Source organism: Micromonospora sp. NPDC003197 (genome assembly GCF_053590565.1).
Genome location: NZ_JBSFTE010000007.1, coordinates 170938 through 226233, shown reverse-complemented (window position 1 = coordinate 226233; position 55296 = coordinate 170938). Strand labels below are relative to the sequence as shown.

Here is a 55296-nt window from a genome sequence, read left to right as displayed (position 1 = left end):
CGGCCAGGCAGCCCAGCCAGGTGGCCCGCAATCCGTCCACGTCCCGCAGGATGAGCTTCTGTAGCAGCACCGAGGCGGCGTAGAGCACCGCCGCGAGCAGCGCCATGGTCAGGCCCCAGGCGTCGCCACCGGTGGCACCCATGCCGATGGACATCAGCACCACGCCTCCGAAGGCGACCACACAGCCGACGATGACCGGAGCGGGAAAGCCCTCCTTCAGGAAGACGCCGGCGCCGAGTGCGATGAGGACCGGAGCGACGTTGACGAGCATCGCGGCGGTTCCCGCGTCGATGCTTCGCTCCGCCGAGTTGAGTGCCACGTTGTAGGCGGCGAACCACATGACCCCGTAGGCGGCGACGAGGGGCAGCACCCGTCGGGGCAGACGCCGAAGGCCACCAGCACGCAGGGCCAGTGGCGTGAGCACGAGTGCGGCCACGGCGATCCGTGCCAGTGCCATCGGGCCGGGGGAGAGGTCCGTGCCGGCGGCGCGGATGACGACGAACGCCGAGCCCCACAGCAGGGCTGTGACGCCGGCCGCAATCAGTGCCAGTCGTGGTATCGCCGGAGCCGGCGAGGGGGTGAGTGGGGCGGTGGAGGTCGAGCTGAATGTCACGACAGTCATCGTGGCGAGCTGCGCCAGTAAGGACAAGTGATGATTTATGTATAACTGTTAAGTCGCACTGTATTGTCATCGTCATGGTCGACCTCCACCGCCTTCGCGTCCTGCGTTCGGTTGTCGCTACCGAATCGGTCAACCGTGCCGCGGCGACCCTGGGATACAGCCCTTCCGCGATCAGCCAGCACCTGACTGCGCTGCAACGCGAGACGGGGTTGCGCCTGGTGGAGCGGCAGGGGCGGGGCATTACGATCACCGCGGCAGGCCGGGCGCTGGCGGCCGAGGCCGAACGGGTGCTGGACTTTGTGGGCGGCATCGATTCACTCGTCGCGGACCTGCGCTCCGGGCGGGTGGGCAGCCTCTCCATCGGCTACTTCGCCAGCGCGGGTACGACCTGGCTCCCCGCAGTTGTCGGCGCGCTGGTCAAGGAGTATCCCGATCTCCGGTTGGATCTGCGGCTCAACGACATCGGCGGGAGCGGCACCGCGACAGCGGACGTCGAGGTCGTCGTCGGCGGAAGGCCCGACCGGGCATTCGAGGGTTACCGGCTCCGGCATCTGCTCGACGACCCGTACGTCGCGGTGCTTCCCGCGAGCCACGAAGCGGCCGGCGCGGCAACGCTTTCCCTGGGCCGCCTCGCCACAGAGCGGTGGGTCGACAGCGATCCGCATGCGGGGTACTGCCGCCAGGCCATGCTCGACGCCTGCGCGGAAGCGGGATTCGTGCCCCAGTTCCGCGTCGAGGCACCTGACTACGCCACCGCGATCACCTTCGTCGCCGCCGGGGTAGGCGTCACCGTCCTTCCCGCGCTGGCCGTGGGGGCGCTACCCGCCGGGGTGGTGACCATTCCGCTCGTCGAGCCGACGCCGGTGCGCCGCATCCTGGTGGGGGTGAGCGCGGCCATGGAGCGACACCCCACCGCGCAGCGCACTGTCGAGCTGCTCCGCGCCCAGGTAAACGGGAAAAGCGCACCGACGTGCGATGACTGATAGGCGGCGGCGATACGGCCGCCGGCCCTGGCACCCATGAGTGCCAGGGCCGGCCGCGTTGCGGGTCTCCGGTTACCTGCCTGCGGGTTTCCGGCTGCCTACCTGCGGGTCAGCGGGGGTAGACCTCGAAATCCCAGAGAGAGAAGCCGTACGAGGTGCCGCGGGTCAGCCCGGTCATCCGGACATAGCGGGCGGTAGTCGGGGTGAAGGAGAGGGTGTCCTTGCCGCCGTCGCCGGTCGTGGTGGACCAGACCGTACGCCAGGTGCTGCCGTCGGTGGAGACTTCGATGCGGTACGACCGACCGTACGCGGCCTCCCAGTTGAGCGTCACCCGCCCCACCTGCTGCGCCGAGCCCAGGTCGACCCGAAGCGACTGGTTGTCCGAAGAGGAGCTGGACCAGCGAGTGCTGGGGTTGCCGTCGACCGCCCGCCCGGCCGGGTACAGCAGTTGGCTGCTGGTCGCGGTCACCGGTCGTCCGGCGGCCAGGTCCGGCGTGCTGCTGCCGCGCCGGGCGGGGAAGGAGACGACCTGCTGGTAGGTCGGCCGGTTCTGCCAGGCGGTCACCGGGTGGGTGATCCCGCCCAGCGGCGACTGGACGATGCCGTCGGCGCACCACTGGTCGCCGGCGGCACAGTAGCTGTCGCCGGGGTAGACGGTGGCGGCTGGCTGGGCGACTGCGGTGGCAAGGGTCTCCAGCAGCATCTGCCGACAGGTACCGAGGGACCCGTTGCCGCAGTAGGTGCGCCCCAGGCCACCAGCGACCGGCTCGCCGAGCACCGCCCGTAGGTCCTTGTGGACGTAGCCCCACCAGCCGTACTGGAAGGAGGAGCCCTTGTGGGTCTGGGTGCCGTTGGCCGAGCCCGGCAGACCGGAGTCGTCGCCGGTCTGATGCCCGGAGGGGGACTCGTTGATCTGGATGGTGTCGACGAGCGCCTGGTAGAGCTCGTCCCCGAGCGCGGCCTTGAACTGGCCCCGGACCAGCAGCGGCCACCAGGCGTCGAAGACGCGGATCGCCTCGGCGTGCCGGTACGCCTTGCTGCCCTTGGCGGTCTCCACCCGCAGTGCGCCGTCGGCACGCCAGGCACGGAGCTTGGTCACCGCGTCGGCGAGCGTCGGGTCGGTGATCGCCTGCTGCTGCACCACACGCAGCAGTACGTCGAGCACCTTGATCCCACGTAGGTCGGTCAGCCCGGCCTGCTCCACCAGACTGGTCAGGCTGGCCCGGTCGAACTTCTGCCCGGCCGCGAGCGCCTCGCGGATCGGTGCGTCGAGCAGGTCGCCCCGGTGCACCGCGCCAAAACTGAAGTTGCCGTCGGCGGCACCGAAGTCCGCGGCCTGCTTGTTGTTCCAGGAGACGTAGTAGTCCTGGTTGACCGAGTAGGGGTGGGCGGCGAGCGGCGCGTACTCCGCTGTGGTGGTCGCCGGGTCGTAGCCCCGCCACTCGTACGCGGGTTCGGCCTTCATCGGCAGGTTTGGATTGGATCCGCTGCCGCGGACGGGGTTGAGGCCGGAGGTGAAGAAGGCCGACTCGTCGGCGTTGACGTAGAACCAGTTGAAGGCGTAACCCACGTTCGCCGCCGAGTTTCGAAAGGCGGCGGCGTCGGCCATCGCGGCGGGGTCGTTGAACATCTGGAAGCCGATCGCCGAGTCGGCCTCGTGCCGGTAGGTGGAGCGCAGCCGGGTAAAGGCGTACGGCTGACCGTCGACTGTGCCACGCCAGGCGACCAGCCCGAGCGCGGTGCGCCAGGCGATCATCTTGTACGACCCGGCCGGTGTGGAGTCGGCGGTGGTGGGCGTCCAACTGTTGGTGTGGGAGAGCTCCTCCATGGCGAGGCACTGGCCTCGGTAGAGGTAGTGGTTGCTGCTCAGGGTCGGGGCGCTGCCGTCAGGGCTGCAGAGGCGCACCGCGTACGTGTCGGTGATGTCGTGGGTGGAGGAGGTGGCGCTCCAGGCGTAGTCCTGGCCTCGGCCGAGTAGCACGTAGAGGTTGACACCGGCGAAGGCGGCACCGCGGGCACTGATGCCGGGGCCCTGTAGTTCCTGCACCATCAGTAGTTGCGGGGCGAAGTAGCCGGTCTGCGGGCCGAAGACCGCCACCGGGTTACCACTGGTGGTGTGCGCGCCGGAGACCACGGCCGCGTTGGACATGCCCCGTGCGGCCGAGCCGATGGTCAGTCCGCTCAGCGCGGCGGCCAGTTCCGACGAACCGGTGGCGGTGCTGTTCTGGGCCGATCCGGTCTGATTGGTCACCACCGGCTCCGCCACGGGGGATCCGGCGTCGGGCAGGACCACGCTCGGTGCGTTCGGGGCGGCGGCACCGTACGGGAAGCTTTGCCCGTCGTGCAGGGTGAGCACGGTCTCGGGGTCGTTCTCGGACCGGAAGGCGGTCCAGATCCGGTCGCCCTCGGTGTTGCCGTACTTGGCCCGCGCGGCGATGCGGACCAGCGCTGATTCCATCTCGTGGCCGCCGCCACCGCCGAAGAGACCACCGACGACTCCGGCGACGGCGATCAGGTCGGTCATGGTGAAGGGTTCCGGCCCGCCGGCGTTGGTGATGGCGTCCAGGTGACCGGTGAGGACGTATTCGCCGGGGCAGTCTCGGTCGGCCATGCACGTGGCGATGTAGGCGTTGATGCCGGCGATGTAGCTCGCCACGTCCTGGTAGAGCTGCTCGCCCCGGCTGCCCTTGCTGCGCATCGCGGTGACCTGCGCCTGCAGGTCGGCCTCAGCGTAGGGGGAGTTGCGCCAGACGCTCTGCTCCAGCGCACGGTTGCCGGGGGCGCCGCCGGCGAAGGGGGTGAGGGTGCCGCGTCCGACGTGCCGGAGCAGGTCCATGGTGAAGAGGCGGTCCTCGGCCCCGGCGTAGCCGGCACCGAACATGGTGCCGGATCGGGTGGTGCCGGTGATGTGCGGGATGCCGGCTGCCTTGTCGCGGACGATCGTCACGTCGGAGCGGGGGGAGTAGCTCCGCTCCACCTGGTTGGCCGGTACGCCGAAGGAGGCGTCGGAGAAGAAGGTGCTGATCTGGTCCTCGCGCAGCCCGGCGTAGCCATAGACGAGGTTGGCGTACTTGTCGAGCTGGTCACGGGAGTGGGCCGGCAGGGTTCCGACCGTCTGGTGCAGCAGGATGCCGGCGAGTGTGGCGTTGCCGTTTTGGCCGGGCGGCAGGATGTCGGCGCATTCACCGAGGCAGTAGTCCTGGGGGGTGAAGGCGGCGGCGGCCGGCTGCGGGGCGGGCAGGACGGCGATCGCCATGGCACCGGTCACTGCTGCTGCGGTGGTGGCGCCGAGCAGGCGGCGGGGTCCTCGGTGACGGGAACCGTGACGGCGTGATCCGGGTGGACCGGATTGGAGCCGGTGCAGGCCGAGCCGGTGCAGGCCGAGGCGGTGCAGGAGCTGATGGCGTCGGGACATGGGGATCCTCACAAGGGCAGTGGGGCCATACCTGAAAAACATTCAGTTCAGGCACGGTAACAAGGTATTCACGCATGTGAAATAGTGTTTGCGTGTACGCAGTCGCGAGGAGAGTCGAGTCGGGTTCGAGGACCCGGACCGCCGGGCTCGGACGCTGGCTGCGCTGATCCACTAGATTTGGGGACATGCCACCCTTTGTGCCCGTTGCGGAGCAGATCGTCGATGCGATCCTGGCCAGTGACCCCGTACTGGCCAGCGAGTCCGGTGACCACCGGTTCGACGACCGGCTACCGGACCTCTCCGCCGACGCGGTCGCCGCCGACACCGCGATGCTGCGGGACGCCGCCAACGCCCTGTCCGAAGTAGACGTGGATGCGCTCGACGTGCCGGAGCAGGTCGACCACGCGGTACTGACCGCACTGGTGGACCGGCACCTCTTCGAGCTGACCGAGGTGCGCGACCACGAGTGGGACCCGCTGCGGCACAACCCGGGAGCGCTGCTGCACGCGCTGCTGGCCCGGCCGTTCGCCCCGGCGGACGTACGCCTGGCGAGCCTGACCGGCCGGCTGGCCGCCGTACCGGATGCGTTGGCGACCGCGCGTGCGACGTTGCGCGACATGCCGCGGATCCATGCCGAGACGGCGGTCGGGCAGTTCGCCGGTACGGCGGGGCTGATCCGCAGCGAGCTGCCCGCCCTGCTGGCCGAGGCGCCCGCACTGCGCGGCGAGGTCGAGCCGGCGGCCCGGGCGGCGGTCGGGGCGCTGGAGGAGTTCACCGAATGGCTGCGCGCCGGTCTGCGTGCCGACGAGGGGCCGGGCCGGGATCCTCGACTGGGCCGGCGGCTCTGGGAGGCCCGGCTCTGGCACACCCTGGACACCGAACTCTCCGCCGCGCAGGTGCTGGACCGGGCCCGGAACGCCCTGGACCGCACCGCCGAGGAACTGCGCGCCTCCGCTGCCGAGCTGGTCGGTGGTCCCGCGACCGACGAGACGGTACGGCAGGCGCTGGACCGGCTGGCCGCCGAGCACCCGACCGACGCGACGATCGTGGCGCTGGCCGAGCGGACCCTCACCGAGGCCACCGACTTCGTCCGGGCCCACGATTTCGTGTCGATCCCGGACGACCCGTGTGTGATCGCCGAGATGCCGGAGTTCGCCCGGGGCGTGGCGGTGGCCTACTGCGACCCGCCCGGGCCGCTGGAGACCGCCTCGGTGCCGACCTTCTACTGCATCGCGCCCACCCCGGCCGACTGGTCGCCCCAGCAGGTGGAGTCGTTCTACCGGGAGTACAACAACCACCTGATCCGCAACCTGACCGTGCACGAAGCGATGCCCGGCCATTTCCTGCAACTGGCCCACTCTCGTCGTTACCGGGGCACCACCCGGGTCCGGTCGCTCGGCTGGTCCGGCCCGTTCGTCGAGGGCTGGGCGGTGTACGCCGAGGAGGCCCTGGCCGAGCTTGGCTTCGGTGGGCTGCCGGTCCGCATCCAGCAGCTGAAGATGCGGCTGCGGATGGGCATCAACGCGGTCCTGGACCAGATGGTGCACTGCGAGGAGCTGCCCGAGGCGGAGGCGATGGCACTGATGACCGGGCGCGGCTTCCAGGAGGAGGGCGAGGCGGCCGGCAAGTGGCGGCGGGCACTGCTCACCTCGACGCAGCTGTCGACGTACTTCGTCGGCTACACCGAGGTCGCCGAGGTCGCGGCGCTACGCCCGGCGGGCACCACCGCCCGGCAGTGGCACGACGCGATGCTCGCCCACGGCTCCCCGCCGCCCCGGCACCTGCGCACCCTGCTCGGGGTGTGAGGTTAGGAAGGGCCCCTTCCAAGGCAAAATCCGATAAGAAGGGGCCCTTCCTAACCTCAGCCCTTCGTGGTGCGCTGGTCGACGACGGCAGCGCCGCTGGGCAGGTCGAAGGCGGTGCCGTCGGCCACCTCGGTCCGGTAGCGGCTCAGTGCCATGTCGACCTGCCGACCGTCCAGGGTTCCGGTGAACCGGCCCAAGGCTCCTTCGGTGGTGACGCAGGCGTCGAAGCTGGGCGCCTCCGGATTGCTGCCGCCGGAGACCTGTACGCAGGTGGCGGGCCGGCCGGCGATGGTGGTGTCGGTCTGTTCGACGACCACGTCCGGGTCGAGCGCGGCGGTGGCGAGCAGGCCGATCACCACTGGTGGCGTGACCAGCCCATGTCGCTTGGCGCTGGCGAAGACGGTGACCGAGGGTTTGTTGAGCTGCGTCGGCGGAGCCAGGAGCACACAGCTCGGCTTTGCGTCACCGATCTCGCATTCGGTGGTCGCCTCGGCGCTGACCGTCAACTTGCCACCCGGGTAGGTGTACGCCGCGCGGGGTGGCTCTTGGGTCTGCACGATCGAGGCGCTCTCACCTCCGGACAGCTGATAGTCCGCCGCGTAGGTCAACTCTCCGGCGTTGTCCAGCCGGGCGGCGAGATCGTTGATCAGGTCGGCGCGGCCGATCACTCGACTGCCGTCCTCGATGGCCTGGCAGCCAGAGAGCAACAGTGCGGCGAGGATCGATCCCGTGAGCAGGCGGAGCGGGGTCGAAGCGGCGGGCATGACCGCTAGCCTTGTCGATCAGCCCGAGTAGGCGCAAACCGGTTGCCGATTGATGCCGGGAGAATCCGGGTATGTCGGGCGATGACCGTTGCGGGCGCGAGGCGTCGACCACAGCGGGCACCAGGCGTCGACCACAGCGGGCACCAGGCGTTGGCGGTTAGGGGCACCACCGGAGGCAACGCCCGTCACACCAGTCCCGCCCGATACGCTGCTTTACGACGTGCCTCAGCCGCATCGTCGCGGCCCGGACCGGACTGGATTGAAACCACTAACGAGGAGCGACACAGTGGCCACCATCGAGGGAATTGTCGCCCGGGAGATTCTCGACTCGCGAGGCAACCCGACCGTCGAGGTCGAGATCGGGCTGGACGACGGCACGATCGCCCGCGCCGCAGTGCCGTCCGGCGCCTCCACCGGCGCCTTCGAGGCAGTCGAGTTGCGCGACGGCGATGCCGACCGCTACCAGGGCAAGGGCGTGGAGAAGGCGGTCGCCAACATCGAGGACCGCATCGTCGACGAGATCATCGGCTACGAGGCCAGCGAGCAGCGGCTGATCGACCAGCGGATGCTGGACATCGACGGCACCGCCGACAAGTCCGGCCTCGGCGCGAACGCCATCCTGGGCGTGTCGCTGGCGGTGGCCAAGGCGGCGGCCAAGAGCGCCGAGCTGAGCCTCTTCCGCTACCTGGGCGGCCCCAACGCGCACCTGCTGCCGGTGCCGATGATGAACATCCTCAACGGTGGGGCGCACGCCGACTCCAACGTCGACATCCAGGAGTTCATGATCGCGCCGATCGGCGCGCCGACGTTCCGTGAGGCGCTGCGCTCGGGCACCGAGGTCTACCACGCACTCAAGTCGGTGCTGAAGAAGAAGGGCCTCGGCACCGGTCTGGGCGACGAGGGCGGCTTCGCCCCCGACCTGCCGACCAACTCCGCCGCGCTGGACCTGATCGCCGAGGCGGTCGAGAAGGCCGGCTACCGGCTCGGCACCGACATCGTCTTCGCGCTCGACGTGGCCGCCACCGAGTTCTTCGAGAACGGCAGCTACACGTTCGAGGGCAGCAGCAAGTCGGCCGACGAGATGACGGCCTACTACCACAAGCTGATCGACGCGTACCCGATCGTCTCGATCGAGGACCCGCTCTCCGAGGACGACTGGAGTGGCTGGGCGACCCTCACCGCGTCCATCGGGGACCGGATCCAGATCGTCGGCGACGACCTGTTCGTCACCAACCCGCAGCGCATCGCCCGGGGCATCGCGGAGAACGCGGCCAACGCCGTACTGGTGAAGGTCAACCAGATCGGTTCGTTGACCGAGACCTTCGACGCGGTCGACCTGGCCCACCGCGCCAACTTCCGGTGCATGATGAGCCACCGCTCCGGCGAGACCGAGGACACCACCATCGCCGACTTGGCGGTGGCGATGGGCTGCGGCCAGATCAAGACCGGTGCCCCGGCCCGGTCCGAGCGGGTCGCCAAGTACAACCAGCTCCTGCGCATCGAGGAAGAGTTGGCCGACGCGGCCCGGTACGCCGGCGCGGGTGCCTTCCCGCGCTACCGTTCCGCCTGACGCCGTCAACCAGCTAGATCCGGACCCGTCGAAAACCACAACGGGTATGGGTGAGTCAGCTAGATCCGGACCCGTCGAAAACCACAACGGGTATGGGTGAGTCAGCTAGATCCGGACCCGTCGAAAACCACAACGGGTCCTTCGGGGGAGGGTGCGCCGACGATGAACCAGCGCCGCACACCGGGCGGTCAGCGACCGGCCCGCCGACCTGGCCAGCCCGGCCGGGGCGGCGGGGCTCGGTCCGTCCGGACGTCCCGGGACACCGGGGTACGCGCCGAGGTGCGCGGCGCTTCGTCCCGCGCTTCCAGCACCGGCCGGGGCGGTGATACGTCCCGGTCGGTCAACCGTCCTGCGGTGGCCCGTCGGGTCACCGCCTCGGGCGGGACGAAGCGGACGTCGGCCCCCTACCCCCGGCGGATCACCGGCCGGATGACCGTGCTGGCGGCCGTACTGATCGCGTTGGCGCTCGCCTACACCTATCCGGTGCGGGTCTACCTCAACCAGGAGGCGGACATCGCCCGGCTGGAGGCGGCGGAGAAGGCGCAGCGCACCCGCATCGACGAGTTGTCGGAGAAGGCTGCCCTGTGGCGCAACGACGACTTCGTCAAGATCCAGGCAAAGTCCCGGTTCTACATGGTCGAGCCGGGGGAGAAGCCGCTCGTGGTGCTCTTCGACCCGGAGGGGGCCGCCCGGGACGCGGGAGTCGACCCGGAGGCGTGGCGTAAACCCGCCCCCGATCCCTGGTACGGCACCCTCTGGTCGAGTATCGAGGCTGCCAACGAAAGGCCAACTCAGTGACTGTCGTACCACCAGACCGGTCGGCGGCGGACCGCGTACCCCCGCCGGTGCGGGAGCCCGCCACGGAGCGTGACCTGGCGGCGGTGGCCGCCCAGCTCGGGCGTCCGCCGCGTGGCACCCAGGCGGTGGCCCACCGGTGCCCGTGCGGGCTGCCCGACGTGGTGGAGACCACCCCTCGGCTGGCGGACGGTACGCCGTTCCCGACCCTGTTCTACCTCACCTGTCCCCGGGCGACTGCCGCGTGCAGTCGGTTGGAGTCGGCGGGGGTGATGAAGGAGATGGCCGAGCGGCTGGCCGCCGATCCGGAGCTGGCCGCCCGTTACCGGGCCGCCCACGAGGACTACCTGACCCGGCGGGCCGCCGTCGGCGCGGTACCGGAGATCGAGGGCATCTCGGCCGGTGGCATGCCCGGCCGGGTGAAGTGCCTGCACGTACACCTCGGGCACGCCTTGGCAGCCGGGCCGGGGGTCAACCCGTTCGGCGACGAGACGCTCGACCTGGTGGAACCGTGGTGGGTCGACGGCCCCTGCGTGGCAGTGCCGGAGCAGCAACCGCCGGCCGGGTCTGGCCAGCCGCCCGCTGATTCCGGTCGGGTCGCTGAATGACCGACGCCGAGATCGTCGTTCGGCGGGCCCGGACCGGTGACGTCCGGGGCATCCGCGAGCTGATCGACATGTACAGCTCGGGACGACGGCTGCTCAGCAAGGCCACAGTCACGCTCTACGAGCACGTGCAGGAGTTCTGGGTGGCGGTCCGGCCCGACGGCATGGTGGTCGGCTGCGGCGCACTGCACATCATGTGGGAGGACCTGGCCGAGATCCGGACCGTCGCGGTGCACCCCGACTGCCGGGGCATGAAGCTCGGCCAGCGGATCGTGTCCGAGTTGCTCACCGTGGCCCGGGAGTTGGGCGTCTCGCGGGTCTTCGTACTCACCTTCGAGACCCGGTTCTTCGGCTCCTTCGGGTTCGTCGAGATCGACGGGGCACCCGTGCCGCAGCCCGTCTACGAGCAGCTGCTGCGCTCGTACGACGAGGGTGTCGCCGAGTTCCTCGGCCTGGAACGGGTCAAGCCCAACACCCTGGGCAACACCCGGATGCTGCTGCGGCTCTGACTGGCTGCTGTCGGCTCTGATTGCCCGCCGCCGCTGGCGGGTGGCTGCCGTACTAGGGTTGCCGCCGTGACGAGGAGAGTAGCGGCGATCGACTGCGGGACCAATTCGATCCGCCTACTGGTGGCCGATTTGCCCGACCTGAGTGCCGACCCGAGCACCCCACTGGTCGACCAGGCTCGTCGGATGGAGATCGTCCGGCTCGGCCAGGGTGTCGACAAGACGGGCCGGCTCGCACCGGAGGCGATCGAACGTACCCGGGTGGCGTTGGCCGACTACGCGGCCGAGATCAAGTCGCTGGGCGCGGATTGGGTACGCATGTGCGCCACCTCCGCCTCCCGGGATGCCGAGAACGCCGACGAGTTCCGGGCGATGGTGCAGGACACCCTCGGCGTCGAGCCCGAGGTGGTCACCGGCGACGAGGAGGCGCGGCTCTCCTTCACCGGCGCGGTACGGGGCCTGCCCACCGACGCCGAGGCACCGTTCCTGGTGGTCGACATCGGCGGTGGGTCCACCGAGTTCGTGGTCGGCTCCGGCGAGGTGGACGCGGCGATATCGGTCGACATCGGCTGCGTCCGGATGACCGAGCGGCACCTGCACGACGATCCGCCGACCGCCGAGCAGATCGCGGCGGCGGAGGCGGACATCACCACCGCCGTAGACCGGGCGTTGGCGGCGGTGCCGGGACGCGAGGCGGCCACCCTGGTCGGGCTGGCCGGGTCGGTCACCACCGTGGTGGCGATCGCTCAGGGGCTCACGTCGTACGACCCGGAGCGGATCCACCATGCCCGCGTCTCGTACGACGAGGTGGCCCGGGTGACCAGCGACCTGCTCGCCATGTCGGCGGCGCAGCGGCTGGAGATCCCGGTGATGCACCCCGGCCGGGCCGATGTGATCGGCGCGGGTGCGTTGGTGCTTCGGGTGATCATGGAACGGGCCGGGATGACCTCGGTGGTGGCCAGCGAACACGACATCCTCGACGGCATCGCCTGGAGCCTCCAGGCCGTTCCAGAGGAGCGCGAAGGGATCGGGCAGTTCTTCGCCCATTTGGGCGACCGGTTCGTTGAGTTGTTCCGCGGACTGCCCGACTGATCTCAGCCGGCAGCCTGGCAAGGGGACCTGGCCGTCCCGTAGACAAGAGAACCCCCGGTCTGTCCCTCAGGGCAGAGCGGGGGTCCGTCGTTTTGTAGGGCGTTTGGCTGCTGGGCTAGTTAGCAGCCTTGGTCCGGTTGACGAATGCACCCCAGGCGGCCGGGGTGAAGGTCAGGGCGCCACCATTACGGTCCTTGGTGTCGCGGACCAGGACGACGCCGGGCAGGTTGTCGGCGACCTCGACACAGTTACCGTCGACACTGCTGCGGCTGCTCTTGCGCCACGCTGCGCCAGTCAAGTTACGCATCAACGCTCTCCTTGATGATCATTGCTATCAGGTCGTCCGACTCATCTGGACTGAGCGTCAGCGTGTCGAGCGTTTGCCACGCTCTATCGTATGCCGCGACCTCGTCCGGACGGTCCAGGTAGAGGCCGCCGGTCAGGCTCTCGCCATAGACCGTTGTCGACTCCTCCCGGCCGTTGGCCGCAGGGAATTCCAGGATGACGAACGCGCCGGCAACCAACGCCCAGTACGGCCCGACGGACAGCGGCAGCACCCGCACGCTGAGCCCCTTGCGGCGGACGTTGACCAAATGTGCTAGCTGAGCCAGCCAGCCGTCGTGATCTTCGATGGGACTGCGGAGGACAGTTTCAGAGACGATGATGTCGAGAATCGGCGCTGCTGGTCGCTTTCGAGTAAGTAGCTTCTGTCGTTCCGTCCGGAGGGCGACCTTCTGCGACACCTCGGCTTCGGTGATGCCGGGCTTGGTGCGGAACAGGGCAGCGGCGTACGCCGGCGTCTGCAACAGCCCAGGGATCAGCGCCGGCTCGTACGAGCGAATCGCCGACGCCGCGGCCTCCAACCCCACGTACAGCTCAAACCATGATGGGATGACGGCTCCGTACGCGTGCCACCAGCCGCGCGCCTTGGACTCTTTGGCCAAGCTGACCAACACATCTCGCAGATCGTCGGTGACTTCGTAGAGGGTGCACATTTGTTTCACGTCCAGGCTTCGGACTGAAACCTGTCCGCCCTCGATCCGGTACATCCGCGCTCTCGACCATTCGAGTTCGCTTGCGGCGGCCTCAATGCTGATCTGTGCTGCTTCTCGGGCCTGCCTGAGGTACCTGCCCAGCTGACGGCGAGGCACTGATGATCCACTATCGGCCATGCGCGCTCCAGTCTCAGATTCACGTTTATGTACGCGCCAATCGATACGTTCCTACCGCTCACCATGGCTCAGTGTCAATTCTTTCCTGCAAATCTCGCTGGTTTCTGTTGCGTCAATAGATACACGCCGGAAAACTCGGACCGGCGGGGCTGCGGATCGGCAAGTCCGCGACGAAGATCGTTTGCTACGGCGGCCACCGGCCATATTTTCAAGATTCACGCAGTGGTCGAGCCCTGCCCGCAGACACCGGAACTGGAGGGACCTATGTACAGCGGAGATTACGAACCCGTACCGGCAACCCGGCCCAAACCGGCTCCAGCCGACGACCCAGCTCCCGAGGCGTCAGCCGACACCGATGCCCTTGGCGAGGAGGAGACCCCCGCGCAGAAGCCGAAACGGCGTACGCCGAATCGAAGGTCGATCTGATGTGGAGATGGTTCCGTTCCTTCCGGCGTCCCCTCACCCGGTCGACCCTCGCCCTGACGCCACCCGCAACAGAACCGATCGTGCTCGGCCACTCCTGGAACGAGCCCACCGTTCCCCTGCGGCGCATCAACCGGCTGCGAGCCCAACGGTGCCGGCGCAGCGGGGGGCAAAGGTGACCGATGACCTCGTTGCCGCCACCGGATTCATCCCGGCGGGAACCCGCCTCTACCTCAGGTCTGAGGACTGGTATCACCCCAACGGAAAAGAGGACACCTACTGTCGTGACGTCGTGGTCTTGGCAGCCCACACCAACACGGCCACAGCCACGGACATTTCGGTTTGGGTTGTTGGACACGAACTGGAGTGCACGCGGGAGGATGTCGACATACACCCTCCGTGCGTCGAGTTGAGGGTGAAGCGGGAGGCGATAGCCCGTGCGATCAATGCGGGCCCTCAGCCGTGATCGACCTGCTTATCTGCTTGTTCCGCGTAGCTCGTCTCGCCATCACCGCGATCATCGGCTGCTTTGGTTGGGTGCCGGAGCGCTGCTGATGGATTTGGCGACAGCATGACCGTTCCCAAGCCGGGCGACGTGCTGCGCATCGCCCGACGGTCAAGCGCGCAGTTCACGGTGCCGTTCCTATTCCGAGTCATCCGAGTGCACGATTGGCCTACCTATCGAGGATGAGGCTGGTGCGACGGATATCAGCTCAACTCGCATGGCGATGCTGTGGAGCGCCGAACGATCTTCGTTCGATTGGCTGGAATAGCTCTTATTTTCCTACAACGGGATGTGAAGGGCGGAGCTTGAGAATTTGCCAGATCGGCGACAGATGCGTTGATTTTGAAACAAGGGAACCCGGGCCCATCAGGGTCCGGGTTCCGCTCCATCCTAGGTTAGCTGAATCGTCTATTTGTTTGTTTGTGGATCGTGCTAACCCCGAAGTTGGTGCGCGGCCTGCCTAATTAGTCTTGATCTAAAAATCGCCATGCAATATGGTCGCTAGCGCTGCCGCCGTGCCCGAACTGTGCCGAGAACCCCAGTCAACGCTCGCCGCATCCGAGCGTTGTGACAGGGGGCACCACCAGATCTGAAGTTACGTTCGCGACTCGCGGATGATCACGTTGTGGCCGCTTCGTGTCCACCCCCACTCCATCAGCGGCATCTCAGCGGCGGCTTCCTGTTCATGTGGATACTTCAATGTCATGATGGTCTGGGTGCGCGCGAGTGGGAGGGATCTTGTCGAGGCCAAAGTCGGACTATGCGACGCTTGTCAGCGTGGTCATAGCGCTCCTCGCGCTCGGGTGGGGGGTCTTCGCCTACTATTTCCCCCGACCTGCGCCAGAACCGGCCCTGCCGATCACCTCAGCCACCACCCCGGCAACGGCGGTGCACAGTCCCTCATCTGAGGCTGAGCCGAGTGGAGACTCCGTGGTGGGAGCGCTCAGGATGCTGCCGTCTTGGTATGAGCGAGTCTCGCAAGCGATCGAGCGCGAGCGGCACGGACAGTCATGGTGGGAGCTTGCCGTAGCATGGCTGCTGCTAATCGGCTTTCTGGTCTGGAGAGCTGTGGAGTACTACGATCGCGTTATCTGGGTGCCTATCTTTGCTGCGGGTTTCATTTACTATTTTTGGCCGTCGCTGAGCTGGTGGGGCATTACGGTGAGCATCCTGGGTGCTCTCATCGCATGGGCGTTCGCCTGGCTTGAGTCTGCTGGAGGCTATGTCTCTCCAGTAACGCGCAGGGCCAGCGACACCAACGACTTGGCATCCACACCAAAAGAACAGTATGACGGCGATGGGTTGCCTGGCCCGTAGTGCCCAGTGGTCCCAGGATCCGGTAAATTCGTCAAGTGATGCCCGAGCGTAGGTTTGCACACTTAGGGGATTTGGTTCTCAATCGACTAGCGGTGGCTAGAAACGCCCGCTCGCGCCCTGCCGCCCAGCGAAAGTCAGGGATGTATAGTCGGCCGGTCGTAGCTCCGAAAGAGAGGCAAGTGTATCTGCTGTTGTGAATCCTCTGTATTGCTTCTGTATGAGCCCCCGTGCTGATCGACGCAAGAAGCGTCAGGCGTGGGCCGAAGCTACACGGCTCTACGTCTGACGCACAGACGGACTGGGGCAGCTGGCGAAGAGCGGGTCGTACCGGGGCGGGTCCGTGCGGTGCACGACCAGGATCAGTTGGCCGCTCTCGTCGTACTCGAAGAAGAGATCGTTGTATTCCGCGCTGGCTTGGCTGCCGAATTCCGGAAAGGACAGTTCGACCCGGCTTTCGTGGCTGCTGAAGTAGTCGTTGCCGGCAATCACCAGCTCCCAACTGCCCGCCGCGGAGTCGGGTAGGACGCCGCCGAACTCGGTACGGAGACGGTAACCCTCGATGTAGTGGTCGTCGTGCAGGATGTCATTTGTGTAGCGCTCGGAGAGCCGGTCGACCATGAACGTGCCGTCCTCGTTGAGGGTCAGGATCTCCCCGTTCGCGCCGCACCAGGTTTTCACCAGATCCACCCGTTCTGGCGCGGCGTCTGCCATGTGACAGGCAGCGGTGAGCAAGAGGGTCCCGAAGAGGATGGCTGTCCGGCGAAATCGCTGGACGGCCCGTGGGCCAGGCACGGTGTTCTCCCGTCTCGATCAGCATCACCGGTAGTCGATGACAGAAGTGGACCTTAACGGGCTTCGACCCGTTCCTTATGGCTGGGTCAGGGCCCCGCGCATCGAGCCGGGTCGCCATAACTGGTTGCGGAGGCGGATACCGTGCCGGCGTGAGTGTTGATCGTGACAAGGTGCTGCGGACCTTCCTCAACAACGGCAGGTTGGTGGCGTTGCCGTCCCGGGCCGCGAAGCGGCGGGTGCTGCTGGAGCACATCGTCACCGCGTTTCAGGTGGGCGTACGGCTGCCCGAGCGTGAGGTGGACGAGACGCTACGCGGCTTCTACGAGCCGGACTACGTCTCGCTGCGCCGCTACCTGATCGAGGCCGGGCTGATGCGTCGGGCGGATGGCTGGTACTGGCGTACGCCCAGCGTGCCGGGCCTGGTGGAGACCGCCTCCCGGCAGGTGCTCGTCTTCGACGCCGACGACACGCTCTGGGAGAACAACATCCTGTTCGAGCGGGTGATCGACGACTTCCTGGACTGGCTGGCGCATCCGACCCTGGACCGGGTCGAGATCCGGGCCATCCTCGACGACATCGAGCGGGCGAACACCGTCGCCCACGGGTACGGCAGTCAGGTCTTCCTGCGCAGTCTGGGTGACTGTCTGAGCCGCCTGCGGGAGCGGCCGGCCACCGTGGCGGAGCAGCGGCAGATCGAGGAGCTGGCGGCGGCGCTCGTCGACCGGCGGGTCGAGTTGATTCCCGGGGTTGCCGACACGTTGACCGAGCTGGGGCGTCGGCACGACCTGTGGCTGCTGACCAAGGGGGCGGTCCAGGAACAGCAGCGCAAGCTGGACGCCTCCGGCCTGGCGGACCACTTTGCCAGCGTGCACATCGTGGCGGAGAAGGACGCGCAGGTCTACCGGCAGCTGGTGGTGGAGCATGAGCTGACGCCCGAGGCGACCTGGATGATCGGGAACTCCCCGAAGTCGGACATCCTGCCAGCTCGGCGGGCGGGCCTGAACGCGGTATTCATCCCGCACCAGCACACCTGGGTGCTGGAACACGAAGAACTCGACCCCTCCGATGAGCGAGTGCTGCGCCTGGCCACCTTCGTCGAGCTGCGCGATCACTTCTGAGCCTGGATCACCGGCCGGGGTACGGCGACGAATCTGACGGCTGTCAGGCCACTGTCACGGGGCGGGAGTGAGGCGTCCCATCACCGTGTAGGCCTGCTCCGAGGTCAAGGGTCCTGCGGGGAGCGGGTGGGCGGCTTGGGCGCGTAGGCCGTCGAGCATGAAGGCGACGGCGCGGCGCCAGGCGTCGGGGGCGATCTGGGCGGCGGCGCGGGCCAGGAGGGCGTTGGTGCCGAAGATGAACAGCAGGTCCTCGCTGGTGTAGTCGGAGCGGAGGGCACCGGATTTCTGGGCCGGCGCGATGAGTTGGGCGGCGGCGGCCTGGATGCGGTTGCAGACGTCCATCAGACGTTCGGCGTCCGGGTACCGGCCGGTGACCACATCGCTGATCGCGGGATCGGTGGCCTGTAGTTCGCACACCTTTTCGACGTAGTGGGCGAATCCGTCCCAGGCGTCCTCGTGGGCCAGTGCCTGTTCGGCTATCTCGTCGAGGCGGTCTACGGCGAGGTCAGCCACCACCGCGTTGATGAGCGCCTCGCGGCTGCCGAACAGGTTGTAGAGGGTGCCGTGGCTCACGCCGGCATGGCGAGCGATCTCCTTCAGCGGGACCTGAAGCCCGCGTTCCCGGAAGAGCTCGGCTGCGGCGGCCCGCAGCTTGTCCGCGTTTCGTTGTGCGTCGGCCCGCATCCGGTGTTCCTCCTGGTCATGAGGGTACGACCCTAGTGTCGCGTCCCTGCCGCCGCTAACTTGACCCTTGGGTCAACTTATTGCTACCTTGGGTTGGCAAGTTGACCACGGGGTCAAGTTTATGTCGTCGCAAGGAGAAGTCCCATGTCAAAAGTGATCGCCGTCTTCGGCGCCGGTACCGGCCTGGGCGTGTCCGTTGCCCGTCGTTTCGGCCGTGAGGGCTTCCGCGTCGCCCTGGTGGCCCGCCGCAAGGATCGCCTGGACGCGCTCGTCGAGCAGTTGGCCGCCGAGGGCATCGAAGCCGCCGCCTTCCCCGCCGACCTCGCCGACTCCACCCAGGTCCCCGTACTCGTCGACGCGATCCGTGCCCGCTTCGGCCGGATCGACGTCGTCGAGTACGGGCCGGTCAATGCCGCCCTGACCTTCACTGCCGCCACCGCGCTGGAGTCGGCCTATCTGGAGCGGCTCATTCCGCTACTCCTGCTTACCCCGGTAGAGATTTTCCGCGCTGTGCTGCCAGAGATGATCGAGCGCGGCGACGGCGCCGTCCTGATGACCACCGGTGCCTCCGCGGCCCAGCCGGTGCCCTACCTCAGCGGACCGGGTGTCGTCATGGCAGCCGCCCGCAGCTACGTCTACTCCCTCAATGGCGAACTCGCCGACAAGGGCGTCTACGCCGGCACCCTGTCGGTCGCCGCCGCCATCGATCGCAGCGAAGCGGTCCAGACCGCCGCGGAGTCGGCCGCCGCCGCCCGTGCCGACGCACCCGCCGACGACCAGGCGTTCGGCAGCGAGCAGTTCGTCATCGTCGACCCCGACGACCTCGCCGACATCTACTGGGACATGTACACCCGCCGCGACCGCGCCGAGCAGATCCACCCCGCCTGGCCCGGCCAGTAGGCCGATTACGTCGCCCGTCCCCCCTCGAACGACCGACCGGAGAAAGAGACCCCCCGACAATGAACGTGGTCCTGTGGATTCTGCAGGCGCTCCTGGCCGCGATGTTTGCGATGGCCGGAGCCATGAAGTCCACCCGGCCCAAGGGCAAGCTCGCCCCCCAACTGCCCTGGGTGGAGGACTTCTCGCCCAACCTCGTCCGGTTCATCGGTGCCGTCGAGATAGCCGCCGCGTTCGGACTGATTCTCCCGGCCGTAACCGGCATCGCGCCGATCCTCACCCCGCTGGCCGCGACCGGCCTGGCCGTCATCATGGTCGGCGCCATCGTCATCCACGCCCGCCGCAAAGAACCCCAGGCCATCGTCTTCAACGCGGCTCTGCTCATCGCGGCAGTCGTGATCGCATGGGGTCGCTTCGGCTCCTACTCGCTGTAAGAACCTGTGAAATTCGGCCTGGTCAAACCGCTTCCACCCGCATTGCGTACGACTACAGTCTTGCCGCTGCTCGTCATCCGCCACAGGCCGCAGTGGCAGGACTGGTAGATCACGATGCCGGTGCTGGTCCGGTGCCGGGACCGGATGGTCCAGGTGTGGTCGTCACTGGTGGTCATGACCATCAGCCTGGTGTAATGGCATTGTGCATATCAACCCTTACGGGCAGGACGCGGTCTGCCTGATCGTGGAACTGGCCAACCAGCGGCCTGATTCGGCCGACGAGTTGGTGCGCCGGTGCGCCGAGGCCGGCCTCGTGATCGACATGCCGGTGACCGATCGGGATCTGACCGAAGCGCTGGAACTGGTCGACCAGTGGTGCGAGATCGTCGACGCCGAGGACGAACGGCGTCGGGCCGAGCTGCTCAACCGACTGCTGGCGGCGGCGTCGACGTACCCCCGGCTCTCCAACCACGCTGGCACGGGTTGGCACCTGCACTACCGGGACGAAGGCGTCTCCCTCGGTACGGTGTTGCGGGCGTTGGTCAGCGTGGGCACCGCGCTGCATCTCACCGGGCGGGGTATGGGACGGCTGGGGCGATGTGACCGCGCCGGCTGCACCGCCGTTTACGCCGACATCTCCCGGGGCGGCCGTCAGCGCTACTGTTCGGCCCGGTGTGCCAACCGGGACGCGGTACGCCGACACCGCGCCCGTCCCTCGTCGACGCGGACGACCCTGCGGGCTACGCGAATGCCCCCAGCAGCGCCGCGAGCGAACCCGCCAGCGTCACCAGCCTCGACGCCACGCCTACCGCAGCGTTGACGGTACTTCGCTATGCGCGGTAGTGTTCACGCGTGGACACCACCCAGTTGCTCAAGGGGGTGCTCGATCTCGCGGTGCTAGCCGTCCTCAGAGAGGAGGACGGCTACGGCTACGACATCATGCGCCGACTGCGTACCGCCGGGCTCGACGAAGTCGGCGACGCCTCCGTCTACGGCACGCTTCGCCGGCTCTACCAGGCTGGTCTGTTGACCACCTACGTGGTCCCCAGCGAGTCGGGCCCGAACCGCAAGTACTACTCGCTCAACGCCGCCGGCCGCGACCAGCTCGTCCGCTCCGGTAAGGTGTGGCGATCCTTCGCGACCACAATGGACACGCTGCTCGACGATCGGGGGAGGGCGGCATGACCGTCACGACTGACCAGGAGATCGCGCGCTACGTCAACCAGGTCCGGGTCGCGCTGGCCGACCTGCCCGTGGCCACCCAGGACGAGTTGCTCGAAGATCTGCCGGAACACCTCGCCGAGGTGGCTGCCGAAGCTGACGGGTCGCTCGTGGAACGACTGGGGTCGCCGGAGACGTACGCAAATGAACTGCGGCTGGCCGCCGGTGTCGGCCCGGCCGCCGCCCGTCGCAACCTGGACCAGCGGGTTGGCACGACCGTGGTCGCGGCCCAGCGGCGGCTGCGGGCCGCCGACGTCCGGCTTGGTCCGATCATCGGGTACGCAAAACTCAGCGACTTCCTCGGGCTGCTCCGGCCGGCCTGGTGGGTGTTGCGGGGCTACCTGGTGGCGATGTTCATCACCGTGGCGGCGAACGGGTGGTCGATCGGTCTGCTGCCCCGGCTGGGCGGCAGCATCATCGCCGCGATGCTGCTGCTCACCGTCTGCGTGGTCGCCTCGATCTGGTTCGGCCGACGCAGTCGAGGATTCAGCCGTTGGCCGAGGTGGACGATCAGGGTGGCCACCGGCCTGCTGGTCTTCTTCGGCTTCGTCGCCTTCGTGGATGCGGACGGTCGGAGCCGCGAAGGCGGCTACTTCATTCCGTCCTCTGTGGATAACACCTACCAGGACATTCGGGACGTCTACGTCTACGACAGTCAGGGGCGACTGGTGGAGGGGGCGCGCCTGTTCGATCAGGACGGCCGGCCGATCCGGTTGGGCTACCACTGGTGTGCGGACAGCCAGGCGCAGATCGGCGTATCCGAGCCGAACGGGGGAACGACCTATCCGTACTGCCCGGAGGGGGCACCGTTCCGGTTCGAACAACCGCGTACGTCGACCACGCCGAGCCCGAGTGTGACGATTCCGGGACCGGAAGTGACATCGCCGGGGGAATTCGACAAGACGCCGATAGAACAACCGGTCAGCCCCTCACCAACGAGCTGAACGGTGGATGGCTGGGGTCTGCGCAATGTCGGCCCTGATCGTTACGGTGTCGCCTGCATCTGGGGAGGAGCCGCCGAACTGGCCGGCTTCTCCCAACCCCCCGGAAGGAAACACAAGTGACAGAGCAGGCCACCCCACCCACCCCGCCGCAGCAGGGTGCCCCGGTCCCGCCGGTAGAAGCTGGCGCACCGGTCGCGCCCGCGAAGAAGGGTGCCGGCAAGAAGATTGCCGGCATCGTCGGCGTCGTTCTCGTCGTACTGGTGGGTGCCCTCGTCAAGTTCGGCATCAGCGCGTTCGTCAACCAGGACGAGACCGCCGACGCGAAGAGCGGAGACTGCCTCAGCGGCCAGACCGCCGAGGACATGAAAATCGTCAGCTGCGACGAGGGCACAGCGGCGCACAAGGTCGTCGGCAAGCTGGAGAACAAGACCGAGGCCGAGACCGACGCGGACGATACCTGCACCGAGTACCCGACTGCGGAGACTTTCCTCTGGAAGGGCAAGGAGGGCGGCACCGGCTACATCCTGTGCCTGGAGCCGGCCAAGAAGTAGGTCGGCCCGTACGGGTGACGGCGGCGCGGTGGGGACACCGCGCCGCCGTTTCCGGTTTCCGGACCCGTTCCCGGTTTCCGGAATTTCGCGCCCGCCGGTGCCGACGAGCGGAGCTACGGGGGCCGGCTTTCGTCGTGTACACCGAGGCAGGGGGAGGTGTACACCACGTTGCCATTGTCTTTCCCCGGCCGGCTCCGGCGTGGCAGGCTACCCGCACGCGCGATAGCGCACTGGGCGACCAGCCAACGATGACTGACCGTCAGGAGGACCGGCCGATGGGCGAGATGGTGAGCTACCCCAGCAACGGGGGGACGAGCGAGGGCTATCTGGCCCTACCCACCGGAAACGCGACCGGACCAGCCGTCATCGTGATCCAGGAGTGGTGGGGGCTCGTACCACACATCACCGCCGTCGCGGACCGCTTCGCCGAAGCCGGTTTCGTGGCCCTGGCCCCCGACCTCTACCACGGCGTCTCCACCACCCAGCCGGACCACGCGGGCAAGCTCATCATGGGGCTGGCGATGGACCAGGCCGCCCGGGACATCGCCGGAGCCGCCGAATACCTCGTACAGCGCCCAGAGGTGACCGGGAAGGTGGGCTGTGTCGGGTTCTCCGCCGGCGGCAGCCTGGCGCTGTGGTCGGCGACGCTCTCCGAGCACATCGTGGCGAGCGCCGGCTTCTATCCGGTCCTGCCGTGGGAGCGGATGCGCCCGGACTGGGCCGACTACGCCGGCAAGGCCGCCGTCATCCACTGCTCGGCGGAGGACGGCACCTCGGCCGCCGAGGGCGTACAGGCCGCCCGCCGGGCCATCGAGGCAGGCGGCGGCGAATGCACCCTCTACGACTACCCGGGTAGCTCCCACGCGTTCTTCAACGACGACCGCCCCGAGGTCTACGACCAGCCGGCCGCCGCCAGCGCCTGGGCCCGTACCGTGGAACTGTTCCGGACCCGGCTTGCCTGAGCCGCGTACCGCCGAGGAGGTGGCCGCCCGCGCACCGCAGGCGGCCGACCTGCCTGACCTCGACGGCGCGATCAGCGACTGCTTCGCCTGCCCGCGCCTGGTGACGTGGCGGGAGGAGGTGGCGGCGGTACGTCGGGCCGCGTTCCGGGACCAGGAATACTGGGGCCGACCGGTGCCCGGGTTCGGTGCCGCCGACGCCCGGATCGCCATTCTCGGCCTCGCCCCGGCCGCGCACGGCGGCAACCGCACCGGCCGGATCTTCACCGGCGACCGCTCGGGGGACGTGCTCTTCGCCGCCCTGCACCGGGCCGGGCTGGCCAACCAACCGACCAGCGTGGCCGCCGACGACGGGCTGACCCTGCGGGACACCCGGATCTTCGCGGCGGTCCGCTGTGCCCCACCGGAGAACAAACCCACCCCCGCCGAACGGGACACCTGTGCGCCGTGGCTGCACCGGGAGGTGGAACTGATCAAACCCACCCTGCGCGTCGTGGTCGCACTGGGTGCGTTCGCCTGGGCCGCGTGGTGGCCGGTCCTGTCCCAGGTGTACGGCGTTCGCCCGCCCAGCCCGCGCCTCGCATTCGGCCATGGGGCAAACTGGTCCGGCGGGACCATCGCGCCGGAACTGTTGGGCTGTTACCACGTCAGCCAGCAGAACACGTTCACCGGCCGGTTGACCCCAGCGATGCTGGACGAGGTCTTCGCGCAGGCGAAGCACCTGGCCGACGTGGATAACCAGGCCCCAGGGTGAATTGCCGGCGCCAGGGGTGAATTGACCGGTGCCGGCATGAATTGACGCGGACGGCGACGATTCGGAAAGGTAGCGATGATGGACGGGCACGGCGGGACGTGCACTGGCCACATCGACCGACCGGAGTTGATGTCGTGACCACCGATCTGCTGCGTCGACTGTGGCCGGTCGTGGCCGTCGTGCTCCTGCTCGGTCTGGCCAGCGTCGCCGCCAGCCACTCCTCGCTCGAATTCACCCGGCTGGAAACGTCGTCCGACGAGCTACCCGAGTTGCCGGACTATCTGCCGCCCACGGTGACCCCGCCGCCGGGCCCGGCCCGGGTGGCCGCAGCCGAACAGAGCGAACTGCCCGGCTGGATCACCGTCGTGGCCGTTGTGGCCGGTGTCGCCGTACTCGCGGTCGTCGTGGGCCTGCTGCTGCGGGGAGTCGTCCGGGACCTGCGGCGGCGCCGGGACATCTGGCGGGCCGGGTCGGATGGGCGGCGGTCGTCAGCGCGTACCACCCGGGACGTGGTGGACGCCCTCGACGCCGGTCTGGTCGAACTCTCCGACGACGATGTGGACCCGCGCCGGGCGGTCATCGCCTGCTGGGTACGACTCGAACAGGCCGCCGCCGCAGCCGGTCTGCCCCGCCAGGTCGGCGACACCCCGACCGACCTGGTGACCCGGCTGCTGCGCGGCCGGACGACCGTCAGCGCCGACGTGCTGGCCGCGTTCGCCCAGGTCTACCGCGAGGCTCGGTACGCCACCCGGACCGTCGACGAGCGGATGCGCAGCCAGGCCCGCTCCGCCCTGCAACGGTTGCGTGCCGAACTTACCGACGAGACCGGCGGCATCGCCGGGACTGACGAGACCGGCGTGGAGGTGGGCCGGTGACCGACTTCGGCCTCGACGACCTGCTGGACGACGAAGAGGAGTCGGCGTCGCCGGAGACCCGACGACGGCGGTTCCGTTGGCTGCGCTACCTCCTCGCGGCGGGGGCGGCCACCGCCGTCACCATCGTCGGGATGCGGATGTTCGGCATCGAACTCTCCACCCTGGCAATCTTCAGTGGTTTCCTGGCGTTGCTGGCCGTGCGCTGGGTGACCCGCCAGGTGGCCGCACCGCCCGCGTCGCGCCGGCACGCGTACCGGAGTCTCGACCCGGACCAGGGCGGATACCAGGCCGGTGAACGCGATGCCCTGCGCAGCGCGGTGAAACGGTGGGAGAAGGCGCTCGGCCGGGCCGGCGGGGACCGGAAGTGGTTCCACCAGGAACTGCTGCCGATGCTCGGGGAACTCGCCGACGAGCGGCTGCGCCAACGACACGGCCTGACCCGCGAATCCGACCCGGAGCGTGCCCGCGCGTTACTGGGCGAACCGCTCTGGAAACTGCTCACCGGCAAGCCCCGCCGCAGCCCGTCCCCCCGCGACTACGCCGCCATCCTCGCCGAATTGGAGAAGATTTAACGATCCCCACGGATTAATCCGGGGGATTTTCCCTCCCGGGCAAGCCCGGGATTCCCAGCTCGGACCGCACCTGATCCACCGTCCCGGAAGGAGGCGATCAGATGTCTCACGTCGTCGGCACTGGCACGGTGGCGTTCAGCCGTGGCGAGGACCGTCCTCGCAGCGTTGAGGTCACGGTCGGCGGTGTAGCCGCAGGCCGCGCACTCGAAAGTCCGCACACCCAGCCCGAGGCGGAGGTTGGCTCTCTCGCCGCACCCGGAACAGGTCATCGTGGTGTAGGCGGGCGGCACCAGCACCACCTTTCGGCCCGCCCGCGTACCACGCTCGATCAGTTCCTTCTTGCACGCGCCGATCGCGGCGTCGGCCGCCTTACGGGCCATCGTGGTCCGGGCGAGGAACTTCGGCTTGAAGTCCTCGACGGCGATCAGCGCATGGTGCTCGGTGATGCTCTTGGCCCACACACGGGCGTCGTGGGTGTTCTGCCGGGCCGCCTTCGTGGCGATTCGGGCCGCTTGCCGCTTCGCCTGCTGGTAGCCCTTCGTCTGCGGCTGACCCTTCGGGCGACGTCGGCGGACCATTCTGCGTGGGGCCTTCGCCAGTTCGGCCGCGCAGCGGCGGCGGTGTCCAAGGTGCGGCAGGTCGAACACCGGATCGGTGGTGGTGGCGGTGGTCTTCACGCCCCAGTATACAGCTCGAAGCTATATGCTGTCGGTGTGGGCGAGATCAGGTCGAACAACAACGTCGTGTACCGCTGCACCTACCACGTCGTCTGGTGCCCGAAGTACCGGCGAAAAGTCATCACCGGAGACGTTGACATCCGGCTCAAGCAGATCATCGGCGAGGTCTGCGCCGAGCGTGACGCCCCGATCGTCGAGCTGGAAACCATGCCCGACCAGGTGCACCTTCTGGTCACCGTCGATCCGCAGTACGGCATCCATCGGCTGGTCAAGCAAATCAAGGGCCGTTCCTCGCGGCTCATCCGGCAAGAGTTCCCAGAGGTCAGATCCCGGATACCGACTCTGTGGACCAACTCGTACCTCGTCGCCACAGTCGGAGGCGCGACCCTGGAGATCGTGAAGAGGTATGTCGAGAGCCAGCGCAACGTCTGACCAGACGCCCAACCGCCTTGGCGGCGGACGGGCTACCCCTGACCTGCTTCGCAGGGGTTCCGTTTCCTCCCCACGGCCAAAGCCGGGGGTTTCCACGGAAGGATTTCGATGAACGAGGTGCAGCCCGTCCCCACCGCCGAGGTCGGTCGGTTGGCCCGGGCGGTGCTCGACGCGGTCGGCACGGTGGTGGTCGGCAAGCGCGACGCCCTGGAACTGGTGCTCTCCGGCATCCTGGCCGGCGGTCACGTGCTGCTGGAGGACCTACCCGGGCTGGGTAAGACCCTGACCGCCCGGTCCTTCGCCCAGGCACTTGGAATGGACTTCCGCCGGTTGCAGTTCACCCCCGATCTGCTGCCCGCCGACGTCACCGGATCGTTCCTCTACGACCAGCGCAAGGCCGACTTCAGCTTCCGCGCCGGCCCGATCTTCACCAACCTGCTCCTCGCCGACGAGATCAACCGGACCCCGCCGAAGACCCAGTCGGCGCTGCTGGAGGCGATGCAGGAGAAACAGGTCTCCGTCGAAGGGGTCACCTACCGGCTCGACCCGCCGTTCCACGTACTGGCCACCGCCAACCCGATCGAGTACGAGGGGACGTACCCGCTGCCCGAGGCGCAACTCGACCGGTTCCTGCTCCGGGTCTCGTTCGGCTACCCCGACCAGGAACAGGAGTGGGACGTCCTGCGCCGCCGGATGTCCCGCCGCCAGGAGGAGGCCGAACTGGCGCCGGTGGTGGACGCGACCACCCTGCGGGCCATGCAGGCGGCCCTGGAGAACGTGGTGGTGGAGGACTCCATCGGCCGGTACATCGTGGCGCTCACCGCGGCCACTCGGGAACACGCCTCGGTGCTGGTCGGAGCCTCGCCCCGAGGCTCGCTCGCGCTGCTGCTGCTGTCCCGGGCCCGGGCGGCGATGGCCGGCCGCGACTACGTCGTCCCCGAGGACGTCAAGGAGGTGGCGGTGCCGGCGTTGGCACACCGGATCACGCTGCGCCCCGAGATGTGGCTGCGCCGGGTCGACCCGTCCTTCGTCGTCGAGGAGGTGCTGGCCGCCACCCCCGCCCCGGCCAGCGGTGCGCTACCCAGTTACGCCACTGCCGGAGCCGGCCGGGTGCCGGCTGGGCACGCCGCTCGATGACCGACGCGACGACCCTGCGGTCGGCCGTACCGGGCGACGAGGCGCGCCGGCCGGCTGAGGCAGATCAGGCGGTCGGGTCCCCGGCCGGCCCGGACTGGGCACCCACCCGTGCCTTCGGCCGGGCGGTGCTACTGACCGGGCTGCTGCTGGTCGCCGGGGTGCTGCTCGGCCGGGTCGACCTGATCGTGCTGGCCGTACCGTTCGCCCTCGGCACCGCGTACGCGATGCGTCGCCGGCCCGTCGCGCCCCCGCAGGTCGACGTCACCGCCGAAGACAACTACCTGGTCGAGGGCGGACCGATCAGTGGTGGCATCACCGTGGCGAACCCGGAGCCGGTCGCCTACGACCTGGTGCTGGTCCGGTCGCTGGTGTCACCCTGGTTGCGGATCGAGCAGGCCAGCCTGGTCGACGTCGACGTCGACGTCGACGTCGATGAGGCCGAGGACGACAGCGGTGGCGGTGCCGGTAAGAGCGGCGGCAAGAGCGGCGGTAAGGGCGAGAGCGGCGGTAAGGGCGAGAGCGGCCGTTCCGGTGGCGAGGCGGCCGGGGAGCACGGGCACGCGGGCGGTCGCCGGGGTGGACTGCGGGCCGGCGGGGTGGCCCAACCACTGGGCTTCAACGTGCCGGCCGGTGCCCGCAGCGGCATCCAGCTCACCGGCCGGGCCCGGCGGTGGGGCCGCCACCAGCTCGGGCCGGCGGCGATCAGGGTAGCGGCCTGCGACGGGCTGCTGACCAGCCGACCGGTGGTGAGCAATGCCCCCGCGCTGCGCATCTATCCGGTGACCGAACCGTTCGACGCGGACGAGGCGATGCCCCGGGCCGCCGGACTGGTCGGCGGCCATCGGTCCCGCCGGCCAGGGGAGGGCGGGGAACTGGCCGGGGTACGCGTCTTCGGCTCCGGCGACCGGCTGCGCCGCATCGACTGGCGCGTCTCGCTGCGCGCCCGACAACTGCACGTCGCCGCGACCCTGTCCGACCGGGACGCCGAGGTGGTGCTGCTGCTCGACGTACTCGCCGAGGGGGGACGATCCGGCGGCGTCGACGGCACCAGGTCGGTGCTGGACACCACCGTCCGGGCCGCCGCCGCGATCGGCGAACACTACCTGCATCGGGGCGACCGGGTGGCGATGCTCGAATACGGCCCGTCCGCTCGTCGACTGCGCCCCGCCACCGGCCGTCGGCAGTATCTGACGCTGCTGGAATGGCTGCTCGACGTACGGGTCGAGCCCTCCCCGTACGAGCCGTACGACGAGGTCTTCGGCGCGCACCTGCTCTCCTCCAGCGCCCTGGTGGTGGTACTCACCCCGTTGGTGGACCCCCGGTCGGCGGCGATGCTGGCCCGGCTGGCCCGCTCCGGGCGCTTCGTGGTGGCCGTCGACACGCTGCCCGACGTGACCGCACCAGCGCGAAACGGACCGTGGACCGAGATGGCGTACCGGTTGTGGCGGCTGGACCGGGAGAACATCCTCGGCCAGTTGCGCGAACACGGCGTGCCGGTGGTCGCCTGGGCCGGGGCGGGCAGTCTCGACCTGGTACTGCGGGACGTGGCCCGGCTGGCCGGCGCACCCCGGGCAGGAGTCCGATGATCAAGAAGGTTTCTGGTCGGGTCCGAGCCGCCGGCACCGCCGCCAGCCGGATGACGCTCATGCCGCTGCTGGTGCGCTTCGGGGCTTTCCTCACCGCCCTGGGCGCGTTGCTGGTGGCGTATCCCGCGCAGTTGCTGACCACTCGGCTCCTGCCCGTGCTGCTGGTGGTGGCGCTGCTGCCCGCGCTCTTCCCCCGACGGGCCGGAACCACCATCGCCGTGCTGCTTGCGGTGGGTGGCTGGGTGATTTCCACCAGCAGGTACGGCGAACCGGTGGTGCTCTGGCGGCTGCTGACGCTGGCCGCCCTGCTCTACCTCACCCACAGCCTGGCCGCACTGGCTGCCCTGCTGCCCCGGGACGCGATCGTCGCCCCGGCGGTGCCGGTCCGCTGGGTGGCCCGCGCCCTCGGGGTGCTGCTCGCCACCGGGGTGCTGGCGGTACTACTGACGACGCTGGCCGAACGTACCGGCGACGGGACCTTCCTCGCCGTGGCGCTGGCCGGGCTCGCCGTCGCGGTCGGCGTCGCCGCACTGCTCGCCTGGCTCCTCCGCCGCCGGTAGGGCTTTGAGGTTTGGGCTTTGAGGTTAGGAAGGGCCCCTTCCTATCGTTTTCTGTATAGGAAGGGGCCCTTCCTAACCACTCAGCAGGGCCGACGTCAGGCAGCTCACACCGGCGTCCTCCATCACAGAAGGGGGCATCTGGCGAGCAACATCGGGCTGCCAGGGGAAAGATGGACCTGTGAAGCCCAAGCGGATCCTTGTCGTCGGTGCCGGACATGTCGGCCTCTACGCTGCCCTGCGCCTGTCGAAGAAGCTCCGGGCACGCGAGGCCGAGGTCATCGTGGTCGACCCGCAGCCACACATGACGTACCAGCCGTTCCTGCCCGAGGCGGCGGCCGGCAACATCTCGCCCCGGCACTCCGTGGTGCCGCTGCGGCGGTCGCTACGCCGGTGCCACATCGTCTCTGGCGCGGTGACCCGGATCGAGCACGCCCGCAAGATCGCCACTGTGCAGCCGATCATCGGGCCGCCGCACGAGGTGCCGTACGACCACATCATCGTGGCGCCCGGCTCGGTGTCCCGGACCCTGCCGATCCCCGGTCTGCGCGAGCACGGCATCGGGTTCAAGACCATCGGTGAGGCCATCTACCTGCGCAACCACGTGCTGGACCGGCTCGACGTGGCGGCGGCAACGGCCGACCTGGAGGTCCGTCGGTGCGCCCTGACCTTTGTCTTCGTCGGCGGTGGCTACGCCGGTATCGAGGCGCTGGCCGAGATGGAGGACATGGCCCGGGACGCGCTCAAGTACTACCCGGAGCTCTCAGCCGACGACATGCGGTGGGTGCTGGTCGAGGCGACCCGGCGGGTGCTGCCCGAGGTCGACCCGGACATGGGGGCGTACACCGTCCAGCAGCTGCTCAAGCGGAAGATGGACATCCGGCTGGACACCCGCCTCGAATCCTGCGTCGATGGTCGGGTGGTCCTCTCCGACGGGGACAGCTTCAAGGCCGACACGATCGTGTGGACCGCCGGGGTGAAGCCCTCGCCCATGCTCGACCAGACCGACCTGCCCCGGGACAACCGGGGCCGGGTTACCTGCCTACCCAACCTGCAGGTGGTGGACGGGGACCAGGTCGTCGAGGGGGCGTGGAGCGCCGGTGACTGCGCGGCGGTGCCGGACCTGACCAAGGAACCCGGAGCGTTCTGCTCACCCAGCGCCCAGCACGCCGTACGCCAGGCGGAGCGGATGGCGGACAACATCCGCGCCGTGATCCGGGGCGAAGCGCCGGTCGACTACAAGCACAAGCACGTGGGCAGCGTGGCCAGCCTCGGCCTGCACAAGGGGGTCGCGCAGGTCTACGGCATCAAGATGACCGGTATCGGCGCGTGGTTCATGCATCGGACGTACCACATGAGCCGGATTCCGTCGATCAACCGCCGAATCCGGGTGGTGGTCGACTGGTCACTCGCTCTCATTCTCAAGCGCGAGGTGGTCGCCTTGGGGCAGCTGCACGATCCGAGGGAGGAGTTCCTCGAAGCCACGCCCCGGATCGAGGCGGATACCCGGCGCTAGCCACCCCGCCGGGCCACGTCCTGCCGCCCGCGGGGCCGGGAAGGAGCATGTCACCCGCGTCGGGCAGGCCACTACGGAGGGCTTTCGGCCGGTGTGCTGAGGGACCTTCGGCAGGTGCCGGTACGCGTTATCCTGTCCAGGCTTCGGCCTACGCCACGATGACGAGGAGCCCCTCATGCCCCGCCTTCGCGCTGTCACCGTTTCCGGCTGGTCAGCCAAGACGACGGGTGTCGGGTGGTGCGCGAACGTGCGAGACCGATGTTCCGCGGGTGCGGACGGGGTGTCGCGCGGGTGAGTGCTTCGGCCAGCGAGTGGGTGCCCGCGACGCTTGAGGAGGCTACCGTCCTCCAGTCCGAGGTGCTGGAGGATCTTCGGTCCGCCGTCAACCACCTCGGCTGGGTGGTCTCCCTGACCGAACCGTGGTTGGGGGACGATCCGCTGGAGGTCGGTTCCGGGCTGGGGGACGCCGCTGCCCGATGGGCCGCCACCGGCCGGCCAGTGACCGCGTCGGAGGCCGACCCCGGTCGGTTGGCCCAGTTGCGGCGGCGGTTCAGGGACCATCCCACGGTCCAGGTCCGCGAGTTGGCGGTGCCGATCCGGGAATCCGGTACGTACTCCGCCGTGGTCGCCCTCAACGTACTCGAACATATTGAGGACGACGTGGCGGCATTGCAGGACTTCGCCCGACTGCTGCGACCCGGTGGTCGGATCGTGCTCGTCGTGCCGGCGTTCACGCAGTTGATGAGCAGGTTCGACCGGGAGATCGGCCACTTTCGCCGGCATCGGGTCGGCTCGCTCAGGGCGAAGCTGGAGGCGGCCGGGCTCCGGCCGGTCCGGGTGCGCTACTTCAACTCGCTTGGTTTCTTCGGCTGGCTGGTCTTCGTCAAGGCCCTGAGCGGCGCGCCCCGCGAGGGCCTGCCACTGAAGATCTACGACAAGCTCATCGTGCCGGTGCTCCGTCGGGTGGAGGCACGGGTACGCCTTCCGTTCGGCCAGTCGGTGCTCGCGGTGGCCGAGAAGCCGACCACCGTCGAAGAGGAGCCCCGCGCCGCGGCCGAGAAGCGCATGGCCGCCAGCTAGACCCGCCAGCTAGACCCGCCAGCTAGACCCGCCAGCTAGACCCGCCAGGTCCACGCGTCGGCGATCCGGGTGCCGGGACCGAAGAGCGCGTTCAGGGTCTCGCGGAGCGGAGTCGCATTGGGCTGTGACTCGGCCAGCACCATGCAGGAGGCGTCCCAGAACGCGACGTCCCGGGCGGCCTGGTCGCGGTGCCCCTGGTCGATCACCGGTACCTGTCCGGTCTTGGCGACCTCCGCGAGCAGCGCCGAGGTCGGCTGCTTGTACGTGCCCATCGAGGCTCGCCCCTGCGCCCCGTACGGCGCGATGAAGAAGCCCTCCGGCAGCCGGAACTCCGCGTTCGCGGCCGAGGCCCAGCGCATCGCGTCCGGTTCCTTCGGAGTCGGCAACGGTACCGGCACCAGCACTCCGTCGCTGGGGACGCACTGCCGCCAGTGCCCGGCGGTGATGAACGTCGGTACGGGCGTACGGGAGGTGGCGGGCAGTGGTGCCGGGGCGATGGGCAGCAGCGCGGAGACGACGGCGATCGGCACCAGGATGCGGCTCGGGCCGGTGTCGGCGCGGGCCGCCCGGTCCAGGGCCAGTACCAGCAGTGTGGCAATCAACGGGATCAGCGCCAACGCGAACCGCATCGGCAACGCACCCTCGATCACCGGCTTGTTCCGGAGCAACTCGTACGGTGCCCAGATCTCGGTACGGACACCGTTGACGACCACCTGCGGCCCGAGTGAGAGCCAGGCGGAGAGTAGCCCGACCGGCACGATGGCGAGGACCAGCGGATTCCGCCTCAGCCACCAGGCGCACCCCGCGATAACCAGGAGTAGGGGCAGACCGAGAAAGGTGTTGTACTCGGAGGGGCCGGTGCTGAGCCCGGCCGAATCGGGTAGGCCGGCGATGGACAGCGGCGAGATGGCCGGATAGCTGGCCAGGTCGGCCGAGAAGTAGTCGGGGCTGAACACCCCGTTCGGCACGCTCTGTGGCCCGGCGAACTGCATCCACAACGGGTACGCGAGGACGGCTCCGGCCAGGCCGGCGGCGGCCAGGAGGGCCAGGCTGAACCGGGGGAGTACCCGCCGGACGAATGCCGGTGCCACCACGGCGTATGCGATCGTCAACAGGACGAGTACGACGGCGGTGAGGAAGAGCACCTCTTCGCCGACGAAGACCTGGACGCTTACCAGCGCGGCGAGGGTGATCGAGACGGCGACGAGGCGGCGGTTGGTGGCGCGACCACGGTCGTGCCGCTGCGGATCCGACAGTTGGACCATCCGGACGACGCACCAGATCAGCGCCGGGACCAGCCACTGGGCGGTCATGTGCGGATGGCTGTTGGACTGGGAGATCATGCCTGGGGCGAAGCCACAGAAGGCGGCGCCGACGGCCGCGGCGAGCCGATGCGCACCGAGCGTCCGGTTGTAGAGCAGATACCAGCCGATCGAGGTGAAGGCCAGGTTGCCGGCGACCAGCAGGGCGAACGACACGCCGGTGCCGAGGGTCAGCGTGATCGGCGCGAGGATGAGCCCGGGCACGATGATGGTGGCGTTCACCATCAGGTTGAACCCGTCAGGCGCGTTGAGCCGGTCACTGACCAGGCCGAAGTCCCCCAGTAGCATCCGGGCGTCGTTGGCCAGGAACCACTCGATCAGGGTCTGGTCCTCGGGGTTGAGGGCGAGGGTGCGGTTGGTCGGGTCCGGCCACAGGCCGTGGGTCAGCCAGACTGAGAACAAGATGAACAGCAGGCAGATCGCCAGGTCAGGACGGTACCGACGGAACCAGACGGCCCAGCGATTTCGCCTCGGACCTGCGGCTTTGGCGGCGTCGTCCGGGGCGGCCTGATCGAGGTCGGCCTCCTGCTCGGCGCGGGCTGTGCTCGTCACGAGCATGACCCTAGTGCCCGGAGGCGCGCCGGGGTGCGCCCCGTCGGCACGGACCCGCTACGGTGACAGGCACCGGGGTGTGTATGCATGCCCCGCAGCCTCCCGGCCCGGGTGGTGGAATGGCAGACACGGCCGCCTTAAAAGCGGCTGCCGAAAGGCGTGCGGGTTCGATCCCCGCCCCGGGCACACCCGGTAACCCACCGCCGCCTGCGTAGCTGGATCTCCAAAAGGCCGCGACGTCGGTTTACTCTTGACTGGCACGTCATCGTGCATCGACCCCCCGAGGGAGGCCTGACAGTGAAGACTTCCAACCCGGTGCTGGCCCGGCTTGGCCAGGCGGCCGAGCGCGAGCGGGCCGCCGGGTACGCCCATGGTGGCCCCTACGCCCAGCCCGGCCAGCCTGGCTATGGCCAGCCCGGCCCCTACGCCCAGCCTGATGCGTACGGTCAGCCCGGTTACGCTCAGCCCGGCCAGCCGTACCCGGCGACGGGCTACCCGGCTGCACCGCCGACCGTACAGCCGATGACCGTCGACGACGTCGTCATCAAGACCGTGGCCCTGCTGGGCATCCTGGGTGTCTCGGCGGCGGCGGCCTGGGTGCTGGTGCCCGACGCGCTGCTCGGTGTGGCGTGGATCGGTGCCGCGGTGGTCGCCCTGGCGCTCGGTCTGATCATCTCCTTCTCCCGGATGGCCAACCCGGCGCTCGTCATCACCTACGCGGTGGTCGAGGGTGTCCTCGTCGGTGCGGTGAGCAAGGCGTTCGAGTCGCTCTACAACGGCATCGTGTTGCAGGCGGTGATCGCCACCTTCGCCGTGTTCTTCGTGATGACGACGATCTACAAGTTGCGGATCATCCGGGCCACGCCGAAGTTCGCCCGTGGCCTGATCGCGGTGATGGCGGGCCTCTTCGGGGTCATGCTGATCAACCTGGTGCTGGCGCTCTTCGGTGTCGACACGGGGCTGCGTAGCGGCGGTGCGCTGGCTATCGGCTTCAGCCTGGTCTGCATCGTGGTTGCCTCGCTCAGCTTCGTGCTGAGCTTCCACGAGATCGAAGAGGGCGTGCGGATGGGACTGCCGCAGCGCTACTCGTGGACCGCCGCCTTCGGCATCGTGGTGAACCTGGTCTGGCTCTACCTCGAGATCCTGCGCCTGATCAGCTACTTCCAGGGCGACGACTGACCGCACCTTCAGGGCGACGGCTGACCGTCGGCCGCTGGATCGTTCATTGGCCCGTCCCCGGGTACCGGGGGCGGGCCAGAACTCTATTGGGAAGCCAGAGCCTTTCCGGGCAGCAGGGTAAATGTCCCGTTCGCCCCGTAGACTCGGGTGTGATGAGCGCTGACGAACTGAATCGGTCACTCGACCTGCTGGTCCGCCGGGTGGGCCACTGGGAGGGCACGCGCTGGGCAGGGGAGGCTGCCAGCGGCCTGGGCTCCCGGGCGGACGTGATGTACCGGCTCGTGCAACGGATCGCCGATTTCGCGGCCGACGTCGAGGACCAGCCCCGCCGCCAGGTGCCGAGGCTGGAAAACTCCGGGGCCCTGGTCGATCAACTCCGGGTGGTCGTCAACGACCTGATCGCATCGGGCGCGCCGACGTCGGTGCTATCGGCCGCCGCCGCGGACATTGCCGCCGTCAGCGACGAACTCTGATCATCGGCTGTTCCGCCGCCTCCTCCCGGTGGCGGCGACTCTGCCGACCGGCCGGTTTCGCCACCCCGCGTGATCAGTGCTGTCTGGCGACCGCTGCCGCGTGCGCCACGGCGGGCAGCAGGGCGTGTGCCCAGACCCGATATCCGTCGGCGGATGGGTGAAAGCCGTCATGGCAGAGGGTTCCCGGGTCGGCCCGGAACACCGGCCCGGTCTCACCGGCCAGGTCCACGACCGCGCCACCGGCGGCGAGCACGGCCCGGGCCTGGGCTCGGGCCGTGCGTCGGCCGAGCCAACCGGCGATCTCGCGTAGTGGGTGCGCCAGCGCCCGCGCCGCACCGAGATCGGGGCAGGTGCCCACCACGACCTCCACCCCGGCGGCCTGGAGCCGGCGTACGGCGGCACCGAGATGGCTGGCGGCCTCCCCCGGCCAGCGCAGCGCAGTGGCATCGTTGGCGCCGATCAGGATGACCGCCACGTGGGGACGCTCACCGAGCAGGGAGCGGGCGACCTGCGTAGCAAGATCGGCGGAGCGGGAGCCTGACACGCCGACGCTGGAGAGCAGCACCCGGTGTGTGTTGCTTCCGGCCGGACCGTCGCCGGTGGATAGGAGCCGGGCGAGTTGACCGCCGACCGTGTCGTCGACGTGTTCAACCCCGACCCCGAGCGCGGCCGAGTCGCCGAGTAGCACCAGGCGTAGCGGGGGAGCGCTGGCCGGCCCGACCGTGGAACGCAACGCGAGCCCCAGTTTGGGCTGGGCATATCGCCGGTTACGGGCCAGAAGCGCCTCGCCGGCGAGCACCGCCGCGCCGCCGACCGTACCGGCCACGAGGGTCAGCAGGGTGGCCCGACCGATTCGGGCAGCAGTGCGCCTCATGCCTTCTCCTCCGCGCTGGGGGAACCGATCACCGCGTCCGGGGTGGACGGCGCGGCGGGAGTCGCCGCACTGCTCACCGGCTCCTCTGCCCTTGGCTGGCCAAACCAGGCCCGGCGGCGGCGTAGCTGGGCCCACCGGCCGGCCGGCCCACGTTCGCGTCCACCGACCTCGGCCCCCCGGACTTCGGTGCCGGCGTGTCTGGCCGCCTCTTGGGCGGCGGCGGGCAGCGACCGTACGCCCTCGCCAGCGGTGAGGGGGGCGCGGGTCTCCTGGATCGAGCCGAGGGCCGCCAGCGCGGTGGGCAGCAGCGCGGCGACGGCGATCGCGTAGCCCTCGGCGGAGGGGTGGAAGTGGTCCCAGGCGAAGAGCCGGGTCGGCTCGGCGGCGAACCGGGGCCCGAGCAGGTCGCCCAGGGACACCGTCCAGCCGCCCGCCTCGACCACGGCCACCGTCTGCGCGGCGGCCAGCTGGCGGCTCCAGCGGCGGGCCAGCCAGCGCAGCGGCGGCTTGATCGGCTGGATCGCGCCGAGGTCTGGGCAGGTGCCGACGACCACCTGGGCACCGGCCGCCCGGAGCTTGCGGACCGCATCGACGAGATAGCGTACGGCGACAGCGTGCGGGGTGCGGTTGGTGACGTCGTTGCCCCCGATCAGGATGACCGCGAGGTCCGGTTCGCCTTCGAGAGCGGCCTCGACCTGTGGTGCGAGCCCGGCGGAGAGGCTGCCCACCACGGCGAACCGGCGTAGCCGGACCGGCCGCCCCAGCCGGCGGGAGATGCCGGTGGCGAGCAGCGCGCCCGGGGTCTCCCGGGTGCGGTGCACCCCGTAGCCGGCTGCGGTCGAGTCGCCAAGCACCACCATGCTGAGCGGCCGACCAGGGAACTTCGCGCCGTAGACCCCGTCGTTGCGTGGCGGCGGTGCCTCGGCCATCGGGATGATCCGTCGCGCCTGCTGGGCTTGACCGATCAGCAGGCCGGAGGCGGCGATCGCGGTTACCGCCGTCGCGCCCACGCCCACGGCGGCCACCTTGGCGACCCGACGTGCGCCTTCCCACGGTTGCGTCGTCTTTGTCGGCGACTCGGCCCGACTCATCAAGCGTCCCCCTCGCCTGTCGAGATCACTCGGAGAATTTCGAGGCTATCGCGGCGGTACGACGACCGCTGTCGCCGTCGGAGGTAGCCGACTGCCTAGAAAGCGACACCGATGGGTAACAGTTAGCAGGGGTGTCGATGTGTCGGTGGGTATCCCTTGCCGGCGGGTGCATCATGGCGAGAGGGAGGTCATGAGAGATGGCGAAGACACTGAAACGGACGGCGGCTTTCGCGGCGCTGGGGCGGGCACTGACCTCTGGCGCACGGGGTGGCCCGTCGCTGGGGAAGCGGATCGGTGCCCTGCCCCGCATGATCAAGGCAACTACCCGGGGCGAGTACGACGGCGGGCTGCGGCTGGCCCTGATGGTGGCCGCCACCGCGTACATCGCCTCCCCGGTCGACCTGGTGCCGGAGATGTTCCTGGCGATCTTCGGGCTCGCCGACGACGCCCTCATGATCACCTGGCTGGCGGGCAGCGTGCTCGGCGAGACCGAGCGGTTCCTGGAGTGGGAGCGTCGTCGTGAGACGGTGATCCCCGGGCATGTGGTGCACTGACGGCACGTAGGCTGGCTGAACTGCGACCATCCGCCCGGCGGCCAGCCGTCGGCACCTTGAGAAGGGCACAACGAGGTGCACTATTACGAAAACGTCGTCGATCTGATCGGCAATACCCCGCTGGTCCGACTGCGTAACGTGACCGAGGGCATCTCGGCGACCGTGCTTGCCAAGGTCGAATACCTCAACCCGGGTGGATCGGTCAAGGACCGGATCGCGACCCGGATGATCGAGGACGCGGAGCGGGCTGGGCTGCTCAAGCCGGGCGGCACCATCGTCGAGCCGACCAGCGGCAACACCGGTGTCGGACTGGCCCTGGCCGCCCAGCTCAAGGGCTACAAGTGCGTCTTCGTCTGCCCCGACAAGGTCAGCCAGGACAAGCAGGACGTGCTGCGGGCGTACGGGGCCGAGGTGGTGGTCTGCCCGACCGCCGTGGCCCCGGAGGACCCGCGCTCCTACTACAACGTCTCCGACCGGCTGGCCCGGGAGATCCCGGGGGCGTGGAAGCCCAACCAGTACGCCAACCCGGCCAACTCGCGTTCGCACTACGAGACCACCGGGCCGGAGCTGTGGAAGCAGACCGAGGGGCGGATCACCCACTTTGTGGCGGGTGTCGGCACCGGCGGCACCATCTCCGGCGTCGGCCGCTACCTGAAGGAAGCCTCCAACGGGGCGGTCAAGGTGATCGGCGCCGACCCGGAGGGATCGGTCTACTCCGGCGGCACCGGGCGGCCGTACCTGGTCGAGGGGGTCGGTGAGGACTTCTGGCCGGAGACGTACGACCGGACCATCTGTGACGACATCATCGAGGTCTCCGACAAGGACTCCTTCGAGCTGACCCGCCGGCTGGCCCGGGAGGAGGGGCTGCTGGTCGGCGGCTCCTGCGGGATGGCTGTGGTGGCCGCCCTGGAGGTCGCCCGGCAGGCCGGCCCGGACGACGTAATCGTGGTGCTGCTGCCCGACGGCGGCCGGGGCTACCTGTCGAAGATCTTCAACGACCAGTGGATGGCCCGGTACGGCTTCATGCAGACCGGGGGCACCGAGGCGACCGTGGCCGAGGCGCTGGCCAGCAAGCCGGGTGGGATCCCGGAGCTGGTGCACGTGCACCCGACCGAGACGGTCCGCGACGCGATCGACTACATGCGTGAGTACGGCGTCTCGCAGCTGCCGGTGCTCAAGGCCGAGCCGCCGGTGGTGACCGGCGAGGTGGCCGGTTCGATCGCCGAGCGGGACCTGCTCGACGCGCTCTTCACCGGCCAGGCACACCTGCACGACACGATCGAGCGGCACATGGGGGAGCCGCTGCCGATGATCGGCGGCGGGCAGCCGGTCAGCGAGGCAGTCAACATGTTGGAGAAGTCGGACGCCGCTCTGGTGCTGGTGGACGGTAAGCCCAAGGGCGTACTGACCCGGCAGGACCTACTGGCCCACCTGGGCGCCCGCTGAGGCGGGCACGCGCAGGCTGACGCGGGCACGCGCAGGCTGAGCTTCAGCGCAGCCCGGGGATCATCCGTGCAACGGGGTCTCCGGGCTGTGCTGTTTTGTCAGAAGGCAGATCTCCGGTAGGACGAACCAGCGCAGCTCCTCGAAGGAGGGCGACACCGACGACCCGGTGGCACCGTCGGCGCAGTCGCGCCCGTCGTGCCGCTCGAACAGCTCCCGGGCGTACGACAGGTAGCCTGCCAGCGCCTCCTCGCCCACTCGGTCGTGCCGACGCGGCCAGGCCGGCCCGGTCTCGGGGTAGTGCAGCTCATCGAGGCGTAGCGCCGGCTCGGGCGGCGGGTTCCGGTGTCGCCACAGCCCGGTCTCCGGGGTGAACCCGTAGTCGGGCAGCAGCTTCCAGCCGTGCGTGGCGACCAGGTCCACCGCGTCGATCAGGAACCGGCCCACCGGGTCGCTGAAGAAGTAGTTGAAGCCGAGCCGTACCCAGCCGGGTTTGATTCCGGCGCAGCCGGCAACGATCTCCTGTTCGAACCGGTGTGACCGGTCCAGGTCGATGCCGAGCAGTCGGTGGCCGTACGGCCCGGCGCACGAGCACCCGCCCCGGGCCTGAATACCGAAGAGGTCGTCGAGCAGGGCCACCACGAAGTTGTGGTGCAGGTGACGGCCGTCCGGCCGGCGTACCACAAAGGACACGATGGGCAGCCGGTCGGTGTGCGGGTTGCCGAGGATCTCGATTGCCGGGTTGTCGCTCCACGCGCTGATCGCCGTACGCCGGAACTGTTCCTCGCGGGCCCGGATCAGCTCGGTGCCGACCGCCTGCTTGAGCTGGAACACCAGACCGGCGCGGATCGACTCCACGATGGCCGGCGTACCGCCCTCCTCGCGGTGTACCGGATCGCGCAGGTAGCGGTGTTCCACGGCGTTGACGTAGTCGACCGTGCCGCCGCCGGGCACCGACGGGACCGGGTTGCGCAGCAGTTCCCGCCGTACGGCGAGCACGCCGGGGGTGCCCGGCCCACCGACGAACTTGTGCGGGGAGAGGAAGACCGCGTCCTTGTGGCCGAGCGGGAGACCGGTCCCGGCCATGTCGATGTCCACGTACGGGCCGGCGGCGGCGTAGTCCCAGAAGGCCAGCGCGCCGTGCCGGTGGAGTAGCTGACAGATCGGGCCGGTGTCGGTGAGGATGCCGGTCACGTTGGAGGCGGCCGAGAAGGAACCGATCTTCAACGGCCGGTGTCGATGCCGATGTAGTTCCACATCCAGCCGGTCGATGTCGATGTGGCCGTCGGCATCCTCCGGAATCACCACCACCTCGGCGGTCGACTCGCGCCACGGCAGTTCGTTGGAATGATGCTCGAACGGCCCGATGAAGACCACGGGCCGATCGTTGGCGTCGGGCCGGGCATCGGTCTCGGGCCGACCGTTGGCCGCAGCTGCCACCGGCTGCTGCTGTTGTGGTGGTCCGGAATGCAGGCCGAGGATCCGGATCAGCTTGTCGATGCCGCCGGTGGCACCGGAACCGGCGAAGATGACCACGGTCTGGTCGTCCCCGCCGATGGCCGTACGGATCAGCTCACGGGCCTCCTCCCGGAACCGGGTGGTCTGCCGGCCGGTGCTGGAGGACTCGGTGTGGGTGTTGGCGTAGTGCGGGAGCACCTCGTCGCGGATGAAGTCCTCGATGAACGACAGTGCCCGGCCGGAGGCGGTGTAGTCGGCGTAGGTGATCCGACGTGGCCCGTACGGCCCGGGAACGAGCCGGTCGTCGCCGATGACCGCCTCGCGGATGCGCCGTAACAGTGGCGGCTCCGGCGCAACGTCCCTGATCATCCCCTATTATGTGACGTGAAACACTTTGCTGGCTACGGCAGATCTCGGACATAGCGCAGCTGGCGGGTCAGCGCCGGGCCGACACCGCCCTCCCGTTCGGTGCCGTCGGCGACCCAGCCGCCCCGCTCGTAGAACCGGCGGGCGTGCGTGTTGTCGGCCAGCACCCACAGGGTCGCCCGGGACCAGCCGCGCTGACGCATCCGTTCCAGGGCGTCGACCACCAACGTCCGGCCGACGCCTCGGCCCTGCTCAGCGGGGTCGAGATGGATGGCGTACAGCTCGCCGGTGGCGGGCAGATCGGGACTCGGGCCGAGGTAGGTAAAGCCGACCAGTCGGTCACCGTCTTCGGCGACGGTCATCGTGTGGGTGTCCCGTTCGTACGGCCAGCGTTCGACCCACCAGCGACCCATGCTGTCGGCGGAGATCGCGGCCAGCGCGTCAGCGGGCACGATGTCCCGATATGCCGAGAGCCGGGCACGGTAGTGCAGTTCGCCGACCGCCATCAGGTCGCCGGCCTGCGCCGGGCGGAGGGTGATGCTCACCCCCACAACAGTAGTAGCGTGCCGACATGGCGACCTGGGAGACCCTGCGCGAGCTGGCCTCGGCGCTGCCGGAGGTCCAACATTCCACGTCCTACGGCACACCGGCCTGCAAGGTGCGGGGCAAGGTGTTCGCCCGGCTGCTGGAAGACGGCGAACGGGTCGCCATCTTCACCCACGAACGGGAGGCGCTGCTCGCGACGGACTCGGCGACCTTCACCGTTCCGGCGCACTACGTCAACTATCCGATGGTGGTGCTCAATCTATCCACTGTAGACCTGCGGGAGCTGCGGGAACTGCTCGTCGAGTCGTGGCGGATCAGGGCGCCGAAGCAGTTGGCGCAGTCCCTGCGCTGGTGACCCGGGGCGGCACCGGGACCCGGATCAGGTCCTCGGCCACCACCAGCTCGCCAGCGAACTCTTCGCGCGCCTCGGCCGCGAACCGGGCCGGATCGGGGTAGCGCTGCGAGAAGTGGGTGAGCACGAGCCGACGTACCCCGGACTCGGTCGCCACCCGCGCGGCCTGCGCCGCGGTGAGATGGCCGACCTCGGCGGCGAGCGCGGCGTCCTCGGCCAGGAAGGTCGACTCGATCACCAGCAGGTCGGCCCCCTCGGCCAGGGCGAACACGCCATCGCAGAGGCCGGTGTCCATTACGAAGGCAAAGCGCTGACCGGGTCGCCGTTCGCTCACCGCCGCCAACGGGACACGGCGCTCGCCGACGTCGACGTGACCGTCGCGGAGCAGGTCCCCGATGGCCGGGCCGGTGATGCCGTACGCGGCCAGCCGGTCGGCCAGCATCCGCCGGCCGTCCGGCTCCACCAGTCGGTAGCCGTACGTCTCGGTCGGGTGCCAGAGTCGCCGCGCCTCCAGCGTGCCGGCGTGGGTCTCGACCTGCTGCCCGTCCCGGGTGATCGGCTCGGGCCGGACCTCGGCGGTCTCGTAGAAGACGCTGGCGTGTCGCAGGCGTTCGAAGTAGTCCACGCCCTCGGCCGGGAAGTGGGCTGCTACCGGGTGCGGTACCCGGTCCAGCGAGAGCCGCTGGATCACCCCCGGCAGGCCGAGACAGTGGTCGCCGTGGAAGTGGGTGATGCAGATCCGGGTCAGCATGGTGGCGGAGAGACCAGCGAGTCGCATCTGCCGCTGGGTGCCCTCGCCGGGGTCGAACATGATCCCCTCGTCGTCCCAGAGCAGGACGTAACCGTTCTGGTTACGGCGTCGGGTCGGCACCTGACTGGCCGTACCCAGCACCGCGAGTTCGCGCCGTGACACGGGCCACCCTCCGCTGCTGTCCCACCCGCACAATAGGCGACCCCCGGGGCTCCACGCGCTCGCGTGGACCGGCTGGACTAGGGCCGGCACCCCGGGGGTCGGATGGCTGTCGTGGTTTCGCCGCACCGCTGCCACACGGTCTCGGCGGTAAGCACGCCCGTTCTGTCTGGGAACGGGCGCGGAAACTGTCAAGGACAGCGGCTAGCGGACAGCCACCTCACGAGTCCCAATGCCGTACAAAGTAGGACCACCTCCTTTCCCGTGTACGGCCAAACTATCCATCGCCCACTGCCGTTGCCAGTGATTTACCCCGACCGGCTCAGCCTCCGGTACGGGCAACCCCGACCGGGCAGGTCATGCCGGTCGGCCCGTGGGTGCAGTAGCCGTCCGGGTTCTTCGACGGGGCGAGGTACTGCTGGTGGTAGTCCTCGGCGAAGTAGTAGTCGCCCAGATCGTGGATCTCGGTGGTGATCTCCCCACGGCCGGTACGGGCAACCACCGGGGCGAACGCGTCCCGGGACGCCTCGGCGATTCGCCGCTGCTCCGGCGATGTGGTGTAGATCGCAGACCGGTACTGGGTGCCCACGTCGTTGCCCTGGCGCATGCCCTGGGTCGGGTCGTGGTTCTCCCAGAAGACCTTCAGCAGATCCTCGTAGCTGATCTTCGTGGGGTCGTACACCACCTGCACCACCTCGGCGTGCCCGGTGTGGCCGGAGCAGACCTCCTCGTACGACGGGTTGGGGGTGAACCCGCCGGCATAGCCGGCCGAGGTGGAGATCACCCCGGGCAGGCCCCAGAACAGCCGTTCGGCACCCCAGAAACAGCCCATCCCGAAGACGGCGACCTGGGCCCCGGGCGGCCACGGGCCATGCAGGCTGCTGTCGAGCACTGCGTGCCGGTCGGCCAGCCGGACCGGGGTGCTCCGGCCGGGCAGCGCCTTGTCCGGGGTGGGTAGTTCGGCCTTCATACGACGAAGGAACACGGTCGGACTCCTCTCGTACCTGTCCGGCGTGTACAACGCCAGCGGCCACCGCATCCTTACCCAGGTCGGCCCGGCACACGCCCGAGGGTCCCGGGTGTGTTTGCCGCCCGTCAGCCGGGTAGTCGGCGGTAGCCGACCGGGAGGAAGTCGGTAGCCGACCGGGAGGAACGAGACGATGCGCAGCGAGGCACCCGACTACTTCGTGCCGCAGGAGGGGGCGGTCCTCACCCACCTGCTGATCGTGCGCGACGTCGACCGGTCGCGGGAGTTCTACCAGCGGGTACTCGGGGCGGAAGCGGTCCGGGAACGGCAACCCTGCGTCCTGCGATCTCGGGGTGGCGAGTTCCTCACCGAGCCGAAGGACCACGGGATGGAGATCCGCTGCTACCTGCGGGATCCGGATGGCTACCTGATCGAGGTAGGCCAGGGCACCGGGATTCTGGCCGAGATGGGGCAGGCTCCGGCCTGAGCATGACCCCACCCAGCGGCCTGACCCCACCCAGCGGCCTGACCTACTCAGCGGCCTGGCCTATTCAGCTGCCAGGGCGGCGGCGATCCGGGCCGCGTAGTCGACCGCCTCGGCGTCGTCGGCGTACCGGTGTCGCGGCCAGAAGAACCCACGCAGGCCGTCGCCCTTGGTTCGCGGCACGACGTGGGTGTGCAGGTGCGGTACGGACTGGGAGACCCGGTTGTTGATCGCCACGAAGGTGCCGCCCGTGCCGAGCCCAGCCTCGACGGCGAGCGCGACCCGTCGGACCAGGCCGAAGTAGCCCGGCAACTCGGGAGCGGGCAGCTCACCCAGGGTCTCGACGTGCTCCCGGGGAACCACCAGCACATGCCCCCGGAACACCGGCCGGGTATCGAGGAACGCCACTCCGCCCGGCTCGTCGGCGACCCGGAAGGCCGACGCCGAACCCGCGACGATGGCACAGAAGACGCAGCCAGCCATCCGGGCAGACTAACCTCACTCAGATGAGTCACGGCTTTGAGACGCTTGCCATCCATGCCGGCCAGGAGCCGGACCCACGTACCGGGGCGGTGATCCCGCCGATCTACCAGACCAGCACCTTCGCCCAGGACGCCGTCGGCGAACCCCGGCTGGGTTACGAGTACAGCCGGTCGGCCAACCCGACCCGGGACGCCCTGCAGACCTGCCTGGCGACGCTGGAGCGGGGGCCGGTCGGCCTGGCCTTCGCCAGCGGTCTGGCCGCCGAGGACACCCTGCTGCGTACCGTCTGCAAGCCGGGAGACCACATCGTGATCCCGGACGACGCGTACGGCGGCACGTTCCGGCTGGTCGCCCGGGTGGCGCAGCGTTGGGGCCTGGGCTGGACGGCGGCGAAGGTCTCCGACCCGGATGCGGTGCGGGCCGCCATCGAACCCGGCAAGACGAAGATCATCTGGGTGGAGACGCCGACCAACCCGCTGCTCGGCATCGCCGACATCGCCGCCCTGGCCGGGATCGCCCACGATGCGGGCGCGCTGCTGGTGGTGGACAACACCTTCGCCTCGCCCTACCTGCAACAGCCCATCGCGCACGGCGCCGACGTCGTCCTGCACTCGACGACCAAGTACGTCGGTGGCCATTCCGACGTGGTCGGTGGGGCGCTGATCGCCGCCAGCACCAACCTTGGCGAGGAGTTGGCCTTCCATCAGAACGCGATGGGCGCGATCAGCGGGCCCTTCGACTCGTGGCTGACCCTGCGCGGCATCAAGACCCTCGGCGTACGGATGGACCGGCACTGTGACAACGCCGAGCGGATCGCCGCCTACCTGGACGGTCACCCGGCGATCAGCCAGGTGCTCTACCCGGGGCTGCCGGAGCACCCGGGGCACGAGACAGCGGCCAAGCAGATGCGGCGCTTCGGCGGCATGATCTCCTTCCGGGTCACCGGTGGCGAGGAGCAGGCGGTACGGGTCTGCAACCGGGCCAAACTGTTCGTCCTCGCCGAGTCGCTCGGTGGGGTGGAGTCCCTGATCGAGCACCCCGGCCGGATGACACACGCCAGCGCAGCCGGCTCGCCGCTTGAAGTTCCCGCCGATCTCGTGCGACTGTCTGTCGGCATCGAGACGGCCGATGATCTGCTCGCCGACTTGGAGCAGGCACTCGGCTGAGGCGCTGGGGAGGGTGGCCGTGCAGGAGATCATGCCGACCTGGGTGGGCGCGACCGCGAAGCAGATCGCTCGGGCGGTCCGACGGGGTGACGCGTCGGCGACCCAGGTCGTCGCCGACCACTTGGACCACATTGCCACCGGGGACCGGGAGCTGTCCGCGTTCCGCGTGGTCCGGGCCGGTGAGGCAATCGTCGAAGCGGAGAAGGTCGACGAGCAGGAGGAGTTGGCTGACCTGCCACTGGCCGGAGTGCCGGTCGCGGTCAAGGAGAACACCGCCGTGGCAGGCCTACCCACCTGGAACGGCTCCGCCGCGGCCCGCAGCCCGGTCGCCGAGGACGACCACGAGGTGGTCCGTCGGCTGCGGGGGGCGGGTGCGGTCATCCTCGGCGTGACCCGGATGCCGGAACTGGGCCTCTGGGCGCTCACCGACGACGAGACGGCGACGACGCGCAACCCGTGGCGGATCGACCGGACCCCGGGCGGATCCTCGGGTGGGTCTGCTGCGGCGGTGGCGGCCGGTCTGGTGCCGATGGCGCACGGCAACGACGGTCTGGGCTCGATCCGGATCCCGGCCGCCTGTTGCGGGCTCATCGGTCTCAAGCCAGGGCGTGGCGTGGTGCCCTGTCAGCTCGGCGCCAACGACTGGTTCGGGCTGGCCGAACACGGCATCCTGGCCACCACGGTCGCCGACGCGGCAGTGGGGTTCTCCGTACTCGCCGGCCGCCGGCCGGACAAACTGGTGCCCCCGCAGCGGCTGCGGGTGGCGATGTCGCTGCGCTCGCCCGTGCGGGGCGTACGTGCCGACGGGCCCAACCGGGACGCGGTCGCCACCGCGTCCCGGTTGCTGGCGGCGGCCGGGCACGACACGATCACCATCGACCCGGTCTATCCCACCGCGCTCAGCCTGCGGGGCACCGCCACCTGGTTCGCGGCGGCGGCTGAGGAGATCCGGGAGAGCGGGCTGGACCGGCGCAGCCTGCAACGGCGTAGCCGGCGACACGCTGCCGTGGGTGACTGGGTCGACCGGCGGGGGCTGGTTCGGGAAGCTGATCGGGCGCAGTGGCGGGAACGGTCCATCCAGTTCTTCTCCGACAACTCGGTGGACCTGCTGCTCACCCCGGCACTGGCCGCCACACCCCCGTCGGCGACCGGCTGGGCGAGCCGGTCCTGGCGGGCCAACCTGCTGACCAGCATCCGGTACGCGCCGTACGCGGCACCGTGGAACATCGCCGGCCTGCCGGCCCTGGTGGTGCCGGTCGGGCTGCGGCCGGACGGGTTGCCGGTCGCGGTGCAACTGGTCGGGCCGCCGGGATCGGAGCTGTTGCTGCTCGCCGTGGCCGGTCAGTTCGAGCTGGCCGCGCCCTGGCCCCGGCACGCGCCGGACTGGCCGCGCGTGCCGACCGCCGCCAGCTAGCCGAGCCGACTGCGCGTGCCCGACCGTGGCTGAGCTGGCGGCGCGTGCCGACCGCCGCCAGCTGAGCCGTTGGTCCCATGATCGTCCCCCAATCGTCGGTGTCACCGCAGGCAGATGGCACCATCAGCACATGACGCACCTGGTCGACCTGGCCGACGTACAGGCCGCGCGGGAACTGCTTTCGGGCATCACCCGCACCACCCCACTGGAGCCGTCCCGGCCACTCAGCGCAGCCCTGGGCGGCACCGCCTGGCTCAAGTGCGAGCACCTGCAACGCGCCGGGGCGTACAAGGTGCGGGGTGCGTACGTGCGGATCGCCCGGCTCTCCCCGGCCGAACGGGCCGGCGGGGTGGTGGCGGCCAGCGCCGGCAACCATGCTCAGGGGGTGGCGCTCGCCGCCGGCCTGCTCGGCACCACGGCCACGGTCTTCATGCCGGTGGGCGCTCCGCTGCCGAAGGTGGCGGCCACCAAGGGGTACGGTGCCCGAATCGAACTGGTCGGCAACAACGTCGACGAGTCGCTGGTCGCGGCCCAGGAGTTCGCCGACCGGACCGGAGCGGTCTTCATCCACCCGTTCGACCACCACGACGTGATCGCCGGGCAGGGCACGGTTGCGCTGGAGATCCTGGAGCAGTGCCCCGAGGTGCGGACGATCGTTGCCGGCATCGGCGGCGGTGGACTGATCTCGGGTATCGCGGTCGCGGCCAAGGCGCTGCGGCCAGACGTACGGGTGATCGGGGTGCAGGCGGCTGGCGCGGCGGCCTTCCCGCCCTCGCTGGTGGCCGGAGCGCCGGTACGGCTACCGGCGCACTCCACCATTGCCGACGGGATCGCCGTGGGCCGTCCCGGTGACGTCACGTTCGCCCACGTACGGGATCTGGTCGACGAGGTGGTCACGGTCTCCGAGGAGGACATCTCCCGGGCCTTGTTGATGCTGCTGGAGCGGGGCAAGCAGGTGGTGGAACCGGCGGGGGCGGTCGGGGTGGCCGCCCTACTGGCCGGTGCGGTCGAGGTGGAGACTCCGGTGGTGGCGGTGCTTTCCGGTGGCAACATCGACCCGCTGCTGCTGCTTCGGGTGATCGAGTACGGGTTGGCGGCGGCCGGTCGCTATCTGCGGTTCACCGTGCGGTGTACGGATCGACCGGGGCAGTTGGCGTCGCTGCTGCACCTGATTGCCGAGCACCGGGGCAACGTGGTGGACGTGGAGCACCAGCGGCAGAATCCGCATCTGCGGCTCGGCGAGGTCGAGGTGGCGCTCTCGGTCGAGACCCGTGGGGCGGAACATTCCGACAAGTTGATCAGCGCGTTGCGCAGCAGCGGATACCAGGTGGTCTTCGCCTGATCGGGCCGACTGGATAGGCGCGGGGGCGGTCCGAACGGACCGCCCCCGCTGTGCCTTACCCCGTGTGCGTGGCCCTACCGGCTAGCTCACTGGCCCGGCGTACGCTTCTGGAACTGCTTGAAGACGGACGCGTTGGCGCCGCGGGCGGCAACCGCCCCTTCCGCCGAACCAGCGAACTGGCGGAACGGGTTGCTGAGCACGAAGCCCTGGATGTCGAAGATGATTACGACGGGCTTGTTCACCTTGACGCGGAGCTTCATGTCCGAACCGAGCAGGGTCTGGGTGAAGTTCGCGGTCGGGGTGTTCGCAGTGAAGTTGATCGAGGAGTTTGCCGGGAAGGGACCCTCACCCCAGAGCGCCGCCCAGCCGGTGGCCGTCCCCATGTCGACGGTCAGGTTGGCCTGCACTGCGGCGTAGCCGCCAGCGAGGATCGGGGCGAAGTCGATCACCATGTCCGGCGTGGTGGTGGAGCCCTTCGGCAGCAGGCGGCCGGCCGAGTCGAAGGTGGCACCGCTGATGAAGTCCCGCCCGCCGGCAAAGCCGGCCAGGGTGACGACCCACCGGATCGGGTCGACCGGGACCGTCATGGTCGACCAGGTCTCGGAGTAGATCGAGGTCAGGTACTTCGGCTGCGCCGGGTTGTTCTGGCCGACGACGTACAGGTCGCCCCACTCGTCGGCGTAGACCGAGCCGACCGGGGAGGTCGGGTTCTGAACGGGAAGGCTATCGCTGGCGGTCTGACCGAGGCTCAGTCCCGGCCCTGACGGGTTCGGGTTGGTCAACCGAAGGGTGGGCTGGCTGGCGTTGCCTGCGGTGAGGCTCGTCGTGTTGGTGCCAGTGTTGGTGTCACCGATCTTCAGCGGATCTCCGTCGGCCGCTTGTGCCGGCGACGCGACAATCGAGCCGGCAACGCCAGCGCCGGCTACGCCGGCGGCCACCGTACCTGCTCGGCGCAGTAGACGCCGTCGGTTCATGACGTTGTCCTGCTGCTCGTCCCGCATCTACGTACCTCCATGTTGGTGCGTCCCCGTTTTCGCGGACTGAGGGATATTCGCAGATGTATCGACTAATAGGGATCATCTTTTCGGATGGGTGTCACGTGAGAAATTGGACAGATGACTGTGGACCGTCGCAAGTTGCGTCCGCGTTGATGATGCCCGGTCAGTTGCGTCCGGACATGCCTCGGTCGACCAGTTCCGGCTGTTGCGATTCCACCCATGCCATGGGCGTCTGGGCCGGAGTTGTCGGAAATTGTGCTGGGTCCGCCATCTCATTCCGATTCTTGGCCGGCTGTTCCTGATTCTCAGTCGCCCCTTGCTGGCCCCGCCAGCGTTGCCGCCAGCTGCCTACCGGCGGCGTGTAGTCCTTGAGACGCATCGCGGGACGCTCGATCAGGTGCCAGGACGGTATGGCGAACAGCAAGGTGCCGACCGCGGAGAGCAGGATGTACACGAAAAGCCCGTACTCTGCGCCACCCACCAGGGCGATCACCTGTTGGACCGGGAAGGCGTAGATGTATATCCCGTACGAATAGTCGCGGTCGCGACCGATGCTTTGCATCCGTGCTGGCAGGGCCACTGCCAGGTAGAACAGCAGGTAGGCGAAGGCCACCGTCCCGAAGACGAAGAACCCGCCCTGCCACAGGGAAAGCAGGAACACGGCACCGGCCACCAGGGCCAGCGCTCCGTGCATCGGCAACCGATGCCAGAAGAGCCGGATTACGGCACCGAGCAGAAACAGGAAGGCCAGATAGATGACCTGGCTCGTTATGAACGACCCGACCAGTGGGAACGGTCCCAAGTGCCCGCGTGGAGCAGGTCGGCTTGCCCAGGTTGGGCTGGCGAGGAAATCCTTGACGATGATGAGGTAACACGCGGCAGTGAATATCAGTACGACCCGGGGTGCTTGGCGGAGCGCCGCCGTGACGGCAAGGACGCCGACAAGGACATAGCAGGCTAGCTCGTACTTCAGGCTCCACAACGAGCCGTCGAACGCGCTCGCTCCACCGGTCCTCTGGCCGTACGGTGTGTCGGCCAACAGGCCCGAGATCTGGTACTGGCTCATTGAGGCGAACCAGTTGGTGGTGATGTAGTCGATCGGGCCGGCGGGGTGACTCCAGAAGCCGTCCAGGCTGCCTTTCTCGTAGAGCGCGACCAGTGGCGCGATCACCAGCGCGGTCACGATGAGGCAGACCCAGAGGCCGGGAAAGATACGCAGGAGGCGGTGCCACGCGAACCGCCCCACGGGGAACTTCAGCCCACTGCCGGTAATGAGGAATCCGGAGAGGATGAAGAACCCGTAGACGGAGAGGGTGCCGAGATCGGTCTGACCAGAGGTTTCGCGTGTCCCGAGGTTTGGTTGGCCGATCCCGAGCGGCCAGGCGTGCGCCACCAGCACCGCCGACGCCAGGACGAGTCGGAGGAGGCCGATGGAGTTGTGTCGAGAAGAGAAACGATCTTTCAGGGTCGGTGGGCGGAACCGATCCCAAAGTGTCCTCACAGCGCCATCTCCTCTATTCGATCGCTGCGGCCGACACGCCGCGTTGGCAATCTAGGCGATGCCGCGGAAATGACGTAGCCGGCCGTACACCGTATCGGCTGTGAGGGCGACGCGGGGCGGCGGTTAGCCGGCGAAGGGCTCGAACCGGTCCACGGTCACCTTGATGTCGGCGCCACTCGGCGCGGTGTAGGTGACGGTCTGACCGGAGCGGGCACCGAGGATCGCCTTTCCGAGCGCGGACTCCGGGCTGTAGACGGTCAGGTCGGTCGTCGAGGAGATCTCCCGCGAGCCGAGCAGGAAGGTCTCGGTGTCCGACTCGTCGTCGTCGAAGTGGATCGTGACGACGGTGCCGGGAGCGACCTTGTCAGCGGTCGGTGCCTCGCCGACCTGCGCGGTACGCAGCAGTTCCTGGAGGTAGCGGATGCGCCCCTCCTGCTTTCCCTGCTCCTCGCGGGCGGCGTGGTAGCCACCGTTCTCCCGCAGATCGCCCTCCTCGCGTCGGGCGTTGATTTCGGCGGCGATGACCGGCCGACCTGCGATCAACTCGTCGAGTTCGGCCTGAAGTCGGTCGTACGCGTCCTGGGACAACCAGGTGGCGGGCGCCTCGCGGTCGGTCACAGACGATCTCCTTGGATGGACGGTGGGACGGGCCTACCGTTACTGACAAGAACTACCAAGTTACCAGTGGGATGCCGAAACGACGTCGGATGATCTTCGTTCGCCCCGCCACTCGGCCGAATCGGCAGTTCAGGCAGCCGGCATCCACCGCCGGTTGGGGGCAGGATCAGTCAGCGGCCCGGCAGCGCAGCACCTCGCCGAGGAAGGCCTCACCGGTGGTGGCCAGTCGGTGCTGCACGATCAGGTGCTCCTGGCCCGCCGCGGCGGTGACTCGGACCTGTTCCCGGGCCACTTCCGCACCGTCCCGGGAGCGGGCCCGCAGCACGCAGTCCGCCGCGCCGCCGGGCGGCACCGTGACCTGGAATTTCACCATGATCTGCGTGTCGGTGATGTCGGTGTAGGTGATCACTTCGGGGTCGTAGAGCGGATCGCCGTACTGCTGGTAGAGGCGTACCGACACCAGGCCCATGGCCGCGACCAGCCCGACTGCCGCCAGGCCCGCGAGCCAGGGCCGGCCGCGCCGGGTAGCGCGACGCCGGCCGTACCGCCCGGGCGGGAAGATCGGTGCGGATGTGGCGTGCGTCTCGGACACCGGAGGAAATCTCCTAGGCTTGTTCTCGGTTACATCGGCCAGAATGACAGGGTCCATCTTGTCAGTCGGCTGGTCGGCCGACTCTGGCAGGTGGCCCGACCAAGCGCAGGTCAGACTATCCGGCTTAGGTCGGCAACGGGGAACAGACGAGGGAGTGCCCGAGTTGGCAGAGCAACTACGCCTCATGGCCGTCCATGCCCACCCCGACGACGAGTCGAGCAAGGGCGCCGCGACGATGGCCAAGTACCTCGCCGAGGGGGCCCAGGTCCTGGTGGTGACATGCACCGGGGGTGAACGGGGCAGCGTACTCAACCCGAAGCTGGACCGTCCCGACGTCTGGGCCAACATCGCCGAGATTCGGCGTGCCGAGATGGACGCCGCCCGGGCCATCCTCGGCGTCGAGCAGGCCTGGTTGGGCTTCGTCGACTCGGGGCTGCCCGAGGGCGACCCGCTGCCGCCGCTGCCCGAGGGGTGTTTCGCGCTCCAGGATGTCGAGGTCGCCGCCGGTCCGCTGGTACGCCTGATGCGGGAGTTCCGTCCGCACGTGGTGACCACCTACGACGAGAACGGCGGTTACCCGCACCCGGACCACATCATGTGCCACAAGATCAGCATGGCGGCGTTCGAGGCGGCCGGTGACCCGGCCCGATACCCGGAGCTGGGCGAGCCGTGGCAGCCGCTGAAGCTCTACTACGACATCGGCTTCTCCAGGGCCAAGATCATGGCGTTGCACGAGGCCATGCTGGCCGACGGGCGCGAGTCGCCGTACGTCGAATGGCTCGAACGGTGGGGCGACAGCCCGGACAAGGGTGCGCGGATCACCACCCAGGTCGAATGCGGGCAATACTTCCCGGTACGGGACGACGCGTTGCGGGCCCACGCCACCCAGGTCGACCCGGACGGTTTCTTCTTCCAGGTGCCGATGGGGATCCAGCGGCAGGCGTGGCCCACCGAGGACTTCGAACTTGCTCGATCCCTGGTGGAGAGCCCACTGCCGGAGTCCGACCTGTTCGCCGGGGTACGGGCCGCCGGGGCCGTGGACACCACCGATCAGCGCTGACGGGCAGGGGCGTAACGTGGACCCAGTTGCGCACTGCGAAGGAGTCCAGTCATGTTGACCGCCGCACAGGTGCTCGCGGAGAACAACTTCGGGGACACCCGGACCGGCGGGCTGGCCGGCCCGATGGGCCTGTTCCTCATCGTGCTGCTGGCGATCGCCACGGTGCTGCTGATCCGCAACATGAACGGCCGGCTGCGCCGCCTGCCCGAGCAATTCCCGGACCAGGCGGCCGGTGGTTCCGTCGACCAATCGGCAGCTGTCGACCGATCGGCGGCCACAGTCCTTGATCCGACAGCTGGCCCGCTGACCCAGGAAGCTGACGGAAAGCCCTCCTAAGCCGCTCACCAGGGACGGGACCCACACTCGGGGGCCTAATGCCGACTAACCGGGTCCTCCGCCCCCTGTTGCACGCCACCGGTTTGCCTTAGCCTTCCCGCCGGGGACCAAAAGTCCCCGCAGCATGCGCGGAAGGGGGCACCGATGTCGGTGGGATGGTTCGTCGCCCCGCGTTTCCCCCGTCGCTGCCCGGGTTGGGGCACGTCGGCGTCCACCCGGTCGAGGCCCGATGCCCGGTGTCCGCGCCACCCGACGCCCAGCCCAGCGGGGCGTACGGCCGGAGGAGATCCGTGACGACCGGCCGGCGGATCCGGTGGCTCGTCGCCCGCAGCGGCTTTCCGGAGCTTCCGCCCCGCCTCCAGGTCGTGAGTGGCACTCTGCTCGCCGCCGCGCTCGTCGTGGCCGGGACGGGCCTCGCCCTCCCCGCGGATCTGCCGTCCGACTCGGCGCTACCAGCCCTGGCCCGGTTCGGTCTGGTAGTCGGGCTGACCATGTGCGCCCACCTCGCCCGGTTACGGTTCCGGATCGGGACCGGCGAGGTCATCGTCTCCTGGGGCGAAGCGGCCTTCATCGTCGTCTGCTATCTTGCGCCGCCTGGCTGGCTACCGGCCGCCACCCTACTCGGCACCGGACTCGCCTGGACCCTGGCAGCGATCTTCACGGACCGGGGGCCGGCCGTCAAGGTCGTACACAACGCCGCGGCGATGACCATCGCCGTGACGCTAGCCGCCAGCGTCACCGCCATCTTCGGCACCCCGCTCGGGGCCGGGTTGACGCCCGGTCTCGCCGTCGGACTCGCCCTCGGTGCAGCCACATATCTGCTGGTCACCGTGGGGGTGGCCGGGATCACGATAT

At 69.0% G+C, this 55296-nt stretch carries 57 protein-coding genes, 1 tRNA gene and 2 pseudogenes (2 of these 60 cut by a window edge); 39 read left to right on the top strand and 21 right to left on the bottom strand.

Annotated features, from left to right (window positions below; genetic code table 11):
* On the bottom strand, nt 1-613 hold the 5' portion of the coding sequence (locus ACWDV4_RS10860) for a DMT family transporter (protein WP_449976682.1). Its footprint begins 299 nt before the window's first position; 613 of the gene's 912 nt are visible here — the first part of the coding sequence; its start codon is at nt 611-613; its stop codon lies beyond the left edge, outside the window.
* Nucleotides 614-696: 83 nt separating this feature from the next.
* On the opposite strand from ACWDV4_RS10860, the gene ACWDV4_RS10855 reads away from it, so the two are divergent.
* Nucleotides 697-1605 carry a LysR substrate-binding domain-containing protein gene (locus ACWDV4_RS10855; RefSeq protein ID WP_449976681.1) on the top strand — a complete coding sequence of 303 codons (909 nt, stop codon included), beginning with the start codon at nt 697-699 and terminating at the stop codon, nt 1603-1605.
* A 109-nt stretch (nt 1606-1714) separates the two neighbouring features.
* Here the strand turns inward: ACWDV4_RS10855 and ACWDV4_RS10850 are convergent, their stop codons facing one another.
* Nucleotides 1715-4861 (bottom strand): penicillin acylase family protein, encoded by a 3147-nt coding sequence (locus ACWDV4_RS10850; RefSeq protein WP_449976733.1) that lies wholly within the window; start codon nt 4859-4861, stop codon nt 1715-1717.
* Between the two features lie 344 nt (nt 4862-5205).
* On the opposite strand from ACWDV4_RS10850, the gene ACWDV4_RS10845 reads away from it, so the two are divergent.
* The gene (locus ACWDV4_RS10845; protein WP_449976679.1) at nt 5206-6825 is read left to right on the top strand and encodes a DUF885 domain-containing protein; all 1620 of its coding nucleotides are present in this window, start codon (nt 5206-5208) and stop codon (nt 6823-6825) included.
* A 56-nt stretch (nt 6826-6881) separates the two neighbouring features.
* Here the strand turns inward: ACWDV4_RS10845 and ACWDV4_RS10840 are convergent, their stop codons facing one another.
* On the bottom strand, nt 6882-7589 hold the full coding sequence (locus tag ACWDV4_RS10840) for a hypothetical protein (protein ID WP_449976678.1): 708 nt from the start codon (nt 7587-7589) through the stop codon (nt 6882-6884).
* A 286-nt stretch (nt 7590-7875) separates the two neighbouring features.
* Between ACWDV4_RS10840 and eno the strand changes: the two genes are divergently transcribed.
* The 5 genes and pseudogenes from eno to ACWDV4_RS10815 form a co-directional block, all read left to right on the top strand.
* Entirely contained in the window at nt 7876-9159 is a 1284-nt protein-coding gene (gene eno / locus ACWDV4_RS10835) for a phosphopyruvate hydratase (protein ID WP_449976675.1), read from the top strand.
* A 162-nt stretch (nt 9160-9321) separates the two neighbouring features.
* On the top strand, nt 9322-9957 hold the full coding sequence (locus tag ACWDV4_RS10830) for a septum formation initiator family protein (protein WP_449976673.1): 636 nt from the start codon (nt 9322-9324) through the stop codon (nt 9955-9957).
* The gene (locus tag ACWDV4_RS10825; protein ID WP_449976671.1) at nt 9954-10562 is read left to right on the top strand and encodes a DUF501 domain-containing protein; all 609 of its coding nucleotides are present in this window, start codon (nt 9954-9956) and stop codon (nt 10560-10562) included. Before ACWDV4_RS10830 ends, ACWDV4_RS10825 begins: the two co-directional genes overlap by 4 nt.
* Nucleotides 10559-11068 carry an amino-acid N-acetyltransferase gene (locus tag ACWDV4_RS10820; RefSeq protein ID WP_449976668.1) on the top strand — a complete coding sequence of 170 codons (510 nt, stop codon included), beginning with the start codon at nt 10559-10561 and terminating at the stop codon, nt 11066-11068. The genes ACWDV4_RS10825 and ACWDV4_RS10820 overlap by 4 nt, the downstream gene beginning before the upstream one ends.
* Before the next feature lie 66 nt (nt 11069-11134).
* A pseudogene (locus ACWDV4_RS10815) lies at nt 11135-12067 on the top strand (Ppx/GppA phosphatase family protein); the annotation flags it as partial.
* A 205-nt stretch (nt 12068-12272) separates the two neighbouring features.
* Here the strand turns inward: ACWDV4_RS10815 and ACWDV4_RS10810 are convergent.
* The 3 genes from ACWDV4_RS10810 to ACWDV4_RS10800 all read right to left on the bottom strand — a co-directional run bounded on the left by ACWDV4_RS10810 (nt 12273) and on the right by ACWDV4_RS10800 (nt 14358).
* Nucleotides 12273-12464, bottom strand: a complete 192-nt coding sequence (locus ACWDV4_RS10810) for a DUF397 domain-containing protein (RefSeq protein ID WP_449976666.1) — start codon at nt 12462-12464, stop codon at nt 12273-12275.
* A complete protein-coding gene (locus ACWDV4_RS10805) occupies nt 12457-13329 on the bottom strand; it encodes a helix-turn-helix domain-containing protein (protein ID WP_449976663.1) in 873 nt (290 codons plus the stop codon). Before ACWDV4_RS10805 ends, ACWDV4_RS10810 begins: the two co-directional genes overlap by 8 nt.
* 879 nt (nt 13330-14208) lie before the next feature.
* On the bottom strand, nt 14209-14358 hold the full coding sequence (locus tag ACWDV4_RS10800; protein WP_449976662.1) for a hypothetical protein: 150 nt from the start codon (nt 14356-14358) through the stop codon (nt 14209-14211).
* 829 nt (nt 14359-15187) lie between these two features.
* Between ACWDV4_RS10800 and ACWDV4_RS10795 the strand changes: the two genes are divergently transcribed.
* Nucleotides 15188-15574, top strand: a complete 387-nt coding sequence (locus tag ACWDV4_RS10795; RefSeq protein ID WP_449976661.1) for a hypothetical protein — start codon at nt 15188-15190, stop codon at nt 15572-15574.
* A 276-nt stretch (nt 15575-15850) separates the two neighbouring features.
* On the opposite strand, the gene ACWDV4_RS10790 is transcribed toward ACWDV4_RS10795, so the two are convergent.
* Complete coding sequence (locus tag ACWDV4_RS10790; protein ID WP_449976658.1) at nt 15851-16252, bottom strand: hypothetical protein; 402 nt, start codon at nt 16250-16252, stop codon at nt 15851-15853.
* 191 nt (nt 16253-16443) lie between these two features.
* On the opposite strand from ACWDV4_RS10790, the pseudogene ACWDV4_RS10785 reads away from it, so the two are divergent.
* Together ACWDV4_RS10785 and ACWDV4_RS10780 are read left to right on the top strand one after the other, a co-directional pair.
* Nucleotides 16444-16755, top strand: a pseudogene (locus ACWDV4_RS10785) (DUF2087 domain-containing protein); the annotation flags it as partial.
* Between the two features lie 54 nt (nt 16756-16809).
* Nucleotides 16810-17484, top strand: a complete 675-nt coding sequence (locus tag ACWDV4_RS10780; RefSeq protein WP_449976730.1) for an HAD family hydrolase — start codon at nt 16810-16812, stop codon at nt 17482-17484.
* Nucleotides 17485-17538: 54 nt separating this feature from the next.
* Here the strand turns inward: ACWDV4_RS10780 and ACWDV4_RS10775 are convergent, their stop codons facing one another.
* Nucleotides 17539-18168, bottom strand: coding sequence for a TetR/AcrR family transcriptional regulator (locus ACWDV4_RS10775; RefSeq protein WP_449976656.1), 630 nt, complete (start codon nt 18166-18168; stop codon nt 17539-17541).
* 144 nt (nt 18169-18312) lie between these two features.
* On the opposite strand from ACWDV4_RS10775, the gene ACWDV4_RS10770 reads away from it, so the two are divergent.
* The 10 genes from ACWDV4_RS10770 to ACWDV4_RS10725 all read left to right on the top strand — a co-directional run bounded on the left by ACWDV4_RS10770 (nt 18313) and on the right by ACWDV4_RS10725 (nt 25375).
* Nucleotides 18313-19068 carry an SDR family NAD(P)-dependent oxidoreductase gene (locus ACWDV4_RS10770; RefSeq protein WP_449976654.1) on the top strand — a complete coding sequence of 252 codons (756 nt, stop codon included), beginning with the start codon at nt 18313-18315 and terminating at the stop codon, nt 19066-19068.
* Between the two features lie 59 nt (nt 19069-19127).
* Entirely contained in the window at nt 19128-19499 is a 372-nt protein-coding gene (locus tag ACWDV4_RS10765; protein WP_449976652.1) for a DoxX family protein, read from the top strand.
* 202 nt (nt 19500-19701) lie between these two features.
* Nucleotides 19702-20319 (top strand): CGNR zinc finger domain-containing protein, encoded by a 618-nt coding sequence (locus tag ACWDV4_RS10760; RefSeq protein ID WP_449976651.1) that lies wholly within the window; start codon nt 19702-19704, stop codon nt 20317-20319.
* A gap of 32 nt (nt 20320-20351) precedes the next feature.
* The gene (locus ACWDV4_RS10755) at nt 20352-20684 is read left to right on the top strand and encodes a PadR family transcriptional regulator (RefSeq protein WP_449976649.1); all 333 of its coding nucleotides are present in this window, start codon (nt 20352-20354) and stop codon (nt 20682-20684) included.
* Nucleotides 20681-21664: an HAAS signaling domain-containing protein gene (locus ACWDV4_RS10750; RefSeq protein ID WP_449976648.1), complete on the top strand. Its 984-nt coding sequence runs from the start codon at nt 20681-20683 to the stop codon at nt 21662-21664. Before ACWDV4_RS10755 ends, ACWDV4_RS10750 begins: the two co-directional genes overlap by 4 nt.
* 116 nt (nt 21665-21780) lie before the next feature.
* Entirely contained in the window at nt 21781-22215 is a 435-nt protein-coding gene (locus tag ACWDV4_RS10745) for an LppU/SCO3897 family protein (protein WP_449976646.1), read from the top strand.
* A gap of 275 nt (nt 22216-22490) precedes the next feature.
* Nucleotides 22491-23177, top strand: coding sequence for a dienelactone hydrolase family protein (locus ACWDV4_RS10740; RefSeq protein ID WP_449976728.1), 687 nt, complete (start codon nt 22491-22493; stop codon nt 23175-23177).
* Complete coding sequence (locus ACWDV4_RS10735) at nt 23170-23928, top strand: uracil-DNA glycosylase (RefSeq protein ID WP_449976644.1); 759 nt, start codon at nt 23170-23172, stop codon at nt 23926-23928. Before ACWDV4_RS10740 ends, ACWDV4_RS10735 begins: the two co-directional genes overlap by 8 nt.
* Before the next feature lie 134 nt (nt 23929-24062).
* The gene (locus ACWDV4_RS10730; RefSeq protein ID WP_449976641.1) at nt 24063-24803 is read left to right on the top strand and encodes a DUF4129 domain-containing protein; all 741 of its coding nucleotides are present in this window, start codon (nt 24063-24065) and stop codon (nt 24801-24803) included.
* Nucleotides 24800-25375 carry a hypothetical protein gene (locus ACWDV4_RS10725; RefSeq protein ID WP_449976639.1) on the top strand — a complete coding sequence of 192 codons (576 nt, stop codon included), beginning with the start codon at nt 24800-24802 and terminating at the stop codon, nt 25373-25375. The genes ACWDV4_RS10730 and ACWDV4_RS10725 overlap by 4 nt, the downstream gene beginning before the upstream one ends.
* Here ACWDV4_RS10725 and ACWDV4_RS10720 read toward each other — a convergent pair.
* Nucleotides 25372-26052, bottom strand: a complete 681-nt coding sequence (locus ACWDV4_RS10720) for an RNA-guided endonuclease TnpB family protein (RefSeq protein WP_449976637.1) — start codon at nt 26050-26052, stop codon at nt 25372-25374. The genes ACWDV4_RS10725 and ACWDV4_RS10720 overlap by 4 nt on opposite strands.
* A gap of 36 nt (nt 26053-26088) precedes the next feature.
* Here ACWDV4_RS10720 and tnpA point away from each other — a divergent pair, with 36 nt between their 5' ends.
* The 6 genes from tnpA (at nt 26089) to ACWDV4_RS10690 (ending at nt 32360) form a co-directional block, all read left to right on the top strand.
* Complete coding sequence (tnpA, locus tag ACWDV4_RS10715; RefSeq protein ID WP_449976635.1) at nt 26089-26484, top strand: IS200/IS605 family transposase; 396 nt, start codon at nt 26089-26091, stop codon at nt 26482-26484.
* A 108-nt stretch (nt 26485-26592) separates the two neighbouring features.
* A complete protein-coding gene (locus ACWDV4_RS10710; RefSeq protein ID WP_449976633.1) occupies nt 26593-27621 on the top strand; it encodes an AAA family ATPase in 1029 nt (342 codons plus the stop codon).
* Nucleotides 27618-29207 carry a DUF58 domain-containing protein gene (locus ACWDV4_RS10705; RefSeq protein ID WP_449976631.1) on the top strand — a complete coding sequence of 530 codons (1590 nt, stop codon included), beginning with the start codon at nt 27618-27620 and terminating at the stop codon, nt 29205-29207. Before ACWDV4_RS10710 ends, ACWDV4_RS10705 begins: the two co-directional genes overlap by 4 nt.
* The gene (locus tag ACWDV4_RS10700; protein WP_449976629.1) at nt 29204-29767 is read left to right on the top strand and encodes a hypothetical protein; all 564 of its coding nucleotides are present in this window, start codon (nt 29204-29206) and stop codon (nt 29765-29767) included. Before ACWDV4_RS10705 ends, ACWDV4_RS10700 begins: the two co-directional genes overlap by 4 nt.
* A gap of 178 nt (nt 29768-29945) precedes the next feature.
* Complete coding sequence (locus ACWDV4_RS10695; RefSeq protein ID WP_449976627.1) at nt 29946-31280, top strand: NAD(P)/FAD-dependent oxidoreductase; 1335 nt, start codon at nt 29946-29948, stop codon at nt 31278-31280.
* Nucleotides 31281-31571: 291 nt separating this feature from the next.
* Nucleotides 31572-32360 (top strand): class I SAM-dependent methyltransferase, encoded by a 789-nt coding sequence (locus ACWDV4_RS10690; RefSeq protein ID WP_449976626.1) that lies wholly within the window; start codon nt 31572-31574, stop codon nt 32358-32360.
* Between the two features lie 35 nt (nt 32361-32395).
* Here the strand turns inward: ACWDV4_RS10690 and ACWDV4_RS10685 are convergent, their stop codons facing one another.
* On the bottom strand, nt 32396-34240 hold the full coding sequence (locus tag ACWDV4_RS10685; RefSeq protein ID WP_449976624.1) for a hypothetical protein: 1845 nt from the start codon (nt 34238-34240) through the stop codon (nt 32396-32398).
* 99 nt (nt 34241-34339) lie between these two features.
* Here ACWDV4_RS10685 and ACWDV4_RS10680 point away from each other — a divergent pair.
* From ACWDV4_RS10680 to ACWDV4_RS10670, 3 genes are all read left to right on the top strand, one after another.
* Nucleotides 34340-34420, top strand: a tRNA-Leu gene (locus ACWDV4_RS10680).
* 111 nt (nt 34421-34531) lie between these two features.
* Nucleotides 34532-35413 carry a Bax inhibitor-1/YccA family membrane protein gene (locus ACWDV4_RS10675; protein WP_449976622.1) on the top strand — a complete coding sequence of 294 codons (882 nt, stop codon included), beginning with the start codon at nt 34532-34534 and terminating at the stop codon, nt 35411-35413.
* Between the two features lie 152 nt (nt 35414-35565).
* On the top strand, nt 35566-35886 hold the full coding sequence (locus tag ACWDV4_RS10670) for a hypothetical protein (RefSeq protein ID WP_449976619.1): 321 nt from the start codon (nt 35566-35568) through the stop codon (nt 35884-35886).
* A gap of 73 nt (nt 35887-35959) precedes the next feature.
* Here the strand turns inward: ACWDV4_RS10670 and ACWDV4_RS10665 are convergent, their stop codons facing one another.
* Nucleotides 35960-36760, bottom strand: a complete 801-nt coding sequence (locus ACWDV4_RS10665; protein WP_449976616.1) for an SGNH/GDSL hydrolase family protein — start codon at nt 36758-36760, stop codon at nt 35960-35962.
* Nucleotides 36757-37851, bottom strand: a complete 1095-nt coding sequence (locus ACWDV4_RS10660; protein ID WP_449976613.1) for an SGNH/GDSL hydrolase family protein — start codon at nt 37849-37851, stop codon at nt 36757-36759. Before ACWDV4_RS10660 ends, ACWDV4_RS10665 begins: the two co-directional genes overlap by 4 nt.
* A 197-nt stretch (nt 37852-38048) precedes the next feature.
* Between ACWDV4_RS10660 and ACWDV4_RS10655 the strand changes: the two genes are divergently transcribed.
* Both ACWDV4_RS10655 and ACWDV4_RS10650 read left to right on the top strand, forming a co-directional pair.
* The gene (locus ACWDV4_RS10655) at nt 38049-38405 is read left to right on the top strand and encodes a YkvA family protein (protein WP_449976611.1); all 357 of its coding nucleotides are present in this window, start codon (nt 38049-38051) and stop codon (nt 38403-38405) included.
* 75 nt (nt 38406-38480) lie between these two features.
* Complete coding sequence (locus tag ACWDV4_RS10650) at nt 38481-39851, top strand: cystathionine beta-synthase (RefSeq protein ID WP_449976609.1); 1371 nt, start codon at nt 38481-38483, stop codon at nt 39849-39851.
* 60 nt (nt 39852-39911) lie between these two features.
* Here the strand turns inward: ACWDV4_RS10650 and ACWDV4_RS10645 are convergent, their stop codons facing one another.
* Together ACWDV4_RS10645 and ACWDV4_RS10640 are read right to left on the bottom strand one after the other, a co-directional pair.
* Entirely contained in the window at nt 39912-41675 is a 1764-nt protein-coding gene (locus ACWDV4_RS10645) for an aminotransferase class V-fold PLP-dependent enzyme (RefSeq protein ID WP_449976606.1), read from the bottom strand.
* A 32-nt stretch (nt 41676-41707) separates the two neighbouring features.
* Nucleotides 41708-42217, bottom strand: a complete 510-nt coding sequence (locus ACWDV4_RS10640; RefSeq protein WP_449976604.1) for an N-acetyltransferase family protein — start codon at nt 42215-42217, stop codon at nt 41708-41710.
* Between the two features lie 26 nt (nt 42218-42243).
* Here ACWDV4_RS10640 and ACWDV4_RS10635 point away from each other — a divergent pair, with 26 nt between their 5' ends.
* The gene (locus ACWDV4_RS10635) at nt 42244-42573 is read left to right on the top strand and encodes an MmcQ/YjbR family DNA-binding protein (protein WP_449976602.1); all 330 of its coding nucleotides are present in this window, start codon (nt 42244-42246) and stop codon (nt 42571-42573) included.
* On the opposite strand, the gene ACWDV4_RS10630 is transcribed toward ACWDV4_RS10635, so the two are convergent.
* Nucleotides 42533-43483 carry a ribonuclease Z gene (locus ACWDV4_RS10630; RefSeq protein WP_449976600.1) on the bottom strand — a complete coding sequence of 317 codons (951 nt, stop codon included), beginning with the start codon at nt 43481-43483 and terminating at the stop codon, nt 42533-42535. The two genes, ACWDV4_RS10635 and ACWDV4_RS10630, sit on opposite strands and share 41 nt — an antisense overlap.
* 319 nt (nt 43484-43802) lie before the next feature.
* The gene (msrA, locus tag ACWDV4_RS10625) at nt 43803-44465 is read right to left on the bottom strand and encodes a peptide-methionine (S)-S-oxide reductase MsrA (RefSeq protein WP_449976598.1); all 663 of its coding nucleotides are present in this window, start codon (nt 44463-44465) and stop codon (nt 43803-43805) included.
* 175 nt (nt 44466-44640) lie between these two features.
* Here msrA and ACWDV4_RS10620 point away from each other — a divergent pair, with 175 nt between their 5' ends.
* Nucleotides 44641-44934, top strand: coding sequence for a VOC family protein (locus ACWDV4_RS10620; protein ID WP_449976596.1), 294 nt, complete (start codon nt 44641-44643; stop codon nt 44932-44934).
* A gap of 60 nt (nt 44935-44994) precedes the next feature.
* Here the strand turns inward: ACWDV4_RS10620 and ACWDV4_RS10615 are convergent, their stop codons facing one another.
* Nucleotides 44995-45414 (bottom strand): HIT family protein, encoded by a 420-nt coding sequence (locus ACWDV4_RS10615; RefSeq protein WP_449976593.1) that lies wholly within the window; start codon nt 45412-45414, stop codon nt 44995-44997.
* 23 nt (nt 45415-45437) lie between these two features.
* Here ACWDV4_RS10615 and ACWDV4_RS10610 point away from each other — a divergent pair, with 23 nt between their 5' ends.
* The 3 genes from ACWDV4_RS10610 to ilvA all read left to right on the top strand — a co-directional run bounded on the left by ACWDV4_RS10610 (nt 45438) and on the right by ilvA (nt 49336).
* Entirely contained in the window at nt 45438-46580 is a 1143-nt protein-coding gene (locus tag ACWDV4_RS10610) for a cystathionine gamma-synthase (protein ID WP_449976591.1), read from the top strand.
* Nucleotides 46581-46593: 13 nt separating this feature from the next.
* On the top strand, nt 46594-47994 hold the full coding sequence (locus tag ACWDV4_RS10605; RefSeq protein ID WP_449976588.1) for an amidase: 1401 nt from the start codon (nt 46594-46596) through the stop codon (nt 47992-47994).
* A gap of 130 nt (nt 47995-48124) precedes the next feature.
* Nucleotides 48125-49336 carry a threonine ammonia-lyase gene (gene ilvA / locus ACWDV4_RS10600; protein ID WP_449976587.1) on the top strand — a complete coding sequence of 404 codons (1212 nt, stop codon included), beginning with the start codon at nt 48125-48127 and terminating at the stop codon, nt 49334-49336.
* Nucleotides 49337-49422: 86 nt separating this feature from the next.
* Here ilvA and ACWDV4_RS10595 read toward each other — a convergent pair whose 3' ends face one another.
* The 4 genes from ACWDV4_RS10595 to ACWDV4_RS10580 all read right to left on the bottom strand — a co-directional run bounded on the left by ACWDV4_RS10595 (nt 49423) and on the right by ACWDV4_RS10580 (nt 53045).
* Nucleotides 49423-50337, bottom strand: coding sequence for a hypothetical protein (locus tag ACWDV4_RS10595; protein ID WP_449976585.1), 915 nt, complete (start codon nt 50335-50337; stop codon nt 49423-49425).
* A gap of 160 nt (nt 50338-50497) precedes the next feature.
* On the bottom strand, nt 50498-51835 hold the full coding sequence (locus ACWDV4_RS10590) for an acyltransferase family protein (RefSeq protein WP_449976582.1): 1338 nt from the start codon (nt 51833-51835) through the stop codon (nt 50498-50500).
* Between the two features lie 123 nt (nt 51836-51958).
* Nucleotides 51959-52453: a transcription elongation factor GreA gene (gene greA, locus ACWDV4_RS10585; RefSeq protein WP_449976579.1), complete on the bottom strand. Its 495-nt coding sequence runs from the start codon at nt 52451-52453 to the stop codon at nt 51959-51961.
* Nucleotides 52454-52619: 166 nt separating this feature from the next.
* Nucleotides 52620-53045, bottom strand: coding sequence for a DUF4307 domain-containing protein (locus tag ACWDV4_RS10580; RefSeq protein ID WP_449976577.1), 426 nt, complete (start codon nt 53043-53045; stop codon nt 52620-52622).
* A gap of 163 nt (nt 53046-53208) precedes the next feature.
* Between ACWDV4_RS10580 and mca the strand changes: the two genes are divergently transcribed.
* From mca to ACWDV4_RS10565, 3 genes are all read left to right on the top strand, one after another.
* Nucleotides 53209-54105, top strand: a complete 897-nt coding sequence (gene mca, locus ACWDV4_RS10575) for a mycothiol conjugate amidase Mca (RefSeq protein WP_449976726.1) — start codon at nt 53209-53211, stop codon at nt 54103-54105.
* Between the two features lie 51 nt (nt 54106-54156).
* Entirely contained in the window at nt 54157-54441 is a 285-nt protein-coding gene (locus tag ACWDV4_RS10570) for a hypothetical protein (RefSeq protein WP_449976574.1), read from the top strand.
* A 290-nt stretch (nt 54442-54731) separates the two neighbouring features.
* On the top strand, nt 54732-55296 hold the start of the coding sequence (locus tag ACWDV4_RS10565; protein ID WP_449976571.1) for a putative bifunctional diguanylate cyclase/phosphodiesterase. Its footprint extends 1988 nt past the window's final position; only the first 565 of its 2553 coding nucleotides appear in the window; its start codon is at nt 54732-54734; the stop codon falls past the right edge of the window.

Bases quoted from the DNA above. Each gene is read 5' to 3' on its own strand.
- ACWDV4_RS10855 (WP_449976681.1), top strand. From the start codon at position 697: ATGGTCGACCTCCACCGCCTTCGCGTCCTGCGTTCGGTTGTCGCTACC.
- ACWDV4_RS10850 (WP_449976733.1), bottom strand. From the start codon at position 4,861: ATGGCGATCGCCGTCCTGCCCGCCCCGCAGCCGGCCGCCGCCGCCTTC.
- ACWDV4_RS10845 (WP_449976679.1), top strand. From the start codon at position 5,206: ATGCCACCCTTTGTGCCCGTTGCGGAGCAGATCGTCGATGCGATCCTG.
- ACWDV4_RS10840 (WP_449976678.1), bottom strand. From the start codon at position 7,589: ATGCCCGCCGCTTCGACCCCGCTCCGCCTGCTCACGGGATCGATCCTC.
- ACWDV4_RS10830 (WP_449976673.1), top strand. From the start codon at position 9,322: ATGAACCAGCGCCGCACACCGGGCGGTCAGCGACCGGCCCGCCGACCT.
- ACWDV4_RS10820 (WP_449976668.1), top strand. From the start codon at position 10,559: ATGACCGACGCCGAGATCGTCGTTCGGCGGGCCCGGACCGGTGACGTC.
- ACWDV4_RS10810 (WP_449976666.1), bottom strand. From the start codon at position 12,464: ATGCGTAACTTGACTGGCGCAGCGTGGCGCAAGAGCAGCCGCAGCAGT.
- ACWDV4_RS10805 (WP_449976663.1), bottom strand. From the start codon at position 13,329: ATGGCCGATAGTGGATCATCAGTGCCTCGCCGTCAGCTGGGCAGGTAC.
- ACWDV4_RS10800 (WP_449976662.1), bottom strand. From the start codon at position 14,358: ATGCGCAGCACGTCGCCCGGCTTGGGAACGGTCATGCTGTCGCCAAAT.
- ACWDV4_RS10775 (WP_449976656.1), bottom strand. From the start codon at position 18,168: ATGCGGGCCGACGCACAACGAAACGCGGACAAGCTGCGGGCCGCCGCA.
- ACWDV4_RS10770 (WP_449976654.1), top strand. From the start codon at position 18,313: ATGTCAAAAGTGATCGCCGTCTTCGGCGCCGGTACCGGCCTGGGCGTG.
- ACWDV4_RS10765 (WP_449976652.1), top strand. From the start codon at position 19,128: ATGAACGTGGTCCTGTGGATTCTGCAGGCGCTCCTGGCCGCGATGTTT.
- ACWDV4_RS10750 (WP_449976648.1), top strand. From the start codon at position 20,681: ATGACCGTCACGACTGACCAGGAGATCGCGCGCTACGTCAACCAGGTC.
- ACWDV4_RS10740 (WP_449976728.1), top strand. From the start codon at position 22,491: ATGGGCGAGATGGTGAGCTACCCCAGCAACGGGGGGACGAGCGAGGGC.
- ACWDV4_RS10710 (WP_449976633.1), top strand. From the start codon at position 26,593: ATGAACGAGGTGCAGCCCGTCCCCACCGCCGAGGTCGGTCGGTTGGCC.
- ACWDV4_RS10705 (WP_449976631.1), top strand. From the start codon at position 27,618: ATGACCGACGCGACGACCCTGCGGTCGGCCGTACCGGGCGACGAGGCG.
- ACWDV4_RS10700 (WP_449976629.1), top strand. From the start codon at position 29,204: ATGATCAAGAAGGTTTCTGGTCGGGTCCGAGCCGCCGGCACCGCCGCC.
- ACWDV4_RS10685 (WP_449976624.1), bottom strand. From the start codon at position 34,240: ATGCTCGTGACGAGCACAGCCCGCGCCGAGCAGGAGGCCGACCTCGAT.
- ACWDV4_RS10670 (WP_449976619.1), top strand. From the start codon at position 35,566: ATGAGCGCTGACGAACTGAATCGGTCACTCGACCTGCTGGTCCGCCGG.
- ACWDV4_RS10665 (WP_449976616.1), bottom strand. From the start codon at position 36,760: ATGAGGCGCACTGCTGCCCGAATCGGTCGGGCCACCCTGCTGACCCTC.
- ACWDV4_RS10660 (WP_449976613.1), bottom strand. From the start codon at position 37,851: ATGAGTCGGGCCGAGTCGCCGACAAAGACGACGCAACCGTGGGAAGGC.
- ACWDV4_RS10655 (WP_449976611.1), top strand. From the start codon at position 38,049: ATGGCGAAGACACTGAAACGGACGGCGGCTTTCGCGGCGCTGGGGCGG.
- ACWDV4_RS10645 (WP_449976606.1), bottom strand. From the start codon at position 41,675: ATGATCAGGGACGTTGCGCCGGAGCCGCCACTGTTACGGCGCATCCGC.
- ACWDV4_RS10635 (WP_449976602.1), top strand. From the start codon at position 42,244: ATGGCGACCTGGGAGACCCTGCGCGAGCTGGCCTCGGCGCTGCCGGAG.
- ACWDV4_RS10620 (WP_449976596.1), top strand. From the start codon at position 44,641: ATGCGCAGCGAGGCACCCGACTACTTCGTGCCGCAGGAGGGGGCGGTC.
- ACWDV4_RS10615 (WP_449976593.1), bottom strand. From the start codon at position 45,414: ATGGCTGGCTGCGTCTTCTGTGCCATCGTCGCGGGTTCGGCGTCGGCC.
- ACWDV4_RS10610 (WP_449976591.1), top strand. From the start codon at position 45,438: ATGAGTCACGGCTTTGAGACGCTTGCCATCCATGCCGGCCAGGAGCCG.
- ilvA (WP_449976587.1), top strand. From the start codon at position 48,125: ATGACGCACCTGGTCGACCTGGCCGACGTACAGGCCGCGCGGGAACTG.
- ACWDV4_RS10595 (WP_449976585.1), bottom strand. From the start codon at position 50,337: ATGCGGGACGAGCAGCAGGACAACGTCATGAACCGACGGCGTCTACTG.
- ACWDV4_RS10570 (WP_449976574.1), top strand. From the start codon at position 54,157: ATGTTGACCGCCGCACAGGTGCTCGCGGAGAACAACTTCGGGGACACC.